This window comes from Sulfurospirillum sp. HTRB-L1 (assembly GCF_059415125.1).
On record NZ_JCAHZR010000002.1, the window covers coordinates 57,672 to 114,650 of the forward strand.

At 48.8% G+C, this 56,979-nt stretch carries 54 protein-coding genes (2 of these 54 running past the window's edge); 14 read left to right on the forward strand and 40 right to left on the reverse strand.

The window, feature by feature from the left end; translation table 11 throughout:
- From AC5SLM_RS02980 to lgt, 8 genes are all read right to left on the reverse strand, one after another.
- Positions 1-720, reverse strand: partial view of a dynamin family protein gene (locus AC5SLM_RS02980; protein WP_495249451.1) — the start only. Its footprint begins 1,281 nt before the window's first position; the window shows 720 of its 2,001 coding nt (coding positions 1-720); its start codon is at positions 718-720; the stop codon falls past the left edge of the window.
- Entirely contained in the window at positions 717-3,038 is a 2,322-nt protein-coding gene (locus AC5SLM_RS02985; RefSeq protein ID WP_495249452.1) for a dynamin family protein, read from the reverse strand. Before AC5SLM_RS02985 ends, AC5SLM_RS02980 begins: the two co-directional genes overlap by 4 nt.
- Positions 3,039-3,145: 107 nt before the next feature.
- Positions 3,146-4,594, reverse strand: a complete 1,449-nt coding sequence (locus AC5SLM_RS02990) for a methyl-accepting chemotaxis protein (RefSeq protein WP_495249453.1) — start codon at positions 4,592-4,594, stop codon at positions 3,146-3,148.
- Entirely contained in the window at positions 4,569-5,075 is a 507-nt protein-coding gene (locus tag AC5SLM_RS02995; protein WP_495249454.1) for a PAS domain-containing protein, read from the reverse strand. The genes AC5SLM_RS02990 and AC5SLM_RS02995 overlap by 26 nt, the downstream gene beginning before the upstream one ends.
- A gap of 142 nt (positions 5,076-5,217) precedes the next feature.
- Complete coding sequence (locus AC5SLM_RS03000; protein WP_495249455.1) at positions 5,218-5,937, reverse strand: fumarate reductase iron-sulfur subunit; 720 nt, start codon at positions 5,935-5,937, stop codon at positions 5,218-5,220.
- Positions 5,930-7,918, reverse strand: a complete 1,989-nt coding sequence (locus AC5SLM_RS03005) for a fumarate reductase flavoprotein subunit (RefSeq protein WP_495249456.1) — start codon at positions 7,916-7,918, stop codon at positions 5,930-5,932. The genes AC5SLM_RS03000 and AC5SLM_RS03005 overlap by 8 nt, the downstream gene beginning before the upstream one ends.
- Positions 7,918-8,700: a fumarate reductase cytochrome b subunit gene (locus tag AC5SLM_RS03010; protein WP_495249457.1), complete on the reverse strand. Its 783-nt coding sequence runs from the start codon at positions 8,698-8,700 to the stop codon at positions 7,918-7,920. The genes AC5SLM_RS03005 and AC5SLM_RS03010 overlap by 1 nt, the downstream gene beginning before the upstream one ends.
- A gap of 152 nt (positions 8,701-8,852) precedes the next feature.
- On the reverse strand, positions 8,853-9,668 hold the full coding sequence (lgt, locus tag AC5SLM_RS03015; protein WP_495249458.1) for a prolipoprotein diacylglyceryl transferase: 816 nt from the start codon (positions 9,666-9,668) through the stop codon (positions 8,853-8,855).
- A gap of 114 nt (positions 9,669-9,782) precedes the next feature.
- On the opposite strand from lgt, the gene AC5SLM_RS03020 reads away from it, so the two are divergent.
- On the forward strand, positions 9,783-10,379 hold the full coding sequence (locus AC5SLM_RS03020; RefSeq protein ID WP_495249459.1) for a DUF2179 domain-containing protein: 597 nt from the start codon (positions 9,783-9,785) through the stop codon (positions 10,377-10,379).
- 1 nt (position 10,380) lies between these two features.
- On the opposite strand, the gene AC5SLM_RS03025 is transcribed toward AC5SLM_RS03020, so the two are convergent.
- Entirely contained in the window at positions 10,381-11,934 is a 1,554-nt protein-coding gene (locus tag AC5SLM_RS03025) for a carbon-nitrogen hydrolase family protein (RefSeq protein WP_495249460.1), read from the reverse strand.
- A 113-nt stretch (positions 11,935-12,047) separates the two neighbouring features.
- The gene (locus AC5SLM_RS03030) at positions 12,048-13,745 is read right to left on the reverse strand and encodes a methyl-accepting chemotaxis protein (RefSeq protein WP_495249461.1); all 1,698 of its coding nucleotides are present in this window, start codon (positions 13,743-13,745) and stop codon (positions 12,048-12,050) included.
- Between the two features lie 293 nt (positions 13,746-14,038).
- Between AC5SLM_RS03030 and AC5SLM_RS03035 the strand changes: the two genes are divergently transcribed.
- On the forward strand, positions 14,039-15,217 hold the full coding sequence (locus AC5SLM_RS03035; protein ID WP_495249462.1) for an EAL domain-containing protein: 1,179 nt from the start codon (positions 14,039-14,041) through the stop codon (positions 15,215-15,217).
- On the opposite strand, the gene AC5SLM_RS03040 is transcribed toward AC5SLM_RS03035, so the two are convergent.
- The 12 genes from AC5SLM_RS03040 to hemB form a co-directional block, all read right to left on the reverse strand.
- Positions 15,214-16,317 (reverse strand): nitrous oxide reductase accessory protein NosL, encoded by a 1,104-nt coding sequence (locus AC5SLM_RS03040; protein WP_495249463.1) that lies wholly within the window; start codon positions 16,315-16,317, stop codon positions 15,214-15,216. The genes AC5SLM_RS03035 and AC5SLM_RS03040 overlap by 4 nt on opposite strands.
- 97 nt (positions 16,318-16,414) lie before the next feature.
- Positions 16,415-16,927 (reverse strand): protoporphyrinogen oxidase HemJ, encoded by a 513-nt coding sequence (gene hemJ, locus AC5SLM_RS03045; protein ID WP_495249464.1) that lies wholly within the window; start codon positions 16,925-16,927, stop codon positions 16,415-16,417.
- Between the two features lie 92 nt (positions 16,928-17,019).
- Positions 17,020-17,271, reverse strand: coding sequence for a type II toxin-antitoxin system Phd/YefM family antitoxin (locus AC5SLM_RS03050; protein ID WP_495249465.1), 252 nt, complete (start codon positions 17,269-17,271; stop codon positions 17,020-17,022).
- 87 nt (positions 17,272-17,358) lie between these two features.
- Entirely contained in the window at positions 17,359-18,198 is an 840-nt protein-coding gene (locus AC5SLM_RS03055) for a hypothetical protein (RefSeq protein ID WP_495249466.1), read from the reverse strand.
- On the reverse strand, positions 18,195-19,934 hold the full coding sequence (locus AC5SLM_RS03060) for an AAA family ATPase (RefSeq protein WP_495249467.1): 1,740 nt from the start codon (positions 19,932-19,934) through the stop codon (positions 18,195-18,197). Before AC5SLM_RS03060 ends, AC5SLM_RS03055 begins: the two co-directional genes overlap by 4 nt.
- A 34-nt stretch (positions 19,935-19,968) precedes the next feature.
- Positions 19,969-20,232, reverse strand: a complete 264-nt coding sequence (locus AC5SLM_RS03065; protein WP_495249468.1) for a type II toxin-antitoxin system RelE family toxin — start codon at positions 20,230-20,232, stop codon at positions 19,969-19,971.
- The gene (locus AC5SLM_RS03070) at positions 20,222-20,431 is read right to left on the reverse strand and encodes a hypothetical protein (RefSeq protein WP_495249469.1); all 210 of its coding nucleotides are present in this window, start codon (positions 20,429-20,431) and stop codon (positions 20,222-20,224) included. The genes AC5SLM_RS03065 and AC5SLM_RS03070 overlap by 11 nt, the downstream gene beginning before the upstream one ends.
- 55 nt (positions 20,432-20,486) lie before the next feature.
- Positions 20,487-21,758: a (Fe-S)-binding protein gene (locus tag AC5SLM_RS03075; protein WP_495249470.1), complete on the reverse strand. Its 1,272-nt coding sequence runs from the start codon at positions 21,756-21,758 to the stop codon at positions 20,487-20,489.
- Positions 21,759-21,760: 2 nt separating this feature from the next.
- Entirely contained in the window at positions 21,761-23,128 is a 1,368-nt protein-coding gene (hemN, locus tag AC5SLM_RS03080) for an oxygen-independent coproporphyrinogen III oxidase (RefSeq protein ID WP_495249471.1), read from the reverse strand.
- On the reverse strand, positions 23,125-23,619 hold the full coding sequence (locus AC5SLM_RS03085; protein WP_495249472.1) for a DUF2603 domain-containing protein: 495 nt from the start codon (positions 23,617-23,619) through the stop codon (positions 23,125-23,127). The genes hemN and AC5SLM_RS03085 overlap by 4 nt, the downstream gene beginning before the upstream one ends.
- Before the next feature lie 3 nt (positions 23,620-23,622).
- Positions 23,623-24,549, reverse strand: coding sequence for an ornithine carbamoyltransferase (gene argF / locus AC5SLM_RS03090; RefSeq protein WP_495249473.1), 927 nt, complete (start codon positions 24,547-24,549; stop codon positions 23,623-23,625).
- A 22-nt stretch (positions 24,550-24,571) separates the two neighbouring features.
- The gene (gene hemB / locus AC5SLM_RS03095) at positions 24,572-25,543 is read right to left on the reverse strand and encodes a porphobilinogen synthase (protein ID WP_495249474.1); all 972 of its coding nucleotides are present in this window, start codon (positions 25,541-25,543) and stop codon (positions 24,572-24,574) included.
- Between the two features lie 168 nt (positions 25,544-25,711).
- Between hemB and ribA the strand changes: the two genes are divergently transcribed.
- Positions 25,712-26,275 (forward strand): GTP cyclohydrolase II, encoded by a 564-nt coding sequence (gene ribA, locus AC5SLM_RS03100; RefSeq protein WP_495249475.1) that lies wholly within the window; start codon positions 25,712-25,714, stop codon positions 26,273-26,275.
- Here the strand turns inward: ribA and AC5SLM_RS03105 are convergent.
- The 6 genes from AC5SLM_RS03105 to AC5SLM_RS03130 all read right to left on the reverse strand — a co-directional run bounded on the left by AC5SLM_RS03105 (position 26,272) and on the right by AC5SLM_RS03130 (position 34,996).
- Positions 26,272-27,132, reverse strand: a complete 861-nt coding sequence (locus tag AC5SLM_RS03105; RefSeq protein WP_495249476.1) for a universal stress protein — start codon at positions 27,130-27,132, stop codon at positions 26,272-26,274. The genes ribA and AC5SLM_RS03105 overlap by 4 nt on opposite strands.
- Positions 27,132-28,625, reverse strand: coding sequence for a SulP family inorganic anion transporter (locus tag AC5SLM_RS03110; protein ID WP_495249477.1), 1,494 nt, complete (start codon positions 28,623-28,625; stop codon positions 27,132-27,134). Before AC5SLM_RS03110 ends, AC5SLM_RS03105 begins: the two co-directional genes overlap by 1 nt.
- Before the next feature lie 53 nt (positions 28,626-28,678).
- The gene (locus AC5SLM_RS03115; RefSeq protein ID WP_495249478.1) at positions 28,679-30,070 is read right to left on the reverse strand and encodes an efflux transporter outer membrane subunit; all 1,392 of its coding nucleotides are present in this window, start codon (positions 30,068-30,070) and stop codon (positions 28,679-28,681) included.
- Positions 30,057-33,191 carry an efflux RND transporter permease subunit gene (locus AC5SLM_RS03120; RefSeq protein ID WP_495249479.1) on the reverse strand — a complete coding sequence of 1,045 codons (3,135 nt, stop codon included), beginning with the start codon at positions 33,189-33,191 and terminating at the stop codon, positions 30,057-30,059. The genes AC5SLM_RS03115 and AC5SLM_RS03120 overlap by 14 nt, the downstream gene beginning before the upstream one ends.
- A gap of 9 nt (positions 33,192-33,200) precedes the next feature.
- Positions 33,201-34,295 (reverse strand): efflux RND transporter periplasmic adaptor subunit, encoded by a 1,095-nt coding sequence (locus tag AC5SLM_RS03125; RefSeq protein WP_495249480.1) that lies wholly within the window; start codon positions 34,293-34,295, stop codon positions 33,201-33,203.
- Between the two features lie 80 nt (positions 34,296-34,375).
- Complete coding sequence (locus tag AC5SLM_RS03130) at positions 34,376-34,996, reverse strand: TetR/AcrR family transcriptional regulator (RefSeq protein ID WP_495249481.1); 621 nt, start codon at positions 34,994-34,996, stop codon at positions 34,376-34,378.
- A gap of 119 nt (positions 34,997-35,115) precedes the next feature.
- On the opposite strand from AC5SLM_RS03130, the gene AC5SLM_RS03135 reads away from it, so the two are divergent.
- The 9 genes from AC5SLM_RS03135 to AC5SLM_RS03175 are packed head-to-tail and all read left to right on the forward strand — an operon-like array spanning position 35,116 to position 41,741.
- Positions 35,116-35,604, forward strand: a complete 489-nt coding sequence (locus AC5SLM_RS03135) for a Na+/H+ antiporter subunit E (RefSeq protein WP_495249482.1) — start codon at positions 35,116-35,118, stop codon at positions 35,602-35,604.
- The gene (locus tag AC5SLM_RS03140) at positions 35,604-35,852 is read left to right on the forward strand and encodes an MrpF/PhaF family protein (protein ID WP_495249483.1); all 249 of its coding nucleotides are present in this window, start codon (positions 35,604-35,606) and stop codon (positions 35,850-35,852) included. Before AC5SLM_RS03135 ends, AC5SLM_RS03140 begins: the two co-directional genes overlap by 1 nt.
- Positions 35,852-36,133 carry a cation:proton antiporter gene (locus AC5SLM_RS03145; protein ID WP_495249484.1) on the forward strand — a complete coding sequence of 94 codons (282 nt, stop codon included), beginning with the start codon at positions 35,852-35,854 and terminating at the stop codon, positions 36,131-36,133. The genes AC5SLM_RS03140 and AC5SLM_RS03145 overlap by 1 nt, the downstream gene beginning before the upstream one ends.
- The gene (locus AC5SLM_RS03150) at positions 36,123-36,368 is read left to right on the forward strand and encodes a Na(+)/H(+) antiporter subunit B (protein ID WP_495249485.1); all 246 of its coding nucleotides are present in this window, start codon (positions 36,123-36,125) and stop codon (positions 36,366-36,368) included. The genes AC5SLM_RS03145 and AC5SLM_RS03150 overlap by 11 nt, the downstream gene beginning before the upstream one ends.
- On the forward strand, positions 36,365-37,018 hold the full coding sequence (gene mbhE, locus AC5SLM_RS03155; RefSeq protein WP_495249486.1) for a hydrogen gas-evolving membrane-bound hydrogenase subunit E: 654 nt from the start codon (positions 36,365-36,367) through the stop codon (positions 37,016-37,018). Before AC5SLM_RS03150 ends, mbhE begins: the two co-directional genes overlap by 4 nt.
- Positions 37,012-37,278, forward strand: coding sequence for an NADH-quinone oxidoreductase subunit K (locus AC5SLM_RS03160; protein ID WP_495249487.1), 267 nt, complete (start codon positions 37,012-37,014; stop codon positions 37,276-37,278). Before mbhE ends, AC5SLM_RS03160 begins: the two co-directional genes overlap by 7 nt.
- A complete protein-coding gene (locus AC5SLM_RS03165) occupies positions 37,275-38,669 on the forward strand; it encodes a complex I subunit 5 family protein (protein ID WP_495249488.1) in 1,395 nt (464 codons plus the stop codon). Before AC5SLM_RS03160 ends, AC5SLM_RS03165 begins: the two co-directional genes overlap by 4 nt.
- Entirely contained in the window at positions 38,662-40,155 is a 1,494-nt protein-coding gene (locus AC5SLM_RS03170) for a complex I subunit 5 family protein (RefSeq protein WP_495249489.1), read from the forward strand. The genes AC5SLM_RS03165 and AC5SLM_RS03170 overlap by 8 nt, the downstream gene beginning before the upstream one ends.
- Entirely contained in the window at positions 40,152-41,741 is a 1,590-nt protein-coding gene (locus AC5SLM_RS03175; protein ID WP_495249490.1) for a complex I subunit 5 family protein, read from the forward strand. The genes AC5SLM_RS03170 and AC5SLM_RS03175 overlap by 4 nt, the downstream gene beginning before the upstream one ends.
- Before the next feature lie 8 nt (positions 41,742-41,749).
- On the opposite strand, the gene prpD is transcribed toward AC5SLM_RS03175, so the two are convergent.
- Genes prpD through AC5SLM_RS03195 form a run of 4 tightly spaced genes read right to left on the reverse strand, consistent with a single transcriptional unit; the run spans position 41,750 to position 47,162 of the window.
- On the reverse strand, positions 41,750-43,204 hold the full coding sequence (prpD, locus tag AC5SLM_RS03180) for a 2-methylcitrate dehydratase (RefSeq protein ID WP_495249491.1): 1,455 nt from the start codon (positions 43,202-43,204) through the stop codon (positions 41,750-41,752).
- 19 nt (positions 43,205-43,223) lie between these two features.
- The gene (gene prpC / locus AC5SLM_RS03185; protein ID WP_495249492.1) at positions 43,224-44,366 is read right to left on the reverse strand and encodes a bifunctional 2-methylcitrate synthase/citrate synthase; all 1,143 of its coding nucleotides are present in this window, start codon (positions 44,364-44,366) and stop codon (positions 43,224-43,226) included.
- On the reverse strand, positions 44,363-45,253 hold the full coding sequence (gene prpB, locus AC5SLM_RS03190) for a methylisocitrate lyase (RefSeq protein ID WP_495249493.1): 891 nt from the start codon (positions 45,251-45,253) through the stop codon (positions 44,363-44,365). The genes prpC and prpB overlap by 4 nt, the downstream gene beginning before the upstream one ends.
- A gap of 1 nt (position 45,254) precedes the next feature.
- Positions 45,255-47,162: a propionyl-CoA synthetase gene (locus AC5SLM_RS03195; protein WP_495249494.1), complete on the reverse strand. Its 1,908-nt coding sequence runs from the start codon at positions 47,160-47,162 to the stop codon at positions 45,255-45,257.
- A 180-nt stretch (positions 47,163-47,342) separates the two neighbouring features.
- Here AC5SLM_RS03195 and AC5SLM_RS03200 point away from each other — a divergent pair, with 180 nt between their 5' ends.
- The gene (locus AC5SLM_RS03200) at positions 47,343-48,305 is read left to right on the forward strand and encodes a helix-turn-helix domain-containing protein (protein WP_495249495.1); all 963 of its coding nucleotides are present in this window, start codon (positions 47,343-47,345) and stop codon (positions 48,303-48,305) included.
- 34 nt (positions 48,306-48,339) lie between these two features.
- Here the strand turns inward: AC5SLM_RS03200 and AC5SLM_RS03205 are convergent, their stop codons facing one another.
- From AC5SLM_RS03205 to AC5SLM_RS03235, 7 genes are read right to left on the reverse strand one after another with little or no spacing between them, the layout of a single operon-like run.
- Complete coding sequence (locus AC5SLM_RS03205; protein ID WP_495249496.1) at positions 48,340-50,010, reverse strand: putative 2-aminoethylphosphonate ABC transporter permease subunit; 1,671 nt, start codon at positions 50,008-50,010, stop codon at positions 48,340-48,342.
- Positions 50,010-51,080: a putative 2-aminoethylphosphonate ABC transporter ATP-binding protein gene (locus AC5SLM_RS03210; RefSeq protein WP_495249497.1), complete on the reverse strand. Its 1,071-nt coding sequence runs from the start codon at positions 51,078-51,080 to the stop codon at positions 50,010-50,012. Before AC5SLM_RS03210 ends, AC5SLM_RS03205 begins: the two co-directional genes overlap by 1 nt.
- Before the next feature lie 50 nt (positions 51,081-51,130).
- Complete coding sequence (locus tag AC5SLM_RS03215) at positions 51,131-52,141, reverse strand: putative 2-aminoethylphosphonate ABC transporter substrate-binding protein (protein ID WP_495249498.1); 1,011 nt, start codon at positions 52,139-52,141, stop codon at positions 51,131-51,133.
- A 59-nt stretch (positions 52,142-52,200) separates the two neighbouring features.
- On the reverse strand, positions 52,201-52,725 hold the full coding sequence (locus tag AC5SLM_RS03220; protein ID WP_495249499.1) for a hypothetical protein: 525 nt from the start codon (positions 52,723-52,725) through the stop codon (positions 52,201-52,203).
- Positions 52,719-53,837, reverse strand: a complete 1,119-nt coding sequence (phnW, locus tag AC5SLM_RS03225) for a 2-aminoethylphosphonate--pyruvate transaminase (RefSeq protein WP_495249500.1) — start codon at positions 53,835-53,837, stop codon at positions 52,719-52,721. The genes AC5SLM_RS03220 and phnW overlap by 7 nt, the downstream gene beginning before the upstream one ends.
- Positions 53,828-54,652, reverse strand: a complete 825-nt coding sequence (phnX, locus tag AC5SLM_RS03230; RefSeq protein ID WP_495249501.1) for a phosphonoacetaldehyde hydrolase — start codon at positions 54,650-54,652, stop codon at positions 53,828-53,830. Before phnX ends, phnW begins: the two co-directional genes overlap by 10 nt.
- A 52-nt stretch (positions 54,653-54,704) precedes the next feature.
- Positions 54,705-55,397 (reverse strand): SDR family oxidoreductase, encoded by a 693-nt coding sequence (locus AC5SLM_RS03235; protein ID WP_495249502.1) that lies wholly within the window; start codon positions 55,395-55,397, stop codon positions 54,705-54,707.
- A 112-nt stretch (positions 55,398-55,509) separates the two neighbouring features.
- Here AC5SLM_RS03235 and AC5SLM_RS03240 point away from each other — a divergent pair, with 112 nt between their 5' ends.
- Positions 55,510-56,055: a DNA-3-methyladenine glycosylase I gene (locus AC5SLM_RS03240; RefSeq protein ID WP_495249503.1), complete on the forward strand. Its 546-nt coding sequence runs from the start codon at positions 55,510-55,512 to the stop codon at positions 56,053-56,055.
- A gap of 21 nt (positions 56,056-56,076) precedes the next feature.
- Here AC5SLM_RS03240 and AC5SLM_RS03245 read toward each other — a convergent pair whose 3' ends face one another.
- On the reverse strand, positions 56,077-56,979 hold the 3' portion of the coding sequence (locus tag AC5SLM_RS03245; protein ID WP_495249504.1) for a sensor domain-containing diguanylate cyclase. The gene runs 12 nt beyond the window's last position; 903 of the gene's 915 nt are visible here — the last part of the coding sequence; its start codon lies beyond the right edge, outside the window — the gene reads right to left on this strand; it ends in the stop codon at positions 56,077-56,079.

Sequence of the window (56,979 nt, forward strand, 5' to 3'; positions counted from 1 at the left end):
TACCACTTCGCCAAAGTATTCACCCAAGGCCTCTTTGACATAAGCGGTGGTTTTTTGGATGTCTTCTTCGGAAAATTTATCTTTTTGATTGAGCACGCACAGGGATTTTGAGGCATACGCGTCCATGTACTGTTCCAACACTTCCACTTCGCTCAGCTTCCCGGCATTGTCCATCAACGTAAGCCAAATGATGCCATCGACTTCTCTTAGCACCGCTTGGGTGGTTTCTGTATCGCTGTGGGCTTGGGAATTTAACCCTGGTGTGTCCACAAAAACCACTTCTTTAAGCAACTCTAGAGGGGCGTAGAGGGTGAGGTATTTGGTTTGCTCTACGCTTTCGCGTTGGTCTGTAAAACTGGCAATATTTTCAACCCCGTAAAAGGCTTCGCGCCCATCATAATAATGCACTTGGAGCTTAAACTCTTCCCCATAACGGATGTAATTGACTTTGGAAGTCACGGGCGTCACGCCAGTGGGGAGGATATTTTTGGAAAGCAAGGCATTTAAAAAGGTGGATTTTCCACTGGAAAACTGCCCCGTAATGGCTACTTTCATGGGCTCTTCCACGCGGCGCACAAGGGCATCAAGGGCCCCTTTAAGGGGAGCTTCTTCGTGCATCAACGTTTGTCTAAAGGCTTCAATGGCCCCCAATAAAGGGTGGTTAAAGGTTTTTGGCGGGTAATAGGCTTTGATAAAGGCGTCAAAAAGAGGGTGTCTCATGGGCGCACCCCACTTGCATCAAAATAGGCCAAAACTTCTTCGAGGGCGCCACGCTTTTGCCTGAGTTCTTGTTTGCGCCTATCTAGGGTTTTTTGCTCGCTTAAGGCTAACGCCAACGCCTCTTTAAGGGCTTTTTCTTCTTCATCAATCTGCGCCTTTGCTTCTTGGGCAGGGGCGAGGGTTTGGGCGTAAAACTGCGCCACCATCGCACTGCCTACTTCGTATAATCGTGGCATGCTTTTGTGCTCCAATTGTTCAAAAAAGGTGTTGATGGTTTTTTCCATCGCTTCAAACAAGGCTTCGGTTTGTTTCTTAGAAGCCCGCGCCACAAGCGCACACAAGGCATCACTGAGCAAGGAGTTATCTGCGCTTAAGAGTCCTTTTTTAGCCGCTTCGTCAATGTACGCTTTGGGGTCAAAGGCAAGGGGTTCGATAGCACATACACTCGCGTACTCCACACTCAAAGACTCACTTTGGGCGTTCATGTGGCGGTACAACGCGAAGCGGTATTCACGCAAGGTGTCCATAAGGCCATCTTTAACCGCAGTATAGACCATCATCTCAAGGCGCTCGGACTTTGGAAAGCGGCTCTCTTTGCGCAAGGTATACGTGATGTCGCTAGCCAGTCGGCGTAAAAGCTCGGTTTTAAGGGTGGCAAAACGAGAGGAGGCAAATTGCTTCATGGTAGCAAGGTAGCCCTCAAACTCCCCCTTAAGATGGGCTAGCTCTTCTAAAAGGCGCTCTAAATTTGCCCGCAGATTTTGCTCTTTTAAGGCCTCATATCTGGCCTCTAGCTCTTCCACCGAAACATCTAAGCGTGCAAGATGCTCGCCGTATTGAGTGTGTTGCTGTTCACACACTAAGCGCAAGGCTTTTGTGTTGGCACCAATGGCCAAGGTGGCGCGCTCGTTTTCTTTACCAAACAACACCTCATGCAAGTAGCGCTCGATGGCCAAAATGCCTGTTTGTTCTTCGTCATACCCGCGCGCTAAAGCCTCTTTAACCCTGCCTGTGCGGTGCCACAAGGCCAGCTCTCCCGCCACGGGGAAGATGGCGATTTTCTTTAAAATAGGCTCGATGAGCTGGGCTTTTCCAAGGGCTTTGAGTTGATTGGTGATGCTTCGCGTGGTGTATTCCATCACCTCTTCAAGCTCAGCACTGCTTAGCATGTCTACCCGCGTAATCAAAATCACAAGGCGAGAAATGCGTTGGTATGTCAGTGCATCGATGATGAAATCCACATCTTTTTTCGTCGCCGACTGGCTCGCGTTCATGAGGTGAATCATCACATCACACTGGGCCAAATACTGTTTGGTAATCTCTTCGCGTTGCACCACAGGGTCATCAAGACCAGGGGTGTCGACGATGCTTACCCCTTCTTGGGCCAAGGCCACGTTTGTGTAGAGCTCCACGCATTTGACAAGGTTGCATTTTCCCTCGGAGAGCTTAGCGGAGGTAAATTGGCCCAAGGTTTCAAGGGGGATGGTTTGGGAAACCCCCTCAGGGCGCACAAGTGTTGCCCATTCTGCGCCAAAACGCGCCTTGGTGCTCTCCACAAAACGGGCCATCGACTCGCTGTTTTGCGCACTTTGTTCGATGTTTTCCCACTCTGTTGCATTCCAAAAATGCACAATGGCTTGGGGCGTGGTGGCATGTTTGATGATGGCAAGGTTGGCTGTTTCGGGGACGGTGGAGGTTCCTAGGATTTCTTGCTTTAAAAGGGCGTTTAAAAAGGTGGATTTTCCTGCATTCATGACCCCGGTGATGCCGATGGAAAAGGCAGTATCTCCAAGGCGTTGGATGACGCTTTGGCAACTCTCCTTGAGGCTTTGGCTCTCTAAAAGTTCCTCAAAAAGTGTATGGGCAACTTTTAACAATGCCTCTTTTTGCCCATGAAAATCAAAGCCTTCCGCCACGGGCATGTCAAGGGAAAACGCAGGAGGTGAGGGCTCTACATGTAAGGCCAAACCGGCGAGAGTTTGGAGGTGCTCTTTAGAGAGAATAGCGGCTTTGTGAAGCTCTTCAAGAAACGCGAGGGTTTCTTGCCAAACATGCGCGTCACACAAGGCATGTTCAAGGATGCTGTATTGCGCACGCGGGAGCGCTTCTTCGGTGATTTCTTCGTAACCAAATAAGAGCAAAAACGCTTCTTTAAGGGGAACAAGTTCTTTAGCATGGTGAAAATTACTCGGCGAAACACACAAGAGCATCGAAAAAAGCGACGGAGCAAATTGCGGGTCGGGAGCAAAAAGGGGGAGGGGGTTTTCAGGGGAATATGAGGGCCAAAGTGAGGCTAACACTGCGCGAATATCTTCCATTCTTCCTTCTTTACATGTAAGTCATAGAATTAAAGGCAAGAGGGTAGCATAACGTTGGGTAAAAACGCGCATTAATGAAAAACTAATGCGCGTTTTTAGGGTATTTTTCAGGCAGAAGCTTTTTCTTGGACCATTTCATCAAGACAAGAAAATAATTTTTTACTTTCGTGTTCAACTTCTTTAAACAGTTGCACAATTTCATCTTTATGCTCAAGGATGTCCGCCTCACTATCTTTGGTAAATTGGGAGACTTTTCGCACCCTTTCATGCAACCCTTTATGGGGTTCGTAGATTTTTTTATACGCTTGGGTTGTTCCAAAGATGTCTTTGCCTTCCCCTGCGTACCACTTGCCAAATTCACAGGCTTCGTGGGTTGCAAATTCGCTCTCTTTGTCAACCACATACACAGCGCTGTAGGCATTGGATTTAAAGATAGCATGGTTCATTTTTGCCAACGTTACAAAGATGGTTTGTTGCACCGACCCAATGCTTTTGGAAGTAGCGCTTGAGTAGGCAATCAAATCTTGGAAGGTGCCGCTGAGTTTTTCAAGGGTATGGTTAGACTCGTCCGCATTGGTCTTCATCTTCACCGCACTGCTTTCAATCTCATTGGTTTCTTGCTGTAAGGTTTTGATGGAAATCTCGATTTCAGCCGTTGCTTTTTGGGTGGTTTCAGCAAGCTTGCGCACCTCATCGGCTACCACAGCAAAACCCCGCCCGTGTTCCCCTGCGCGCGCGGCTTCGATGGCCGCGTTAAGGGCTAAGAGATTGGTTTTATCCGCGATATCGTTGATGGCTTCCACGACGCTACTAATCTCTCCTGTGCGTTGCACAAGCACGCGGATGCTAGATTCATTTTGGTTGACATACTCCACCAATCGGTCAATTTTTTCGACGGTTTCTTTTAAATCACGGTAACTATTCTGGGTCTCACTCGCCGAAGTTTCACTGTTAGAAACGATGCCTTTAAGGTTTTCAACGACGGAAGTAAGGTTTTGCTGCACGGTGCTAAAGTCACTTGAACTGCTGCTAATTTGTGCCAACTCCGCATTGAGGGTATTTTTGGCGATAAAATCATGGTTGGTTTTCATGGCATGCACGGCTTTATTGATGAGTTTGGATTGGGCTTTAAACTCTCCATGCATCCCTTTTTGTAAGATTTTACGTCCAAATTGTTCCTTGGAAGCCGACTGAATGGTTGCATTAACCTCTTTAGTAAGGAGTTCAAAATTGTCAAGCAACATGTTCATGTTAGAACAAAGTGTTTTTAATTCGCCACCATCTTTGACTTTGACAATGCGCCCGTGCAAGTTCCCGTGGGCGCTTTTATCTACAATATTTGCCAAAGAATGCAATGTTGTTTGCACTTTTCGGATGTTGATAAACATGAACCACGCAAGCCCAAAATTCGTAAGGCTTATGACCTGAATGGCGTGAAAACCATTCACATACACTTCGAGCAAGAAAACAAGGGTGAAGGCAACAAGAGAGATGATGTTGGCATATTGAATTTTTGCCAATGAAGAGATTTTATTCAAAGGAAAGGATGAAATCATCGTAGCTCACCTTGTGTTGGGATAGGGTTTGGTTTAAAAGCCGAATAGAGGCATCCATGCCGCCCGTGCGTTCGGCTTGAAGCATTTTTTCATACAAGGGAATCACGGTTTCCACCCCTTTTAAGCTTGGAGCGCGGCGCACAGAATGGTACCCCGTAATGGCTTTCGTTTTTGGGTCAAATTCGGGGGTAACGTAGGCATGAACCCAATAAAATTTTCCCGTTTTAGAGCGATTTTTTACATAAGCAAAAATCTCTTTCCCCGAGGCGATCGTGTCCCAGAGTAGTTTAAATACCCCGCGAGGCATGTCTGGATGGCGTAAAATATTGTGGGGAGCGTCAATCAATTCATCTTCGCTGTATTCGGAAACTTCGATAAAAAGCTCATTTGCGTAAGTAATGCGGCCCTTCAAGTCCGTCTTAGAGACGATAAAAAGACTTTCATCAAAGCGTAATTCATTCCCATGTTGCGTAATCTTCACGAATGCACTCCTTTAGGTTGTCTCAATTTCAAAAATTAGTAGTATATCGAAAAAAAAGAAGGTTGGTGAAGAGATTTGTAGTGGGTATTACAAAAAAGAAGAAGCCGCGGCCAAAAGGCCGCGACAAGGGAAAAAAGGTGTTCTACTTAAGGGCAACAAGCTTGCGTCGCATGTACGCAATCTTACTTTGAAGCGGAAGGTGTTTTGGGCAATTGTCTTCGCACGCCAAAAGACTCATACATCCAAAGACGCCATCATCGTCCCCAACAAGTTCATAATAATCCTCATCGGTTCGCTCATCTAGTGGGTCAATCTCAAAGCGCGCAATACGGTTAAGACCAACGGCGCCAACAAAATCAGGACGCATCAACTTGGTGCCGCACGCAGCAACACAAATGCCGCACTCAATACAACGGTCTAGTTCAAAGGCTTGGTCTGCAATCTCAGGCTCAATGCGCTCTTCGATTTTTGAAATGTCGGTCACCTTGGAAGAGTGAATCCAACTCTCAACGCGCTTACTCATCGCATCCATCCACACGCCTGTGTTGACAGAAAGGTCTTTGATGAGCTTAAAGGCTGGCATTGGCATAAGCTGAATCACGCCATCAGGGAAGTTTTTTGTAAGGGTTCGGCACGCCAATTTTGGTGTACCGTTGACCATCATCCCACAACTTCCACAAATACCTGCACGGCATACAAAGTCAAAACTCAAATCCGCATCGTACTTTTCGCGAATCATATTAAGGGCAATGAACAAGGTCATCCCTGGTGTTTCTTCGAGTGTATATTCCGCAAAATGGGGCTTAGAGATTTTGCTTTGCGGGTCATATTTTAGTGCCCGAATGGTGATTTTTCTACTCATAACCAACTCCTACTCGTTCGTTAAGTGCTTTAAATTGAGGCTGTAATTCAAATGGCATTAGCGCGTCTTGGATTTCATGACGGCCTTTTCCTGCTTTTTCCATCTCTTCGCGAATGCGATCGACTTCTTCTTGGCGTTTTAGGCTATCTGGGTGTTCAATAATGTTCCCCTTAACGCCGTATCCCCTAAACGCTGGTGGGATTTCCATTTTCATGATATCAAGCGGCTCATACTCAACTGTTGGCATCAAATCGCCCTCTTTCCATGAGGTAAGGGTTCGGTTTAACCAGTTGGCATCATCACGCTTGAGGTAATCTTCACGGTAATGGGCACCACGGCTCTCAGTACGGCGAAGGGCGCCCTCAGCAAGGCACAATGCAAGTTTGAGCATCATAGGCACACGGTAGGCTTCTTCAAGTTCAGGATTGGCGGCACGTGTTTTTGATTTAACAGTAACATCGTGAGATTTTTTCAAGAGTTCTTGCAATTCAGCAACCGCTTCGCTCAGGCCATTGTGGTCTCTAAAGATAGATACTTTGTCCCACATAATGTCTTTCATACGGTTTTTGATGGTAAAGATATCGTGTTTTCCATCGCCTTTTAGCAAGTGGTCAATAAACGCTTCTTGTTTTTTCATCGCACGTTCAATGGCTTCGGTGCTCACGCTAATTTGCGTTGTTGTACAGTGTTTTGCAAAGTAATCCCCTACAATCATCCCTGCCACAACCGTTTCACTCACCGAGTTTCCACCCAAGCGGTTAAAGCCGTGCATATCCCAGCACGCTGCTTCGCCAGCACTAAAGAGGCCCTTAAGGGTCGGAGATTCACCTTTAGCATTGGTGCGGATACCACCCATAGAGTAGTGTTGCATCGGAAGTACCGGTGCCCATCCTTTTGGACCTTCATCCGCAGGATCAATGCCGTTAAAGATTTGGCAGATTTCTTGCACGTCGCGCAAGTTTTTCTCAATGTGCTCGCGGCCAAGAATCGAAATGTCAAGCCAAACGTGCTCGCCATAAGGAGAAGGAACGCCCTTGCCATTACGGATGTGTTCCATCATACGACGGCTTACTACGTCACGACTCGCCAATTCTTTTTTCTCAGGCTCATAATCAGGCATAAAACGGTGTCCGTCCACGTCACGCAACAAACCACCATCCCCACGGCATCCTTCTGTCAACAAAATACCAGAAGGAACGATAGGGGTTGGGTGAAATTGTACCGCTTCCATGTTGCCCAGTTTTGCAACGCCTGTTTCAAGGGCAATCGCAGCACCGATACCTTCGCAGTTAACCGCGTTGGTTGTTTGTCGGTATAGTCGTCCGTATCCACCCGTAGCAATCAAGGTTCCCTTGGCAACATACGCCGTTAAATCCCCTGTAACCAAATCGCGAACGATAGCACCAAAACATTGGTTGTTTTCGTGGATAAGTGCAATAGCTTCTCTTCGGTCTTCGATATTAACATTGTGCTTCAACGCTTCGTTGGCAACAGCAAATAACATCGTGTGGCCTGTCGCGTCGGAGGTGTAGCAGGTTCGCCATTTTTTTGTACCACCAAAGTCGCGTGAGTGAATCAACCCGTGCACTTCTTCTTTTTCATCAATCACGGTGCGCTCAGCATTAATAATCGCTGTACGTTTACCCCGTGAAATACGTGTCCAAGGCACGCCCCAAGAGGCAAGCTCACGAATGGCTTTAGGCGCAACGGTCACAAACATCCGCGCTACGTCTTGATCACAGCCCCAGTCGCTTCCCTTAACGGTATCTTGAAAGTGCAAATCTTCGTTGTCGCCTTCGCTCATCTTGGAGTTACCAAGACTTGCTTGCATCCCGCCTTGCGCAGCAGCAGAGTGCGAACGCTTTACAGGAATCATGCTCAGCACTGTTGTGCTCAACCCTTGCCTAGCAGCTTCTACTGCGGCTCGAAGCCCAGCTAAACCGCCGCCGATAACCAATGCATCACAGTATTTGATATTCATTATGCATTCACCTTTCCATCATGTCGTAATTCTAAGTGAGATGCTGCATGATAGCGCTCACCATAGTTGTCTTTGTGGTCGTAGCCAATTTTCATGTACGCGAGTAGTGTCACAACGCCAAGGGTTAAGAAAAACACGGTGATAGCCCACTTTACTTTTTTAAGTTTTGCGCGGCTCTCTTTAGCGTCTTTTCCTTCAAACCATCCCCATTTCACACACAAACGGTACAAACCAATGGTGCCATGTAGCTCAACTGCAATAAGAAGGATGAGGTAAAATGGCCACATAAAATCAGACCATACACGATCCGCTGACGCAAATGGACCAATTTCGTGTGCTTTGGTCATCATCATGAAAAGATGCGCTGAACCCAAGAAGAACATGACAAACCCTGTCATGGCCTGAACATACCACATGGTAGTGTCCCCATGGTTCATCATTTTCATATGTGTGCGGTAAAACTGCCATTGTCTAAAGTTGCTCGGGAATTTGCGCATGGCTGTTCCTGCATGCACAATAAACACGATAAACACAAACGCAACGATTACAGACACAATCACAGGTTTTGGTTCGCTTAAAAAGTAAGCGCCCTCAAAAAACACTGTCACTTTGTACATAAAATCCTTGCTGATGAGAATAGTAGAGACAAACATCATGTGCCCCCACATAAACAGTCCCAAAAAGAGCCCTGTCGCACTTTGGATGTAGTCCAACTGTGCAGGCAGCTTGCTCTTCTTGCCTTCAACCGACTTGCCTAGAAAACCTTCGATTAGGTCACTCACGCTAGATCCTTTCATTAGAAATTTTCACTTACATGGAAAAAAACAAAGGAAAAACTCCTCCATTTTTTATAGCCTAGAAAGAAAACATGTGCACAAGCACGCGTCTTCTTTACGTCTGCAACTATAACAAAAAGATGGGACAAAAATGAGACTCAACGCCCGCGTTTTCCTAGGAGAAAGAGGTATAAAACCGCCGAAATACCTAGCATAAGCAAGGAAAGCAACTGCCCCATACTCATCCACTCTCCCACAATAAATCCCAACTGATAATCAGGCTCTCGCCAAAATTCTGCCACAAACCGCGCAACCGAATAGAGTCCGCCATACAGCGCAATCAACTCCCCTTCAAAGCGTTTTTTATGGCGATAGGCGTATAAAATGACAAACACGACGATGCCCTCCAACACCGCTTCGTAAAGCTGTGAGGGATGGCGAAACACACCCACCACGTAAATCCCCCAAGGCATTTCTGTCGCGCGTCCAATGAGCTCTTGGTTGAGAAAATTGCCAATGCGCCCAAACACGTAGGCCAAAGGCACTGAAAGGGCCACGAGGTCCAAAAAAGTCCACGGGTTTTTCTTGTGGCGTTTTGAAAACCCCCATGTTGCCACCAAAAACCCTACCAATGCACCATGATAACTCATTCCTCGGATTCCCACAAAGGTTCCGCCCACAAAGGGGTTAAACATCTGCCACGGATGGGTAAGATAGTACCATACGTTGGGGTCGTAAAAGAGGATGTAGCCCACGCGCGCGCCCAAAATCACCCCAACCTCGACCCACAGAAAATAGGTATCTAGCTCTTTTTCCGTAAAGGGCAAAGCATCTTTTTTCACCAACCACTTGGCGATAAAAAGCGCACTTAAAAGCGCCAACACGTACATGATGCCATACCAATGCACCGCGATGGGACCTAAAGAAAAAGCAACGGGATCAAAGTGGGTATAAATGTGGTGCCAATATTCCATAACGCTCCTTGAAAAAGGTTTATTTTAATACAGACTTTATTACATCTCTCTTTACATGTAAAGATAGATTTGGCTTCTTAGGGTTATACTACCCCCACAAAACAAGGAGAGGGCATGGAGATTGCGTCGATTTTAGCTTCAGAATGGTTTGGGTTCTATGGCGTGCCTTTGCTCATCTGTCTTGCGCGTATCACGGATGTTACCATCGGTACCTTGCGCATCATTTTTGTGGCCAAAGGGTTGCGTCGCGTAGCCCCGGTTTTGGGCTTTTTTGAAATCATCATCTGGCTCACCGCCCTCACCCAAGTCATGGGCAACCTCACCAACCCTGTAAACTTTTTTGCCTACGCGCTGGGCTTTTCTTTGGGAAATTATTTGGGCATTTACATCGAAAACCGCTTGGCCATTGGGATGGTGGTCATTCGCATCATCACCAAGCGCGACTCCCATGCTCTTGCTACCAAACTGCGCGACCTTGGACACAGCGTTACCGTGCTAGATGCGGAGGGCAACGAAGGGCCAGTCAATGTCGTTTTTACGGTCGTCAAACGCTCTCAGACTAAGAAAATTATACCGCTCATCCAACACTACAACCCGCGCGCGGTTTACTCCATTGAGGATGTCAGGCACGTGAGTGACCCAAATTTCCCCATGAAAACCCCACTGGCACGCAAAGGCATCGCCGAACGCCTACGCGGGGTGGCGAAATAAGTTAACTCTTTAGAATAGAAAAATTTTCCGCCCCACCCTTCCACTCAAGGGTATACAAATCTTCACGGCGTGAACGGAAGTTGCGCACGCTTCCGCGCTCGCGCAACTCTTTTAAAAGCCGCACGTCAAGGTCAGCCACAAGGGTCATCTCGGTATTTGGCGTAGCTTCGGCGATGGTCGCATCATGAGCAAAGGCGTAATCCGACGGGCTAAATACGGCCGCTTGGGAATACTGAATGTCCATGTTTTCCACCTTGGGCAAGTTGCCCACACTGCCTGAGATAACCACGTAACATTCGTTTTCAATAGCCCGTGCTTGGGCGCACCGGCGCACGCGCAAGTAGGCGTTTTTGGTGTCCGTCCAGTAGGGAACAAATAAAATGTCGATGCGGTGCTTGGCGAGCAATCTTGAAAGCTCTGGAAACTCCACATCGTAGCAAATGAGCACACCAATACGCCCCGTGTCGGTTTCAAACACGGAGAGTTTATCGCCCCCTTGCATCCCCCAGTACGCTTCTTCATCGGGCGTGATGTGAAGCTTCTTTTGAAAGGCATGGGTGCCATCGCGTCGGCACAGGTAGCTGGTATTGTAAAGCACTTGGTCGCGGTATTCGGGCATGCTTCCTGCGATGATGTTGGTGTTGTAACGCACCGCCATTTGGCCGATTTTCTCTACCAATTCATCCGTGTAACTCGCCACCGTTCGGATGGCAGCTTCCGGGCTTTCTTCGGGGTGCAACGCCATAAGAGGGGCGTTAAAAAACTCAGGAAAGAGCACAAAATCTGACTGGTACCCCGCCATGGCGTCTACAAAAAACTCCACTTGGTCTAAAAACTCCTCCACGCTTCGTACACTTCGCATCTGCCACTGCACCGCGCCGATGCGGATGATGGAGCGGGTGATGATGGGCTGTTCGGGGCTCTCTTCGTACTCGACATTGCTCCATTCTAGCAAGGTGGCGTACTCTTTGGACGCTTGGTCTCCTTTGAGGTAGCCTTTGAGAATCCGCCGCACGTGAAAGTCATTGGCCAGTTGAAAGCCAAGCACAGGGTCACTGATTTCTTTGTGTTTGACCTGTTCGATGTAGTGCGCTGGGGTCATTTCGTGGGCGTATTTCGCGTAGCCAGGGATGCGTCCTCCTGCGATGATGCGTTTGAGGTTGAGCCACACGCATAGCTCTTTGCGCGCATCATACAGGCGCCTTCCAAGGCGAAGTCCACGGTACTCTGGGTCCACAAATACATCTAGCCCATACAGGGTGTCGCCATCGGGATTGTGCGTGGTCAATAAGCCCCCGCCTGTAATCTCTTCGTAAGTGTGGCGGTCGCCAAATTTATTGTAGCTCACAATCAAACTCTGCGCCGCGGCGACAACTTTGCTGTCATCTTCGATACAGATTTGCCCCTCGGGAAAGGTTTTAAGTTGGGCATAAAACTCTTTTTTTGTCCATCCGCCAAGAGTGGGATAGACTTTGTCCATAATCGCTTTTATATCTGCATAATCTTCGCGTCGCAAGTTTCGTAAAATCAGCTTGCTCGCATGTTTTTCCGCCATGAATGCTCCTTTACATGTAAAGGCATTGTAACACAAGGTGGTAACGCTTTGGATTCTGTGTTTCAGCAAAAAAGGATTTGGTGGTGAGTTTGACACCAAGGATTGTTCAAAACCTAAACCTTAAACTCCTCAAGTTTGGCACGCAACCTGTCGGTTTGGGTGCGCAGGTTTTGGGATGCTTCGACGATATGGTTTACGTCGGTTGAATTTTTGGTTGCCATAGTGTCGGCTTTGCACACCACTTCAATGAGCTTTTGTGCCTCTTGTTCGATGGTTTTCGACCCCTCCAATGAACGCTCGACCACGCCGTCCACGTCGCGCATGAGTAAGGAAACTTCATCTACCGAAACGCGCACCTCTTGGGAACTTTTGGAAAGTTTTTGAATCTCTTGGGAGTTGTTGGAAATGGAGTGGGAAATCTCGCCGATGGAGCGCACAATGGTCTCGATGGTAGCGTTAATCTCCTCCAAACTTGTTTGGGTTTTTTCCGCCAAATTTCGCACCTCATCGGCCACCACAGCAAAGCCCCGCCCGTGCTCCCCTGCGCGCGCGGCTTCGATGGCCGCGTTAAGGGCGAGAAGGTTGGTCTGGTCGGCAATATCGCCGATGGCCTCAAGGACATTTTTAATGGCGGAGGTTTCTTTAGTCAGGGTGGCTAGGCGTGTTGTTAGGAGTTGGTCACTTTTGGTGCTTTGGTCTACCACGCTGCCAAGTTCGGCGACCAAATCCCGCGCATGTTGCAAGCGCGCCTCGGCTTTTTGCAAGTTTTCTTTGGTTTCTTTTGCATCTTGCAGCGTTTCTTGAATAATCGTAATCGAATGTTCTTGGGTGGTTTTAATGCCCTTATTCATGGCCAATTGTTCTTTAAAACTCGCCTCAAGGTTTACACATAAATGGCTTAGTTTGGTGGAGATAGACGCATTTTCCTTAGACGTGTCGATGGCGCTTTTAACGGTGGTGTGAATCTTTTCAATAAACCGGTTCACGCTTTTCCCCGCGCGCCCGAGTTCGTCCTCCGAAACAATGGCGATGGTTCTGGTTAAATCCCCCTCGCCTTCGCTCAAATCATCCGCTGTCTCTTTAAAGGCATTGATGGGATTGACAAGCATCTTTCGGATAACAACCACGCCAATAAAAATAAAAATAGCCAACACCACCACAATCGTCATGACTAGCGATAAGGTAGTTGCCTCCATGGTTTCGTGGGTTTGTCCTTCCATGTTCGCCAAGGCAACATCAATGCCATCCACATAAACGCCCGTCCCAATAATCCAATCCCATCCCTTGTGAACAATCACATAGGAAAGCTTGGGTTGCGGGGTTTGATGGCCTGGTTTTTCCCACTGGTATTCCACCACGCCCCCAGCGGCATTGGCCTTGGTCACTTGCACCATCTCCAAAAACAACGCCTTGCCCGCGGGGTCTTTGCTGTTGTGCAAATTGGCACCATTGAGCTTGGGATTGATGGGGTGCATAATCATGGTTGGAGTGCTGTCATTGACCCAAAAATAACCCTCATCGTTTGCATCAAAACGCATACTTGCAAGAATATCGAGGGCGATTTTTTTGGCATTTTCCTCGCCAAGTTCTTGGCGTTTTTGGTAGTAGTAGTCCACCACATCGTACGCGATTCCGGTGCTGTTTTCCAAATCTCGCGTGATTTTTTGGATTAAGTCTTTGCGGTATTGGCCTTGAAAATCTCCCGAGAGTTCCTTCATCCCAAGAAGGGCCACCACACTAAAAATAACGGCGATTCCCACCATAGGCGGAATCATCAAAAGAAGAATTTTGAGGTTGATAGACTTAAACATAAAGGCTCCGATGTGCTGTTCTAGCGTTGATTCTAGGCTTTGGGAGATTAAAAATGTATTAAAAAAAGTTATCTTTTACAAAAATCTTTACATGTAAAGCTAAAAGAGGACTTTAAGTGACACGCGCACCATTTCCATTGGAACGCCTTACATGTAAGGTTTTTGTGCAAGTGTGTAATTTTGAAAAAGCCTTACATGTAAAGTGATTTTTGCGTTTCTTTTTGCGAAAAACCTCATGGGTTTTTTGATACTATTGTGTTATTATTCTGCCATCACTTTTTAAAAGCGCACCTATGCATATTGCTACACTAATCCATGATTATCATTTCACCCAAGAAGATGCCCAACGGCTTTTGGACGTTCGTCCGCTCGTGTTAGAAAACATGGACCGTTTTATTGAAGAGTTTTACCTGTTTGTGTTTCGTTTTGAGCATGCAAAAAAGTTCATCACCTCGCCGCAGGTGCACGCCAAGCACCAAAGAGAGGTGCAATGGTGGTTTGGCGCACTCTTTGGTGGAACTTACGACAAAACCTACATCACCAAGCTCAAACGCATCAGCGAAGCGCACGTCAACATCGGCTTGCCTGCACACTACGTCAACGCGGCATTTAGCTTTGTGCGACGCTTCATCAAAGAGGTGCTCATCGGCCACGAACGCCTGTTGGCCCTAAGCGCTGTGGATAAAATCATCGACATCAACCTTGACGTGCTCACTATCAGCTACCAAGAAGAAGAGCAGTCCAAGCTCATCCATGAAGTGGTATTTTTGCGCAAATCCATCAAAGCTTCCACCATCACCCCCTACGCCCAACCCATCTTCAACAGCCAAACCCTTTTGCCCGAAAAAAATGAGTGCCTCATGCGCCTCATCGACCCTTTAAACAAGGAAGTGCATTCCATTTTGCCCTTCCTTGAAACCTCCAAAAAGGTCAAACTCTACCGCGCACTCATGCAACAAATGGTCCAAAAATCTTTTGCTTTTTTCTCTTCCAAAGCGGTGGATTTTAGCATCAACCTTAGTTATGAAGACATCGCGGATGAACCTTTTGTGGCGGAACTTTTTGGCTATATCGACGCCCATATGGCACCAAAACATATTATTTTTGAAATCGTGGAGAGTGATTTTATCGAAGATTTTGACGTGGTAGAATCCTTTGCAAAAAAGATTCGCGCCAAAGGCTGCAAGCTCGCGATTGACGATTTTGGCAGTGGGTTTTCTAGCATGCACCATGTCTTGGCGCTCAAACCCGAATACATTAAGATTGATGGTTCGCTCATCAAACACCTTGACACCTCTTCCCAGTCGCGCACGGTCGTGAGAAACATCGTCAACATGGCCCAAGAACTCGGCGCAAAAACCATCGCCGAGTACATTCACAACGAAGCCATTTTACGCCAAGCGCAAGCGTTGGGAGTGGACTACTTGCAAGGGTTTCACCTCGCCAAGCCCGCTCCCCTAGAGAACGCTTAGTCTAGGCTTTGTACCAACGCCAACGTAATCTCTTCAAACCGCACTACTTGCTTGCCACGGTGGTCTTTTAAAAACCCTTCGGCTTGGGTTTTGGTGCGAAAAGGAATGAGCTCATGCCCCATGGGGCCGTACATGGTACTGCCCACTACGTAAAAGGCTTCGCGGCCATCGAGGGCTTCGAGAGTGTAGTAGTCGGTGACTTTGATGGCGGGGTTTTGCATGGGTTCATGGGCGTATTTTTGAGGGTCAAAGATAAACTTCATCATGTCTTTTACCCCATCAAAATAGTGGGTATGCGCCTCGTCTTTGAGCATGGCGGCCCATTTGGGGTACTTGGCGACAAACATCCCGCACACAGGGCACTTGGCGTTTTGAGGCACATCAATCTGCGCCACATGGGTATGTTCAAACCGCTTTACCTCCCACAAATACAACGCCACAGGCTGCAAGTCCGCTTCACCGTCGAGGTTTTGGCACAACCCTTTGCCTACGATGTCGGCTTTGAGCTCACTGATGGTGTTGTAATGCATGGGGTCAATCTCTTGACATTTAACCTCATAAACCTTTTTGCCTTTAGGATAAACCATGTTTTTCTTGCGATTGTCGGTCATGGCAAGGTCTTTTTCCAAATCCTCAAGGGCACGGGCAAAGGCTTTTTCAAAGTTCGTTAATTCCCCGCCATACTGGGCTTGAAACGCTTTTGCCGCCGCCTCGGTGCTAAAGCCATACTTGCTCACCATGGTCATGGTGCCCGGAGCCTTGGAGCCGACCACATAAAAGGCTTCGTGCACATCAATAAGCACGTCTGTGTCCACCGCCACCACAAGTATTTGCCCTAAACGCTCTTTGATAGCTGGCATATCTACCGCCAAACAGCGCATGGAGCAGTACTGTTTTTTGGTGCCATCGGTGAGTTTGACGGCGTGATTGGTCTTGTAAAACATGGGGAGTTTCATGCCACAGATGGGACACCACTCTTTGTTTGCGCCCTCTTGGATGAGTTGCGGGGCGTTGTTGGTCGCTTGTTTATTAAACTCCATAGCGCTCACCCCAAGGGTGAAGCACAACGCCAGTACCGTCCAAACCAAAAAACGTTTCATTTGTCTGCCTTTTTGTGAAAAATTTAAGGTAGCATACAAAAGAAGTGTTAAAACAGTGTTAGAAAAAGCGCCACACCGTAGCCTTTACATGGTAAGGCTACTTTTTATCCTTGGCGTTTAAAATGAGGTAAATGATGAGGCCAAATACTCCAAGCGTGACGAGCGTGAAAACCAACGAAACGCTTTTGAGGACAACATAAGCGACGATGAGGATGGAAAGGGCTGTGGGGACTTCATTGTACGCGCGAAAAAACTTACCGCTTTTGGTACACGTGCCTTTGGCAAGTTGCTTGCGGTAGTGTTCCAAAGAAAAAGAGTACGCCAATAAAACCACCACCACCGTGAGTTTCGCGTGCATCCATCCGCCGCTGGTCATCACTGAAGGGTTGAGGGCTATCATAGCCAGACCACTCAGTACCGTTGCCCACAACGCAGGCAAGCCGATGTACTTATAGAGCTTAAACTCCTGAATCTCCACCACCTGCGTAAACTCTTTTTTCTCTCCGTGCTCCACGTGGTACACAAACAAACGGGGCAGGTAAAACAGCATCGCCATCCACGACATAAAAGACATGATATGAAACACCAAAATCCATAGGTAATAGTCCATCATCGCTCCTTGGTAAAATGGGGCGATTGTACCTTAAAAGGGTAAATCAAAAGGCAATTTGGGGCTAAGCATGCGCAGGATACAAGGTTAAATTACAGGTCACTTGGGTTTACTTTGCGTGGCATAAATGCTTCACCCCTTCTCTCTCCCGCTTCTTTCAGAAGAAGATAATCATCAAGCATTTCCATCATTTTCTCGTAAGTCTTGGAGGGCACCAAGTAGGCGCTTGCCACGTTGTGGTTCAAAATCGCCACGACTTCGTCGCCCGCATGTTCCAAAACTTGCGTGGGAGATTTTTTCAGTTCTGTGATGCTTGCGGTAAAACGAGACAAAATAGGTTGCATTTTAAATACCTTTTTTAGTGCTTTATTTGGTGATTATTGTACTGGGATGTGGTGGATTTGTCAATGAAAAAGGCTTACATGTAAAGGTTAAATAACGTCAAGTTGTTCTAAGATGTCTTTGGTGAGTTTGGAAAGGGGGCGTTTGCCCAAATCTTCCTCGGCGATGTAGCCACCAAAGACAAGACGCAGTAAATCTTCACGGTTTTTAAAAAGCGAACCTTCGTAGTTTTTCATGAGTTCGTCGAGGTAACTTTCGTTGTACATGTAAGACTTTTGGACGAGTTCTAGGACGATATCTTTGTGGTTTTCGTACAATTCTTTAAGCCCAAAATCATTGATATTATTTTGGGCTTTAGCATCACATGATTGAAGTTCAATGTCAAAATCTTTTAGTTCTCTGCAAAATGAACTTTTCTTTACATGTAAAGAAAAGCGCGCCTTTTCGCCAAAACCTTCGACATAAGGATGCGCATGGGTTGTTAGAGAAAACGGTTTTCTTCCTTTCATAGTGGTGTTACATGTAGCGCAACTTGGGATGAGATTGTAAAATGACAACGCCAAGATGGGATAGGTTGCTTTGTCGTAAAAATGGTCAAACTGCGGACGCGCCGAAACCTTGTCAGTTTTAATGGTAAAAGTGTAGTTGCGGTTGCAGTAGGGGCAGACATTGATTTGAAGGGATTGCGCCAAATCATAGGCGTCGTATTCGTTCTTTTTAGTGCAAAAATTATCATACAACTTTATCATGAAGTCAAAAGCAGTGTCGTCTTTATACTGCAAAGCAATCTTGTGTAGTTTTTCAGGTTTTGCGGTTATCACTTCTTTGAGAGAATAGCTACATGTAGGAAAAGATTTTATTTTTGCTTTTAGTTCTTTGTAATGGTGTTGGGCCAATCGTTCTAAATCTTGGACAGAAATTTTTATCATGACTTATTTGCCAAAATGTCTAAACGGTTTTTGAGGGTTTCAATCTGCGTTTTCAACACATCGATTTCTTGTAGCTTATCTAGTTTTTTACTATCTAACATCTTTTGAAGTTGGCGCTTTAGGATGGGTTCGCCGATGATAGAAATGTACTTTTGCACCTCATCGGTGTCTTTAACGGGCGATTCTTTTCCGTTCAAAAAGTGAATAACCTCGTCAATCTTGCCTTTCGCAAATTCCCCCATCAGCCCATCTTCCATAAAAAACCCATGGGAAAGTAGCGTGTGGATATTTGCCCCAAAGGTTTGGATGTCAGGATAAACTTGCTCGCCTTTTTTTAGAAAAATAACGTTTTCTCTGGGGAGGTCGGAGAGGATGAATGGGGAATGGGAAGTTAATATAAAATGAATACAATTATTTGATTGTAGTTTATTATATATTGTTACAAAATTATTCAAAAGTTGTTTTTGCCAGTTCGGATGTAAAGATAGATCAGGCTCATCAATTAAAAAAATTGATTTATCATTGTTTATATTCTTAATTGTAAAGCTCATATTTACTAAAAGTTTAAAATATTCTTTTTCGCCAGAGCTTAAACTGAGAAAATTATGTTCTTTATTCGTACATGAAAAATTACATACTAAATAACCTTTTTTTGAAAGGTAACTCATTAATCGATTGTTCTCTAGTGTATAGATTAAACTAGAAGAATCATTTTTTATTTCATGCATGGAAGTGCTCCAGTAATCTTTCCTTTCATCAGTTTGCTCAAAATTTTCTAAAATTATTTTTAAATTTTCTGCTGTAAATATATCAGACAAATCATTATCTGAAAATGAACAACTTTGTAAAATTTGGTCAAAATATTCTATTGAAAAATTTTGCGAAGAAAATAATTTTTGAATTGTATCAGTCGTTTGACTTGATAAAGGATTGCATTCATTAAGTGCAATTAATAAAATAAATTTTATCAAATAATCCTGTTGATTTTCACATTCAAGGAAATCAAATAAACGCTTATTATCTGTAGTAAAATCTATTAGTTCTTGGACTCTATAATTATCCAAAATCTCATATCCCAATAAATTGCCATCAAGATCAAAATAGTAATTATTAAAAATAAAAGATTCTCCCAAGAAATTAAAAAAAGCAATATCTTTTTTTAATATTTCAAAAAACTTTAAATTAAAATCTAAATCTAATGATATTTCTTTTGTATAATGTGTTCTTACTTTGCTTCCATTGTAAAAATGTGAATATTCTTTTAAAGATTTAAAGGTATGTTTGTTTGTAAAATCAGATAAGTCATTTGTAAATAAACACGTTTGATATTCATATGGTCCTCGTGGTGAAAAAAATTTAGGTGTTTTCAAGTTGGTTTTATTGTTAAAATTTATAAATTTTTTTAATGAAGATTGATTGTTCTCTACTTTTTTAATCTTATCGTTAATAATACAGAATTGAGCGTCTTTAAGATATAAAATAAAACTTTTATTGTCAAGATAACCTATGTAGTGATAAAAGCTTAGTATTTCAAATAAGCTACTTTTTCCACTCCCATTCTCCCCAACAATCGCCGTGACATTGATGTTGGGAGGGAAAAGATCAACACACTCTTTTTTGTCAATAGTTAGTTCATTTTTCTCTTCATCATATTTACATGTAAACCTAGGCGAAAAGTTAAAGCCTTGTTTCTTGATATTTTTATACTCTTCCACCCACAGATAGACTAGCTCCATAGTTCCTCCGATGTTTACATGTAAAGGGTTTTGCCTACGGGAAAAACCTATAAATCTCTTTTCGGTGCAAAAAACGTAGCAAGATTATCTTGTCGTTTTCTAGCAAAAAACCTAGTCTGTAGTCGCCTATTTTGATGCGGTAAAATCCCTCGTGGCCTTTGAGTTTTTTCACATGGGACAAGGTCGCTAACTCCTTGCAAGCTTTGAGGGCGTGGTAGGTTTCTTCGAGTTTTACTTTTGCGGTTTTGGGGATTTTTTTGATGTCTTTGAGCAGGGTATGGCGGATTTCAACGTTCATGCAAGGCTTTCAAGAAAACTTCTTCGCTCACACTTGCTGTCTCCTTCGCACTTTCTTTTAAAATCGCACCAAGCTTTTCCTCTTCTTCGTCCTCGTCGTAAATGACGATTTCTATGTTTTTGTCCTTAAACAATGCCTTAATGGAGGCCACAAAGGAGCTGTCTAGCTCACTAGCACTCAACCGATACGCTACTTGCATGAAAACTCCTTTTTTTGGATTATTGTATCAAAAATCACCCACGGAACACGTGGGCTTAGTTCACGTTCTCTTCCCTCAGCGCCGCGGCGATGAGTTCGATGGGGTTTTTGAAGACCACGTCGGACTTACTGTGGTAGAGCGCGTCGCCTAGTTGCATGCGGCAGGCACTGCATTCTGCGCTTACGATCTTGGCGCCTGTGGCGTTTATCATGGTGGCTTTGGGCTCGCCTGCGGCTTTGGCGAAGCGGTAGTTTTCTAGCTGCATGGTCACGCCGCCAAATCCACAGCAACGGTTAGGGTCGCTCATCTCGCGCATGACAAAATTTTGGGCGATGAGCGCACGGGGTTCTTTCCAAACCCCTTGCATTTTGCGGGCGTGGCAAGGGTCGTGGTAGGTCACCACTTCGGAGCGCTTGGCCTTGCGCGCAAGCAGTTCTTTGAGGTTTGTTTTTTTCTCCAAATAATCCGTCGCCATGTAAATCATCGGGCGGATGGCCTCGGCTCTGGCTTTCCACTCAGGCTGGTCGTGGAAAAAGTGCACGTAGTCTTCTTTGATCATGGCACTACAGGTCGCTTCGGGGATGATGATGGCGTCTAGCATCTCTTTAAAACCCTCGATGTATTCAATGTTAAACTTCCCAAGGGCGTCCACACTGGCAAAATCCCCCGTAAAATACGAAGGTGCCCCACAGCATTTTTGCTGTTTGATGAGGTACACATCAATCTCCAACGCCTTTAAAATCTCCAGTAGCGCCTTGCCGATGTCCGTGTACATGTAGTTGGCCAAACAGCCGATAAACACACCCACTTTGCCCTTGCCACCGTTGATGATGACTTCAGGATGGGAGTTTAAAAAGCTTTTTTTCGCCAGACTTGGGAGCAAGCGGTCCAGCTTCACAAGGGGAAAATTGCGCAAGCTCATGGAGCGTTTTTCAGGGTGGAGTTTGAACCCGCACGTTTGAAACACATACCCAAAGCGCGCCAAGATGTCCATGATGCCCCGATTACGCAACAAGAAAAACGCCAAGCGTTTGTACCACGCGATGCCGTATTTTTGGGCGATGTCGTAGCGAGCTTGTTCGATGACCATGTCCACTTTGAGAGTGTTGGGGCACACATCCACGCAGTTGGTGCACAAAAAACAGCTCTCAAAAATCTTCTTGGCTGTGCGGTCAAGCTCTAGTTTTCCCTTTTGGTACGCACCCAAAAGGTGCAAAAACCCTCTAGGGCTCGTGGTTTCGTCGGGATTGACTTGGTGGATGGTACACACAGGGATGCACTTGCCGCATTTCACACAGGCGTCTGAGGTGACATTAAAGGCAAACATGCTTACACCGTCTTACTAAAGCGGCGTTGGGATTCTGGAATCTTCCCAAGGTACGCATCAAAAGGCATGCAGATATTGCGAATGAGCATGGTGCCCGTGGGGCTTACATGTAAAGCGTCTTTGTCCACACGCACGAGTCCCGCGTCCACAAACTCTTGCAAGGCTTCCACGGCATCTTTAAAGTACGCAAAAAAGTCAATGCCAAAACGCGCTTCGATGGCGGTGATGTTGAGCTTAAAGTTGCTCATCATCTCCATGATGACCGCCTTACGCAACACGTCATCATCACTCAACACAAGTCCGCGATGCACGGGCAATTGCCCTGCGTCAAGGGCGGCTTCGTAGGCTTTCATGTCCTTGAAGTTTTGCACGTAGTGGCGCTCGCCCTCCCCGATGCTCGTAAGTCCCACGCCCACCAAATCTGCCCCACCTTTGGTAGTGTAGCCTTGGAAGTTGCGGTGCAGTTCGCCCTTTTCGATGGCCTTAAAAAGCTCATCTTCGGGCTTGGCAAAGTGGTCCATCCCAATCATCTTGTAGCCATTGCCCTGCAAAAAGTCGATGGTGTGTTGCAAGATAGCCAGTTTCACACTGGGGTGAGGCAAGGTGGTTTCGTCAAACTTACGCATGGTTTTTTTCATCCACGGCACATGGGCGTAGTTAAAGATAGCAAAGCGGTCAGGGCTTAGGGTCAAGGCTAGCTCTAGGGTCTCTTTAAAGGTCTCTAGGGTTTGATAAGGAAGCCCGTAAATGAGGTCCATGTTCACCGACGTAATGCCCGCAGCCCGCGCCAAATCCACCGCGCGTTTGGTCACTTCGTAAGGCTGAATGCGGTGAATCTCTTTTTGCACCACCGCGTTAAAATCCTGCACCCCGTAACTCACGCGGTTAAATCCGTTGCGCGTCAACACCTCCAACTGTTCGCCTGTCAAAAAGCGCGGGTCTATCTCACAGCTTATTTCCGCTTCAGGGTCAAAATGCGGAAAAAAGCGGCGGATAAGCGCGATGATGCGCCCCAGTTGCTCGGCGTTAAAATAGGTCGGCGTACCACCCCCAAAGTGCAGTTGCAACACCTGACGCGACATGTCCAAATGTTCACCTAAAAGGGTCAACTCTTTTTCAAGGTAGCCAATGTAGCGCTCTTTTTTCTCCTCTTTGCTCGTAAACTCCACGTTACAGCCGCAAAAATAGCAAGCACTGCGACAAAAGGGCAAGTGAAAATACAAGGAGAGTTTTTTCGTGCGTTCCTGCCCTTGTAAAATACCCTCGTAATCTTTACATGTAAAGCCCTCATGAAACTCCGGTGCCGTAGGGTAGCTCGTGTAGCGCGGCCCCGGTCTTGAGTACTTTGTAAAGGTGTCAAAATCAATCATGGGCGCCCTTGGTTAGAAGTCATAAAATCTTTCAGGTTTACAAACAAGCTAGGGTGTTGTTTTTTGATATTTCCTACCAACCTGTCGAGGTCTACGTTAATGGCCTTGGTGTCTTTGGACTTGCTTGCAAGGGCGCGAATCTCGTCCATCGCCACCGTCCACACGTCGTGAAAATCCACAGGGATGTGCTGCCAAATGGTCTTTTCAAGCTTAAGGTTAAAATTTTCTTGTTGGGTGCGGCGCAAGCCTTCCACCATCCGCGTCAACGACTCGATAGACACAAGGGTGTAAAGTTTTTGCTTGTTATCGATGGCAAACCACGGCTCCGCCCCCTCCCAACTGCCACTTTTAAGCTTGAGGGTTTTTTGGTTTGGGTCATCGGTCTCCACAATCTCAAATACTGTTTTTTCGCCATTACCGTCCATGCCGATGCGCTTGGCGATGGCTTCGATGGCTTCGTGTAAGGGAAGGTTTTTCTTTGTTTCACTCATGGATTACTCCTTTTTCTGGCGGTCCAACCACACCATGATGCCCTTTTGGGCATGCAAGCGGTTTTCCGCCTCATCAAAAATCTCATCGGCGTGGGCTTCAAACACCGCTTCGCTTACCTCATAGTCGCGGTACGCGGGCAAGCAGTGCAAAAACATCGCGCCCTCTTTGGCACGCGCCATCATCGCATCATCAACCATAAACCCTTGAAAATCCCGCAAACGTTTCTCTTTTTCGGCTTCTTGGCCCATGGAAACCCACGTGTCTGTGGTCACCACATCCGCGCCTTCTATGGCTTTTTTAGGGTCGTTCATCAGCTCAATGACCGCGCCACTCTCCGCCGCAAACCCTAAGGCATCTTTGGTCACTTGGGCGTTGGGTTCGTACCCTTTAGGCGTGGCGATACGCAAAGTAAAGCCTAGTTTAGAAGCGAGCATCATCCACGAATGAACGATATTATTGCCATCTCCCACGTACGCTACCACGGGGTTTTCCGCCTTAGAGTACTCTTGCATGGTGAGGTAATCCGCCATGATTTGTACAGGATGGTACATGTCGCTAAGGCCGCTAATGACAGGGGCATTAGAGTAGCGTGCAAACTCTTCAAGGGTGTTTTGAGAAAAGGTACGAATCATCACCATGTCCACCATGCGCCCGATGACACGCGCCGTGTCTTTCATGGGCTCCCCGCGTCCAAGCTGCAAGTCATTGGCCGAGAGAAAGAGTCCCTTGCCCCCAAGTTGGTGGATGCCCACTTCAAAACTCACGCGTGTGCGTGTGGAGCTTTTTTCAAAAATCATCCCCAACGTTTGGCCCGCCAAATAAGGTTCATGGTGTCCCGCCTTTGTTTGGGCTTTAATCTCCGCAGCCAAGGTTAACATCTCTAAAATTTCGTCTTTAGTAAAGTCTTTTAACGTCAAAAAATGTTTCATGGTTTGTCCTTACATGTAAAGGTTATGGGCGCAACAAGGCCGCTACTTCTTTGGCGTGGTAGGTGATGATCATATCGGCCCCCGCGCGTTTAAAACCAAGCATGGTTTCCATCATCACACGGTTGTAGTCGATGACCCCTGCTTTGGCCGCGGCTTTGAGCATGGCGTATTCGCCACTGACATTATACACGCACAAGGGCAATGACGTGGCGTTTTTCACTTCGCGAATGATGTCAAGGTACGCTAGTGCGGGCTTGACCATGAGCACATCTGCCCCTTGTAGCTCATCTTCCACCGACTCGGCCACTGCTTCACGGCGGTTCGCAGGGTCCATCTGGTAGCTGCGACGGTCGCCAAAACTCGGTGCAGACTCGGCCACGTCGCGAAACGGCCCGTAATAGGCACTGGCAAATTTGGTCGAGTAACTCATGAGCGGTAAGTTTTCAAACCCTGCCCCATCAAGGGCGTCGCGCAGTACCGCAATCATGCCATCCATCATCCCACTAGGAGCCAACATGTCCACGCCTGCACGGGCATGGATGAGGGCTTGTTGGGCTAAAATCTCCAAGGTTGCATCGTTGTCCACGCTCTCGCGCTTAACGTCCAAGATGCCGCAATGCCCGTGGTCGGTGTATTCGCAAAAGCACAAATCGGTGATGACAAAAAGTGAGGGACACGCCGCTTTGATGGCGCGCACCGCTTTGGCCATGATGCCATGCTCACACAGTGCGTCGCTCCCGATACTGTCTTTTGTCTCAGGAATCCCAAAGAGCATAATGCTTTTAATGCCAAGGGCTTCAAGCCCCTTGCACTCTTCTAGCACCACGTCTAGGCTCATCTGAAACACGCCGGGCATGGAAGCCACTTCGGTTTTAACGCCCTCGCCTTCGCGAACAAAAAGCGGGTAGATTAAATCGTCACAACTTAACCTTGTTTCTTGCACCATCGCACGGGAGGTGGGGTGGAGGCGTAAGCGCCTAAATCTCTTAAACATACTCTTTCCTTTGGTTTGATACAATGCGCCATTTGCAACACGGTTGCACGTTGGATGTGCCCTTTAACGAACGTTCAAAATACCAAGAGCGCCCTATTCTTTCGGGCTTTACGAAGGTGCATCGCCGTAAAAAAAGCTATAGTTTAGCACACAGGGAGTTAATAAAAGATGAATATTGAGATTTCCGAAATCGCCAATCTCCCCTCGCGTTTTGGCACCTTTAAAATCCAAACCTTCAAGGAAGGCCCCAAGGAACATCTTGTCATTTTTAAAGAGCCGTTGAGTGATACGCCCGTCGTACGCATTCACAGCGAATGCCTCACGGGAGATGCCATTGGGAGTTTAAAATGCGATTGCCGCGACCAACTTGAAGCCTCGTTGGCACGCATTGAAAAAGAAGGAGGGATGGTGATTTACCTGCGCCAAGAAGGGCGCAACATCGGCCTTTTGAACAAGGTCAACGCCTACGCCCTCCAAGACAAAGGGTTTGACACCGTAGAAGCCAACCACCAACTGGGTTTTGAGGCGGATGAGCGCACCTACGAAGTGGTAGAAACCATCCTAAAACACTTTAACATCACAGCCATTCAACTGCTCACCAACAACCCTAAAAAACTTCAAGGGCTAAAAAACATCACCATCACCAAGCGCTTGCCCATCATCATCCTCTCCAACCCCCACAACAAGGGCTATTTGAAGGTCAAACAAGAACAGATGGGCCATTTACTCTAACGCAAAAGCAGTAAGGACACACCCGCCCTTGCAATTATCTTGGCGGTGAAACTACCAAACAATTTATCGCGCAAACGGTTATGACTAAAGGCGCCCATGGCGATGAGCTCCATGCCTTCTTTGGCCTGATACCCCAGCAAACTCTCCACCGCTTCGCCCTCAAGTGCCACAAAGTGCACCTTCCCTTCGACACCCGCCATTAAAGGCTTGGCGCTCTCTAGGGTCTCTTGGGCTTTTTTAATACTGCTTTCCACGCACACAATGTGCCGTTCTACGGCTTTGAGCAACGGGTTTTGCGCGACGGTTTCAAGGGCTTTTTTAGCACTGCGTGAGCCATCATAAGCAATCATCACTTTACGCGGCTCTTTAAAGGGCGCATTGACGAGCAAAATGGGTACATGTAAAGAGCGAATCACCTCTTCCACTTGCTCGCCCACGACGCGTTCTTGCCCCTCGTGGTCTTGGCCGCTTAGGCCTAAAATAAGCATCCGTGTTTGGGCTTCTAGGTCTTGGACGTTTTCATAAAGGCTTCCGTGGCGTTGCAACAAAGCCACCTCAACACCCTCTTCAATGCCCTCTTTAAGCCGCTCAAGCATTTCTCTTCCTGAGTCAATAAGCACCTTGCTTTTTGCCCGCTCTTCTTCTACAAGCGCGTCCAAAAGTTCATCGCGCCCGCCAAGGGTGATGTTGCCCGATAAGTCTGCATTTTCCCCTGTTTTTGGGTTTTCGATAGTGTTAAACAAGGTTAAGGGGGTTTGGGTTGTTTTAGCAAACAGCACGCCAAAATCCCGCACGGCTTGGCTGTAGGTTGAACCATCCACGCAGGCTAAAATGGTTTGTTTAAACGTTAATGGCATTAGTGGCCTCCCATGATTTTTTGGATTTCTTCGGGCTTATCGTGCACCCCAAAACGGTCGATGATGGTGCGCGTGGCATCGTTTTGGCCAATCAATTCTACTCTTGCCCCCTCACGGCGAAACTTAATGACCGCCTTATCAAGCGCATACACTGCTGAAATGTCCCAAAAATGGGCGCGTGAAAGGTCGATGATGACCGTGTCGACCACTTCTTTAAAATCAAAGGTGGCATAAAATTTATCCGCAGAATTAAAAAAGACTTGGCCCACCACCGTGTACGTGCGGGTGTTGGTCTCCGCATCAAAAGCCTGCTCCACGTACATAAAATGGCTGATTTTGTTGGCAAAAAAGAGCGCGGCCAACAAAACACCCACCAACACCCCATAGGCAAGGTTATGTGTCCACACCACCACAACCACCGTTGAAACCATGACGATAGAGGTAGAAACAGGGAGGGTTTTAAGCTGTTTAATAGACCCCCAATCAAAGGTACCAATGGAGACCATAATCATCACCGCCACTAACGCCGCCATAGGAATGAGCGAAACATACTCGCTTAAAAAGACCACCATGATGAGCAAAAATACGCCTGCCAAAAAGGTCGAAAGCCGTCCGCGTCCGCCTGATTTGACATTGATAACCGACTGTCCAATCATCGCACACCCTGCCATGCCGCCCATAAAACCTGTGGCCACGTTAGCAAGGCCTTGGGCTTTGCATTCGCGGTTTTTGTCGCTCTTGGTATCGGTCAAATCATCCACAATGGTCGCAGTCATGAGGGATTCTAACAAGCCCACCACTGCAAGGGAGAGGGCATAAGGAAAGATGATAGCCAAGGTTTCACCGTTCAAAGGAATCTGGGGAATCAAAAACACTGGCAAGGTGTCAGGCAACGCACCCATGTCGCCCACGGTACGCACATCAAGCCCAAGGACAATCACCACGCCACTTAACACAAGGATGGTCACTAAAGGCGAAGGAATAAGCTTGCCGATTGTTGGCACGTAAGGAAAGAGGTAAATGATGCCAAGGCCCGCAAGGGTGAGCGCGTACACGTGCCACGTGACGTTGGTTAGTTCGGGAAGTTGGGCGAGGAAGATGAGAATCGCCAAGGCATTGACAAAGCCAATGACCACGGCACGGGGCACAAAGCTCATGAGTTGGCCCAGTTTAAAATAGCCCGCTACTAGTTGCAACACACCCGTGAGCACCGTGGCCGCCAAGAGATATTCAAGGCCATAATCGCGCACCAAGGTCACCATCAACAAGGCCATCGCGCCTGTAGCCGCAGAAATCATCCCCGGACGTCCGCCCGCAATGGCCGTTACCACAGCGATACAAAAGGAAGCGTACAGGCCAATTTTAGGATCAACCCCCGCGATAATCGAAAAAGCAATGGCTTCGGGAATAAGCGCAAGGGCCACCACCAGGCCCGCTAATGTGTCCCCTTTGATATTCCCTAGCCACTCTTTTTTTGTAGATAAAAACAGCATAACTCCCCTTTACATGTAAGAAAAAAAAAGGGGTGATGATACTTAATTATTGCTTAATTTAAGGTTTCTTCTAGTTTCCATCCGCCGCCTAGGGCTTTGATAAGGGAAATGTCACCGCTTAGCACCGCTTGTTGCGCTTGCACGACACTTAGCTGTACGTCCAAAAGGGTACGGGTCGCATCTAACACACTAAGGTAATCTTCCACACCCCTTTCATAACGCAAGGTAGAAAGGGCCATTAAGCGCTCTTGAATGTGCTCTTGGGTTTGAAAATGTGTCTTAGACGCGGCAAGGCTTTGGCGCACGCTAAGGGCTTCATGCACTTCACTAAAGGCTTTGTACACACTTTGCTCGTACCCAATGCGGGCAATCTCTTGGAGTGCTTCGCTTTGGCGCACTTGCGCGTCTATTCGACCAAAATCAAACAAGGGCGCGACCAAGGAACCCCCAAGGCTCCATGTGTTCGCAGAAGAGCGCACCAAGTTGCCAAGGGCCGCACTCTCGTACCCCAAAGCACCCGAGAGGCTGATGGAAGGAAAATAAGCGGCTTTGGCTACGTGAATGTCCGCATTAGACGCCTTAAGCGCGTAAAGAGCCGCTTGAATATCTGGGCGCTGTTCTAGCAACGAAGAGGGCAATCCCTCAGGCACAACAATCGCCTCAGGAAGCCGTGTCTCCGCCACCTCAAAACGCTCTTCAAACAGGCGCGTTGGGGCGGTTCCTAGGAGTACATGTAAGGCGCTTTTTTGGCGAATAAGGTCGCTCTCAATACTCTGTAGTGTGGATTTGGCTTGGGTAACCAACGCTTCATTGGACAACACTTCATACTCTGAAGCAATCCCGTAGCTTGCTTTTTTTTGCATGATTTCTAGGGTTTCTTGGCGAAGCATCAGCGCTTTTTTAGCAATTTGACGTTGCTCGTTTAGCGCGACCGCTCCAAAATAACTGTCCACCACCGAGGCTATCAACCCCAAGCGCACCGCATCTTGACTCGCCTTAGAAGAGAGCAAAGATTGGGCCGCAGAACGGTTGGCCATTTTAAGTTTTCCCCAAAGGTCTAGTTCATAACTTAGCACCGCACTGAGGGCATAGGCATTGGCCCGCGTTTGAGGTGTTTTGGCCGCCGTTTGGCCGCTGGTTTGTTGGCGTGCTGCCGAAGCATTGGCATTTAAACTTGGGTAACGCTCCGCTTCCGCCGCACTCACTTGCGCACTGGCAAGGGCCACATTGGCTGCGGCCGTTTGCAAGTCTTGGTTGTACACAAGAGCTTGTTCCACGAGGGCATTGAGCTCTTCATTGCCATAAGCTTTCCACCATTGGGTTTCCACGTTACCTTGCGTGCCTGAGGGGATGGCAACATGGGAAGGAACAGGCTCACTCAATGAGGCACATCCGCTTAAAAACACAAGCGTTAATGCCCCCCACAGCAGACTACGCGTTGTCATGGCTTTTTCCTTTTGATGTTGTAAAGCGTTGGTTAAGAGTAGCTAGCCAACTGTAAAAAAGTGGGATAAAGAAAAGGGCTACCGTGGTTGCTAAAATCATCCCACCAATCACCCCCGTTCCAATCGCATGGCGGCTTGCCGCACCTGCACCCGAACTAATAGCCAAAGGCACAACCCCAATAGTAAAGGCTAACGAAGTCATGACAATAGGTCTAAAGCGCAGTTTTGCCGCTTCCAAGGTTGCCTCGTAAATGCTTTTACCTTTTTCTTGGGACTGCATGGCAAATTCCACAATCAAGATAGCATTTTTAGCCGAAAGCCCCATGAGCACCAACAAACCAATCTGGAAGTAAATGTCGTTATCCAAACCGCGAATATACACTGCCGCGATGGCCCCAAGAACCGCAAAGGGCACGGAACTGACTACCGCTAAAGGCATGAGCCAACGCTCATACTGGGCCGCCAAGATTAAAAAGATAAACACACCGCCAAATAAAAAGGCGAGGGAACCTGTGCCCTCCATCTCTTTTTCTTGGTACGATGTCCCAATCCATCCTATCGTATAACCCGCAGGAAGCACTTCTTTGGCCACTTCTTCGATGACGCGCAAGGCATCCCCTGAGGTATAGCCAGGAGCAGGGTCACCCATCATCTTCGCCGCAGGGAAAGCGTTAAAGCGCTCCACCACGTCTGGACCAATAATACGCTCATAACGCACAAGCGCACTAAGAGGAATCAGTTCACTCGCCGAAGAGCGCACAAAGACATTGGACAAATCTTCTGGGCTCTCACGGTACGAAGACTCAGATTGAAGGTTGACTTTATAGGTGCGTCCAAAAAGGTTAAAATCGTTCACATAATAGGCTCCAAAGGTCGCTTGCAATGCCGCATAAACATCACTGATGCTCACCCCAAGGGCTTTGGCTTTTTGGCGGTCAAGGTCGATGTGGTATTGGGGCACCGAAACGTCAAGGGTTGTGCGCACTTGTTGCAACTCTGGGCGCTGGTTCGCTTTGGCGGCAACCTCTTGTGCGATATCGCTCAATGCTTTTAGCGACGCACCCGTGCGGTCTTGGATATACATCTCAAACCCGCCACCAAGGCTCAATCCGTTGATAGGCGGAGGGCTAAGCGCAAAGTTGATAGCATCAGGAATCTGACTCATCTCTTTGTTGAGCTGACCACTAACCGCACTTGAGGATTGATGGGCCAAGGGACGTTCTGACCAATCTTTAAGGCTAATAAACGTTGTTGCCGCACTGGTTTTGGCGGTGCCACTTAAAATATCAAACCCGGCAATCGAGATGGCGTATTGAATGCTCTCGTTACCCGCAGCTATGTTAGAAATCTCATCGCGCACGGCTTCTGTGCGGTTTAGGGCCGAAGCGGGCGACAAGGCGGTAATGGCCAACAAAAAGCCCTTATCTTCCATGGGTACAAGTCCTGTGGGCACCTTTGTAAAAAGGTGGTACATCGTTCCCATCAGTGCGGCAATAATCACAAGGCTGATAAGACCATGGCGGATTACCCAACCTACACCGCCCGTAAACCAACGGGTAGAGAGATTAAAAAATTCATTAAACTTTCGGACAAACCAAAAAGGTTTAGGTTGGTCTCGCTTCAAAAAGATAGCACACAACGCAGGGGTAAGAGTCAATGCCACCATACCTGAAATAATAACCGAGATAACAATGGTCACGGCAAACTGTTGGTACATCTGCCCCGTAAACCCACCCATAAAGGCAACAGGTGTAAACACGGCACTAAGCACCAAAACAATGGCAACCAACGGCCCTGTGATTTCTTGCATCGCTTGGATGGTAGCATCTTTAACGCTAATCTCTGGATGGGTATGTAAAATCCGCTCCACATTTTCAATGACGATAATCGCATCGTCCACAACAATCCCAATGGCAAGTACGAGTCCAAAAAGGGTGAGCAAGTTGATGGAAAATCCGAGCATATACATGCCTGCAAAAGCCCCGATAATCGAAACAGGAATGGCTAAAACAGGAATAATCGTCGCACGAATATTGCCCAAAAAGAGGTAGACAATAGCAACCACCAACGCCAAGGCTTCCAAGAAGGTCATAATGACCTCTTGAACCGAAATCTCCACAAACTTTGTGGTGTCATAAGGCACCACGTACGTCATTTGGTCAGGGAAATTTTGGGAAATTCTCTCCATGGCCGCGTCCACAAGTTTGGCCGTTTCAAGGGCATTCGCACCCGATTGCAAGTAAAGGCCAATAGGCACCATAGGCTGTCCATTGAGCGTAGAACTTACATCATAAGACTCTGGCCCAAGTTCAATACGGGCAATATCACGAAGGAGCAACGATGAACCATCGCTGTTGGTGCGAATAATAATGCTACCAAACCCTGCGGGGTCATCAAAACGCCCTTGTGTTGAAATGGTGTAGGTAAAGGCTTCTTTGCCCGCAAGAGGGGATTGGTTAAACCTACCTGCGGCATATTGGTCGTTTTGCTCCCTGATAGCCGCAATCACATCTGAGGGAGTGAGGTCAAATTGGGAGAGTTTGTCAGGTTGCATCCAAATACGCATGGAATAATCCTGCGTACCAAAAAAGGAAGCATCCCCCACGCCCTTAACGCGCTTAAGCTCATCAATAACGTTCACCAACGCGTAATTCGCCATGGTGACGGTATCAAAAGCTTCATCTTCTGCCAAAATAGCAACAACCTTTAAAATGGTTGAAGAACGTTTGCGCACGGTAACCCCAAGGTTTTGTACCTCGGAGGGCAAGGAAGAGAGGGCTGCTTGAACGCGGTTATTGACGTTAATGGTCGCTTGGTCGGCGTCGATGCCAATCTCAAAATAGACATTAAGGCTCATTTGTCCGCTTGAAGAAGCAGTAGAAGTCATGTAAATCATGTCCTCTACCCCGTTAATCTCTTGCTCAAGTTGTGCCGCTACGGTTTTGGCAATGGTTTCGGCGTTAGCACCCGAGTAGGTTGCACTCACGCTCACTTGCGGGGGAACTACCTCAGGGTACTCCTCCACCGGTAAAATACGCATAGACATCAACCCTGCAATAACCACAATAATCGAAAGAACCGTGGCAAAGATAGGTCGGTTAATAAAAAATTTAGAAAACATACCAGACCCTTATGGATTTTCAACACGCACAGGGGCGTTGGGCCGAAGCTTGGTAAGGTTATTCAAAATCAATTCTTCGCCACCGTTGAGGCCTGATTGGATGATAAACATGCCCTCGCGGGGTTGTTCAATCACCACAGAGACTTTTTGAACCTTGCCCTCTTGGTGCACGTACACATAGGAACCACCCGCATCTTGCATCAACGCACTTTGAGGAATCGTGATGCCATTTTGCGCCACCAATCCTTCCAGACGAATGCGCGCAAACAGGCCTGGCATTAGGGCATTGTCCGCATTTTTAAAAAGGGCTCGGGTTTGCACTGTGGAGGTTAGGGGGTTAATGTTTGCGTCTATAAAGCTAATCTCCCCCACATTTTCCAGTACTTCTCCTCCCACTAACAAACGCACACTGGCCTCTTTAAACTCTTCTTTGTGCTTTAAAAAATCGCGATCAGGCAAAGAGAATTCAACATAAACGGGATTGATTTGGGTGATGGTCACAAGAGGAGTACTTGAAGAGGCAATATAACTTCCCTCATCCAAGGAAGCAAGGCCTATCATGCCCGAACTTGGCGCATAAATCTTGGTGTATTCGAGGTCAATCTTAGCAAGATCGCGCGTTGCCTTAGCCGCAGCAACCGAAGCCTTGGCTGTTTCGTAAGCTTTGAGCGCGTTGTCGTACGCTTGTTGGCTAATAGCATTGGCACTATAGAGTGCATCGGTACGTTCCCAGTCGCGCAACGCGGCTTTGAACGCGGCTTCTTCTACACCCAAAGAAGCAACGGCTTGATTGTACGTGGCTTGGTATTTTGCAGGGTCGATTTCATACAACAAATCACCCTTTTGAACCAACTGCCCTTCCTTGAAGTGCTTTGCTTCAAGGATACCTGACACCCTTGCCACCACGTCCACTTGCTGAATGCTGCGAACCTTGGCAGGGTATTCATAACTTAAAGGCACGTCTACAGGCGCAACGGTTAGCGTCTTGACGGCAAGAGCCGGTCTAGCAGGTGCGGCCGCTTGGGTAGCGTCTTCCCCTAAACACCCTGTTAAAAAAACCAACAGCGCTGCGCTGCAAATCCCTTGTGTGATCTTATTTCTCATGATTTATTTCCTTGCTATGTAATCTTGATTACATCAAGATGGCGGCGATTATACCCCGATGTTTTTAATATGTCAACCGTCTAAAGTCCCGTACAAAAAATCTTTACCAACTGGGTTAGTGCGCGTATTTTAGCCTCGGGTGAGACATCAATGGAGATACCCAAAACCCGACGAAATAAAAAGGGGTCTTTGAGGGCATGAAGAAACTGGTGGCTTGCAAGCAGTGTGTCTTCGACGTGGATTTTTCCTTGTTCTTTGGCGACATCAAGACGTGAAGCAATCAAGCGGGCAATCTTATCTCCTGCGCGGTCTACAAACAATTTTCCAAGCTTTGCATTGTCGCGGTACCCTTCGCTAATAATAAGCCGGTGAAACAAGACCGCATCTTCTGTGCTCACTAAGTCTAAAAATACTCCCCCAACAGCCATGAGAAATCCCTGTAGCCCCTCTTCGTGTTGGGCGACTTTTTGTTCTATGCCTTCAAAAATAAGTTCCATTTTATACTCAAGCATGGCACCAAAAAGCCCCTCTTTGTTGCCAAAAATCTTATAGACCGTTGAAAGAGAACCGCCTGAGCGCTGAATGATGCGATTCATGCCCGCTTTTTCAAATCCCTCTTCCAAAAAAACTTCGCCTGCTGCGTCTAAAAGTTTTTTATACCGCGCCATCCCCTTGGGGGTGAGGTTTGCTGATTTTTCCATGATATTTCTCCTTGTTCCGCGTGCCGTTATTTTACTCACTCGCCCCTTCAAATGCAAGCAAAGTTCGCTTTTACTGTAGATTTGATACAATCTTTAAGCGTTACATGTAAAGGCTTCCCATGCAACTTGTGTTTTTTTCCTTTTCCTTTATCGTACGTTTTGTGTTGTTTTTAGGCACCTTGTATGCACTGGGCGAAGGGCGCCTTGGGCTTGTGTCACTTCTTCTGAGTGCCCTAGGGTTGAGCCTTGTTTACCATGTCATCTCCCGCAACGCTACCCACCATGTCCACTTGAAAAATGTTGTGCGTTTTATCCCTTTCTTTTTGTACCACTCTTTTGTGGGAGCCCTTGGGGTGGCCAAACTTGCGCTAAAGCGCCATATTGCTCTTTCGCCCCATTACCACACCCTGCCTTTGCATGGAAATCCCGCCACCAATGCCATCACTGCAAATATCTTTAGCCTCATGCCAGGCACGCTCAGTGTCGAGATTCGCCCCAAGTCTTTAACCTTGCACATTGTAGACCGCTCTTTGTTTGATGAAGCCTTGATTGCACGCACGCATCACAAGCTCGAAGCCCTTTTTTACCCTGTACACAAGGCGTTTTAATGTACTTTGCCGTGGTGCTTATCTTGTTGGCAAACATCATCGTTGCCTTTTGGTTTGTGTTGCGCGCTTCTAGCGAGGGAGACAAGTTACTCACCTCTTTATTGCTCACCACAACGGGCATTTGTATTCTTTTGATGCTTTATGCCCTGGGCCAAGAGAGTGCATTTTTAGATATTGGCCTCATCTTTGCCTTGCTTTCCGCCGTCGCTGGTGTCGTGTTTTCAAAACGCACGTGGAGAGCACACTGATGCTTTCTGTGGTACTAGTAGGGCTTGGAACCCTTTTTATCACCATCGGGACAATCGGGCTCATCCGCTTTCCTGACCTTTACTCTAAGCTTCACGCCCTTGCCAAGGTTGATAACATGGGCTTAGGATGCATTGCCCTAGGCCTCATGCTTGATGCACCCACCCTAAGCCTTGCCCTTAAGATCGGGGCGATTTGGGTACTCACCCTCATTTCAAGTGCTTCGCTAGCGTACATCATCGCCAGTTCCAAGCGCAAAGAGGAGGTGGTTGATGCTGATTGATGTGCTTTTAGGGCTTGCCTTGCTTTCGTGTGCGTTGCGCCTTGTGCTCATACACGACACCTTCAATGCGATTTTGCTTTTCATCCTTTTTGGCATCATCCTCTCTCTCATCTGGGGTCGCCTAGGTGCCTTTGATGTGGCCTTAGCAGAAGCAGCGATTGGGTCTGGGATTAGCGGGGCGTTGCTCCTTGATGCCCTCGCCCACCTGCGCCACAAGCCCAAAGACTCCCGATGAGAGCCATCGCCTTAGTTTTTTTACTCCTCCTTGGGAGTGCCCTAGGGTTTGCCCTTTGGACATTACAAGATACCTTACATGTAAGGCCCACTTACGTGCAAGAAGCCTTACATGTAAGCGGGGTTTCCCACCCTGTCACGGCCGTGCTTTTAAACTTTCGTGCCTTTGATACCCTGCTGGAAGTCACCGTGTTACTGGTGGCTTTTTTAGCCTTTTTGGGCCTTGCTCCCACCGCTAAGCACGCTATCTTTTTTAGGCCAGGCGGGATGCCAAAGTTTTTGGTGCGCGCCCTCACGCCCTTTTTTTTAGTGGGAATGACGTACTTGTGGCTCATCGGCGGGGTGGATTCGGGTGGAGCGTTTCAAGCGGCCACCTTACTTGCCACTCTCATCATCTTCTACCGCCTCAGTGGCTACAAACTCGCCCAAAAAGCCTCCCCTTTTTACGTGCGCGTGGGGGCTGTTTTTGGGCTTGCCTTTTTTCTTTTCGCAGGCATGGTCTCGATGAGTTGGGGGGCATTTTTTACCTATAGAGGCGCTCTTGCAGGAGGCGTTATCTTGGCGATAGAATTTTTCTTAACCTTCACACTTGGAATTCTTTTAGCGGGCTTTTTTGTGGGCAATGAGCCTAGTAGGAGCAAGCGATGGTAGTGCTTTTTTATGCACTGTGTGGGGTTTTTCTCGTTTGCCTCGGGCTAGCGGGCACCTTGTTTCAAGAAGAACCTGTTAAAAAAATCCTCTCTTTAAACCTTTTTTTTAGCGGTATCTTTTTACTGCTCATCACCCTAAGCGGTGGAGGAAGCGACCCTGTAGCAAGTGCCATGGTTTTAACAGGCATCGTGGTCGCCCTTGGCGCTACCGCCCTAGGCTTAGCCCTTGTGCGGGCCCATCACGCGAAGGAAAACGAATGAGTCTGGTGGTGTTGCCTTTGTGCTTTGCCTTGTTGGTTTTTGTATGGCACAAACGCGCCAATGTACTTGCAATCATGGGGCTAAGCCTCCAAGTCCTCCTTGTGGGGTATGTTGCTTTTTTTACCCCACTGCCTCACTCCATCGCCCTAGGAGAGTGGGGGGCGCCCTTAGGCATTGAACTGTGGCTCACGCCCCTTTCGCTCTTGTTTTGTTTGCTCTCTAGCCTTGTTTTACTGGGAGTTGGGATTTACGCAAACACGGCGTACAAGGAAAACCACAAAGAACGGGTGCGGTTTTTTGTTCTCTCTTTTTTTCTAAGCTTAGGTTTAACCCTTTTGTTTGTGAGTGATGATGTGTTTAACCTCTATGTGGCCTTGGAGATTGTCGGCCTTAGCGCCATTGGCCTGAGTGCGCTTCGCCCTACCAAAGAAGCCTTAAGTGCCTCGTTGACCTACCTTTTTGCCACCCTTTTGGGCTCTGGCGCCTACCTTTTGGGCGTGGCCCTTTTGTATGGAGAATACGGGGTGCTCTCTTTGCGTTTGCTTAGCGAAGTCGCCGCTTCTAGCCCCACCTCGCACATTGCCTTTGGGTTTATGGTGGTAGGGCTTATGCTTAAAACCGCCTTGTTTCCTTTGCATTTTTGGCTTCCCAAAGCCCACGCTAATGCTACCTCTCCAGTCTCTGCCTTGCTCTCAGGTCTTGTCATCAAGGGTTCTTTTTTCTTACTCTACCGCTTGTGGTTTGATGGGGGTCTTGGCAATGACGTGCTTGGCCACGCCCTGGGGATTTTGGGTGGGGTTGGTGTGCTGTACGCTTCGGTGTTGGCCTTGCTTCAAACCAAACTCAAACGCATCATCGCCTACTCTACCCTAGCACAGGTGGGGTATTTGTTTTTGGTCTTTGGATTGGTCAAATTTGACGATTCACTTATCCCGCGCGAGGGGATTCTTCTCCTTGCCCTCGCCCACGGTTTAGCCAAAGCGGGGATGTTTTTGGCCGCGGGTACTTTGGTGTATGTGCACAAAAAAGACGACTTGGTCGCCTTGCAAGGTGCAAGTACGTACGCGCCGTTGAGTGTTTTTAGTTTTGGGATTGCGGCGGTGAGCATCATGGGATTGCCCCCTTCTTTAGGCTTTTTTGGAAAGTGGCTTTTACTTTTGAGCGCCTTTAGGCACCAAGAATTCATCGTCGCGGGGGTATTTATCGTGGGGAGCATCTTAAGCGCGGCATACATGTTTCGGGTGATGTCTGTCTTTTTTACTAAACCCGAGCACGCTGTTTTACCCAAAACCCCACCCCTAGCGCTAAGCCTCCCTGCCCTCGCTCTTTCTTTGAGTGCTTTGGTGCTGGGGTTTTTCACTTCCCATTTACTGGAATACGCCCATGGTTAATACCTACTTGCCCCTCCTCTTGGTTTTTGTCTCCTTGGGCGTTGGCGTAACCATTTTTTTACTCAACGAAGAAGCGTACAAAACCCGCACCGTCTTAAACCTTGGTGGCGCACTTTTAAAGCTGCTCCTTGTGGGTGTTATGATTCAAGGGGTGCTTGTGGGCGAAGTGTTTCGCTTCGAAGCCCCTTTGGTACAGGGCGTTTCCTTTGTTTTAAATGCCGATGCCCTCTCCCTCCTTTTTGGTTCCCTCTCGGCTCTTTTGTGGTTACTCACCACCGTGTATGCCATTGGTTACCTTGAAAATGCGCCCAACCGTAGCCGCTTTTTTGGGTTTTTTAGCTTGTGTGTCATGAGTTCGGTGGGCATTGCTATGGCGGGCAACTTGTTCACCTTTTTTATCTTTTACGAACTGCTCACCCTAACAACCTACCCGTTGGTAATCCACCGCCAAAGTGAAGATTCCATCAAAGCGGGGAAGGTTTATCTGCTTTACACCGTAGGCGGGGGCGTTTTACTCCTTGTGGCAACCGTATGGCTACAGGCCATCACCGGCCCTATGGATTTTACCTATGGTGGCTACCTTGACGCCTTTGAACAAAGCCACACCCTTGAACTTTATGTACTCTTTTTCCTTTTCATGACTGCTTTTGGGGTTAAGGCCGCATTGGTGGGTTTGCACGGGTGGTTGCCTCGGGCCATGGTGGCACCCGCACCCGTTTCTGCCCTTTTGCACGCGGTGGCGGTGGTAAAAGCGGGAGCCTTTGGGATAGTACGCTTGGTGTACGATGTGTATGGCATCACCCTTGCTTACGCCTTGCATTTGCTCACACCGCTCATGGTACTCTCTTGCGCCACCATCCTTTTTGGAAGTATCATGGCCTTGTTTCAAGATGATTTGAAAAAACGCTTAGCCTATTCGACCGTGAGCCAAGTGTCCTATATCTTGCTAGGCGTTTCACTGTTTGGGCCCTTGGGAACCATTGGAGGCTTGGTGCACTTGGTCAATCAAGGCATCATGAAAATCACCCTCTTTTTTTGCGCGGGCAATTTTGCCGAAACCTACAACCTCAAAAAGGTCAGCCAACTAGGTGGTCTTGGGCGACGGATGCCCTTAAGCGCCCTCGCCTTTAGTATAGCGGCCCTTGGGATGATTGGGCTTCCTCCATTGGCGGGGTTTGTGAGCAAATGGTACTTGGGCCTGGGGGCGTTAGAGGCGGGGTTTGGCTGGGTCTTGGGTGTGCTTGTACTTTCTTCCTTGCTTAACGCGGCCTATTTTTTGCCCATCATTTATACGCTGTGGTTTGCTAAACCCACAGAAGTCTTTACCCCGCACATCGCTTTTAACCCGCGGGCAGAAACACGGCTTTTGTTACTCATACCGCCCCTGATTACAGCCGTATTGGTAGTGGGGCTTGGGCTTTTTGCCGCCCACGACCTTAGTGCCCTTTCGTGGGTCAAACACATCACCACCATCGAGTACCAATGAACACGCTCTTGCTTTTACCCATACTTTGGCCTTTGTGCAACGCGCTTTTGGTAGCCCTGCCTCGCACCCGCGCCCTTGGTATCCGCCTCGCCTTTGCCGCGCCTCTCTCAGGAATGCTCGTCTTAGTTGCCTGTGAGCGGTTCACCAGTTTGTGGCTTCCTAGCGTGCTTTTTGGAACCTTGTTGCGGCTTGATGATACGGCGTGGGTGTTTTTACTGCTAAGTAGCTCAGTGTGGTTTTTAGCCGGATTATTCGCGCTAAAATCCTCCTACTCATGGGGGTTTTGGTTCTTTTGGCTTTTGAGCATGGGTGGCAATCTTGGCCTGTGCTTGGCCGCAGATGGGGTGAGTTTCTACCTCTTTTTTGCCCTCATGAGCTTTAGTGCCTACCCGCTCATCATCGCCAAACATACCCTTGAAGCGTTGAGAGCAGGCAAGGTGTACTTGGTCATGGCACTCTTAGGTGAAGTGGCCTTACTCCTAGGAATGCTCATCACCTTTCATGCGCTGGGAGACCACGCCTTTGACGCCCTTTTTATGCGCCAACTTCCACCCTTGGGTCTTTTTTTCTTGCTTGCAGGCTTTGGGGTCAAGGTGGGTGTTTTTGGCTTACATGTATGGCTTCCTCTCGCCCATTCCATCGCTCCTGCTCCCGCAAGTGCGGTGCTTTCTGGGGTGATGCTAAAGGCGGGCTTGTTGGGGTGGATACGGTTTTTGCCCTTGGGGCAAGAAGCGCACCTGTGGCTTGGGTTTGGGCTCGCAGGGTTGGGCATGTGCGGGATGTTTGGTGGCGTTCTTGTAGGCTTAGCGCAAAAGGAACTCAAACCCATCTTGGCTTATTCGAGTGTTTCACAAATGGGACTGGTGGCTGCGGTTGTGGGCATCGGACTGGCAACGCCTTTGGTGTGGGAACCCCTTCAACACGCGGTGGTGCTTTACGCCTTGCACCATGCCTTTGTCAAAGCGGGGCTTTTCTTTGTGGCAGGGATTGCCTTGCACCATTATGTGGGAAAAATCAACCTTGGACTTGGGGTTGTTTTGGGACTTTCGTTGTGTGGTGCACCCCTAAGCAGTGGGGCGGTTGCCAAGGGGGCGATTAAGATGTCACTCGAAGGCTTTTGGCTAAGCGATGCTTTTGGCTGGGTGTTATTCACGGGCGCGGCCTTTAGTACTGCCTTGGTGGTGCATTTTTTTGTCACCCTTGGGCGTTTGAAGCATGAAAAAACCACCCAACCAAACATCGCTGTTGGAGCTTGCGTGGTGGCAAGTTTCATGGTTGCAGGCTATGGGTTTAGCGGCTTGCACCTTGGGGATATGGTGCCCCTTGGTTTAGGGGTTTTACTATTTTACGGGCGCGAACGCGTCGCCTACCCTGCTATTCCCAAAGGGGACGTGTTGCACCTTCTTCCCTCCTTCACCACCTGCCCCTACTGGCATAAAACCCTCACCTCGCCCTTGCGCCTCAACCTAGAAGGGACTAAAAACAAGGCCCTTGGGCTTGAAGTATGGTTTAGCCAGTGGAACAATAGCGCCACCGTGTGGGTAGGGCTTGCGTGCGGCGCTATTGGGTTATTGCTTTACATGTAAGCCCTTATCTAAAGGGCAAACAGGTCTGAAAAGGCGTTAAATTCCATCTGCTCTAAATGTTCTTGGTTAGCGCATAGCGCTTCGATGCGTGCGCACTGTTTGGGAGAAAGTCGGGTCGCAAGGTTTGCTTTGAACTTTTCTAAGAGCACAGGTATTCCCTCCGCCCTGCGTCTGCGGTGGCCGATGGGATAATGGACTTCTACCTTTGAGGTGCATATTCCGTCGTTAAAAAAGACTTGGATGGCATTGGCAATAGAACGTTTGTCTGGGTCAAGGTAGTCTTTGGTGTAACTTGCATCCACCACCACTTCCATCCGTTCGCGCAAAGCGTCAATGCGTGGATTAGCCGCAACATCATCTTCGTAGTCATCCGCGCTGAGCGTCCCAAACAAAAGCGGCACTGCCACCATGTATTGCAAACAATGGTCGCGGTCAGCGGGGTTGGCCAACGGGCCGACTTTGTTGATGATGCGGTGGCCTGATTCTTGGGTAGTGATGCGTATTTTTTCTATGGCGTCAAGCTTGTGCTTCACCTCATCGTGTAGCAATACGGCGCATTCGCACGCGGTTTGGGCGTGAAATTCGGCGGGAAAAGAGATTTTAAACAACACGTGTTCCATCACGTAGCTTCCAAAGGCTTGGGGGATGGTGAGTTTTTTTCCCTTCATCTTCACGTCTTCAAACCCCCACGCTTTGGCACTTAATGCCGAAGGGTAGCCCATTTCACCACTCATTGCTTTAAGGGCAAGGTTAACCCCACGGCTGCTCGCATCTCCCGCTGCCCAGGATTTACGAGACCCCGTGTTGGGCGCGTGGCGGTAGGTTCTTAAGGCACCTCCATCAATCCACGCGTGACTGATGGCATTGCGGACGGTTTCCACATCGCCCCCAAGCATCGCACACGCAACGGCCGTGGACGCAACGCGCACGAGCAACACATGGTCCATGCCTTCTCGGTTAAAGCAATTTTCCAAGGCCAACACTCCTTGAATCTCATGGGCTTTTATCATAGCGGTGAGCACATCCTTTACATGTAAAGGGGCTTTTCCCTCGCTAATGTTCTTGCGGCTGATATAATCGCCCAAGGCCCAAATGGCCCCAAGGTTGTCGCTAGGATGGCCCCACTCTGCGGCTAGCCACGTGTCGTTAAAGTCTAGCCATCGCACCATCGTGCCCACATTAAACGCGGCGCGTTCTGGGTCAAGTTGGTACGACGTGCCTGGCACCTTGGCGCCCAGTCCTGGGAAGTTTGCACCAGGCACCACGGGCCCTAAAAGCTTGGTACATTGGGGGTATTTTAAGGCCAAAAGCCCGCACCCAAGGGTGTCCATCAAACAATACCGCGCCGTTTCGTACGCTTCAGTACTCTTTATCTCCCCCTCCACCGCGTACCTAGCAATCGCGCTTAATAACGGGTCAAAGTCTGGCCGTTTTGTCTCTAAAATGCCTAATTCACTGCTCATCTATTGTCCTTTTGGGGTGTTATCGTTTTTCTAGGGGCACAAAGGTAAGGTTGTGCGGTCCCGTGTAGTTGGCTGAGGGGCGGATGATTTTGCCATCTTCCCGTTGTTCGATGACATGCGCGCCCCATCCTGTAGTGCGGGCGATGACAAAAATCGGCGTAAACATGTCCGTGGGGATGCCCATCTGGTGGTACGAAACCGCGGAAAACCAATCAAGATTAGGAAACATCTGTTTTGCTTCCCACATGACCGTCTCGATGCGCTCTGCCACGTCGTACATCAAGGTGTCACCGCTCTCATGGGCAAGACTTTTGGCCACCTCTTTGATGAGAAGATTGCGCGGGTCGCTAAGGGTGTACACAGGATGGCCAAACCCAATCACAATCTCTTTGCGCTCCATGCGTGCTTTAATATCCGCTTCCGCCGCCTCAGGGGAGGCGTAGCGTTCTTGAATCTTAAAGGCCGCCTCGTTGGCACCCCCATGTTTTGGGCCTCTAAGGGCACCGATGGCTCCTGTGATGGCAGAATGCATGTCGGCGTTGGTGCCCGCAATCACACGGGCGGTAAAGGTGGAGGCATTAAACTCATGCTCCGCGTACAAGATAAGTGAAATATGCATGGCCCGCACCCAAGAAGGGCGTGGTTTTTGGCCGTGCAAGAGGTGTAAAAAATGCTCCGCAACGGTCTCATCGTCCGTTTCAAGGGAAATCTTCTTGCCATGGTGGCTGTAATGGTACCAATACAGCAAGATGGAACCAAAAGAAGCCATAAGCCTATCCACAATCTCTTGGGCGGCGGCCTTGGGGTGGCTTTGGTCTTCGGGTTCCACACACCCAAGGGCAGAACATCCCGTGCGCATCACGTCCATGGGATGGGTCGTTTTGGGCAACTGTTCTAGCACAGTTTTTACCGCCTCAGGGATGCCTCTGAGAGATTTTAGCTTGGCTTTGTACGCGGCTAATTCCCCTTGGGTGGGTAATTTTTCATGGACAATCAAATAGGCAATCTCTTCAAACTCCGCTTGTGTCGCGAACTCCAAGATGTCATACCCACGGTAATGCAAATCATTTCCCGTGATGCCAACGGTGCAAATAGCCGTATTTCCCGCCGTTGTGCCTGAGAGGGCTACGGATTTTTTGGGCTTAAACCCTTGCGCGTTCATTGACGGCCTCCTTTTTGCCCCTCTTTACTAAAAAGGGCGTCAAGTTTTTCTTCATAGGCATGGTAATTGAGCATTTCGTAGAGTTCTTTGCGCGTTTGCATGGTGGGAATGAGGCTACTTTGGGTGCCTTCTTTGAGGATGGCTTCAAAAACGTTCAAGGCCGCTTTGTTCATGGCGCGAAATCCCGAGAGGGGGTAAAGCACCAGTTGAATGCCCACGCTGGCCAATTCTTCCACCGTAAACATGGGCGTTGCGCCAAATTCGGTGATGTTTGCAAGTACGGGCACTTTAATCACCGCGGTAAAATCCTCGTACTCCTTAAGGGTGTGGATGGCTTCGGCAAAAATCATATCTGCTCCCGCTTCCACGTAGGCGTGTGCCCGTTCGAGTGCGGCTTTTTGTCCCTCGCTGGCATGGGCGTCTGTTCTGGCCATGATGACAAAGTCTGCATCGGTTTTTGCGTCCACGGCGGCGCGGATTCTGTCGCACATCTCTTGGGTGCTAACGAGCTCTTTATTGGGCCTGTGTCCACACCGTTTTTGTGCCACTTGGTCTTCAATGTGGCATCCCGCCGCACCTGCGCGTGTCATCTCTTTGACCGTGCGGGCAATGTTAAACGCCCCACCCCACCCCGTGTCTGCGTCCACCAAAAGGGGGGTTTCCGTGACGCTTGTAATGCGGCGAATGTCGATGCACACGTCTTCTAGCCCTGTCATGCCAAGGTCGGGTAACCCGTAGCTTGCATTGGCCACGCCAGCACCCGAGAGGTACAAGGCCTTGGCCCCCACGCGCGTTGCTTGGAGAGCGCTGTACGCGTTAATGACCCCCAAAATCTGCAACGGGCTTTGGTGTTTTAGGGCTTCTCGTAGTCGTTTTCCTGCACTCATGTTACGCTCCTTCTTTAGCGAGAGGGTATCCAAGGGCGGTGATGGCTGCTTGAATTTCAGGCAACACCCCCTCATCTTCAATAGTGGAAGGCATGGTCCACGCTTTGCCATCGGCCATGGCGCGCATGGTGCCGCGGAGGATTTTCCCGCTTCGTGTTTTTGGCAATCTGTTCACCTGTGTCACGATTTTAAAGCTAGCTACCGCGCCGATTTCATCGCGCACCAGTTGCACAATGCCCTCAGCAATAGCCCTTGGGTCTCTTTCAATCCCTGCTTTGAGCACCACAAAACCCATGGGAACCTCCCCTTTAAGCGCATCATCCACTCCGATGACGGCGCACTCTGCCACGTCAGGATGTTTGGCCACAATCTCTTCCATCTCACCCGTGGAGAGGCGATGGCCTGCGACGTTGATGACCCCATCCATGCGGCCCATCACCCACACGTAGCCGTCTTTGTCGATGTAGCCAGAATCTCCCGTGAGGTAGTAACCTTCGTAAAACCCAAGGTAGGAGCGTCTGTAGCGCGCGTCATCACCCCAAATGCCCATCAAGCAACTTGGCGGCAAGGGGAGTTTGATGACAAGGTTACCAAGTTTTCCCGCCTTGCACTCTTTACCTTGCTCGTCTAAGACTTTGAGGTTAAACCCGGGCATGGGTTTGGTGGGGCTTCCTGGTTTGACTTTCATGGGGTCAAGGCCCATGGGGTTTGCGGCGATGGGCCAGCCTGTTTCTGTTTGCCACCAGTGGTCAATCACTGGTTTTTTGGTGATGGCTTGTGTCCATTCTAGGGTTGGCGAGTCGCAACGCTCCCCTGCCATAAAGATGGTGTGCAGGTGGCTTAAGTCGTATTTTTGTGCCCATTCGCCCTTGGGGTCTTCCTTGCGAATGGCGCGAAAAGCTGTGGGGGCAGCAAAGAGTACGTTGACCTTATGTTCAGCACACACCCGCCAAAAGGCCCCAGGATTTGGCGTGCGCACGGGTTTTCCCTCATACACAATGGTGGTGCATCCGTTCATCAACGGCCCATACACGATGTAGGAGTGGCCCACAACCCATCCCACGTCGCTAGCGGCGAAAAACACATCGCCCGCTTTGGCGTTGTAGACGTTGTCCATGGACCATTTCATGGCCACCGAATGGCCACCGTTACTTCGAACTACTCCTTTGGGTTTGCCCGTGGTGCCTGAGGTATAAAGGATATAAAGCGGGTCGATGGCATCCACAGGAACACAATCTACGGGGCTAGATTTTCCCTCTTCTTCTTCCCAGTCCACATCCCGCCATGGCAACATGTTGGCCCGCTCTTGCGGGCGTTGCCAAATGAAACACGTGGTGGGTTTGTGGCTGGATTTTTTGATAGCCTCATCAAGCAAAGGTTTGTAGTGAACAACACGGCTCACTTCGATGCCACAACTCGCACTCATGATAACCCGCGGCTTGGCATCTTCGATGCGCGTGGAAAGTTCGTGCGCCGCAAACCCGCCAAACACCACCGAGTGAATCGCCCCAATCCTAGCGCACGCGAGCATCCCAATGAGTGCTTCTGGAATCATCGGCATGTAAATAACCACCCGATCGCCCTTTACTACGCCCTTGCTCACAAGCATCCCTGCCACCTTAGCAACGCGGTCGCGTAGTTGGCGGTAGGTGTAGCTTTTTTTCGTGTCTGTCACGGGAGAGTCAAAGATGAGGGCCAGTTGGTCGGCCCTGCCGTGGTCTACATGTAAATCCAAGGCGTTGTAGCAGGTGTTCATGCACCCGCCCACAAACCAACGGTAATGGCCGTTGACCACATCTAGCACCTTGTCCCACTGGTGGTACCAATGCACCTTCGTTGCCGCTTGTGCCCAAAACGCCTCAGGATCCTTAATGGATGCGGCATATTCTGCGTCGTAAATTTCGCCCATTGTTCTGCCTTTGTGATGGTCTTTGGAAGATTATATAAGAAGTTGTTCCGTTGTGGTGGTACAAGAAATGCGGGGGTGTTTACAGTTTTTATACATGGAAAGAGTTTTCCCCCAGTGTTGTGCTTTATGTACTAAAGTTGTACAATTATTGGCGACAAGGTTTTGAAAAAAGGAGAGGCGATGGGCAAAAGTACGGTGGAGAAAATCGTGGCTATCTACCAACGTTCACACCTTAGCATTTCTAAATTTGCCGAGCTGATTGGCAAAGACAGAAGAACGGTGACGGCGTGGATTGATAAGCTTGTGCAAAAAGAGCCTAGTGCTGATGTGCTAGAGAAAATCGCTACTTTTTTTCGCTACCCCTCGCACATTTGGGAGGAGGAGTGTCAAGGAAAGGATTTTGTGGCGCTTTTAACATCCATCCCCAAAGAAGAGATAAAAATCATCGACGAGGGGTATCTTGGCGGACTCAAATACATCCTCTCCCACGAAGACAAAGAGCGTTTTGTCATCCACCCTCAATTTCCCGGCCCCATGTACCGCGACACCACCGTTCCAAGGGTCTACCGCACCCAAAGTTCCCTTGAAATCGAAGCGTTTAAAAAAGAACGCATCCAAAAGATGCTCTCCTACGCTTTTCACACCACTGAGTGGTACAGCATCAAATCCTTGTTGAGCTTTTGTTTTTCAGAGATTGGAAATTTTTATACCGAAGCGCAAAAGGTGCAAATCCTAGAACTGATGATTCACAATTTTCACGAAAATTACAACAAGCGGCTCTATTTTTTTGATTCCTATTCGAGAAAAATATACGGCCTTGACACGGCATACACCTCCATCAACATCAAAAATGGGGTGATGTTTTTCAAAGCACCGTTGGAGTCCGTGTTCATTGAAGTGCGAAACCAAAAGCTCATCGAAAAAATCCATCGACACTTTACCTTCGGCCCCGAAGCCCCCGTCCACATCAACCCCGAAGACGCAACAGCGGTGATGAAAATCCTCAAAGAGTGTATCCAGCAAGGAAAGGGACTGTGCGACGCCTACGAAATCCTCAACCAAAAAACCGCCTACGCACAACTGTTTAAAAACAACATCAGCCTCGCCTTACACCCCAAACTTAGCGCGCCAAGGGAGAAGTGAGCCTTTACATGTAAGGGGTTACATGTAAAGGTGCTTAGCGTCCTGTGCGCCAGGATTGGGTGGCTTTGACGATACCGCGTGAGAGCAGGGCAAAACCTAGAGTGGCCACAAAAGAAGTGGCGACGATGAGGGTCGCCATGGCGGCCGCGGCACTGATGTCTCCGGCTTCGTCCATGTTTAAAACCGCCACAGCCGCTAGGGTGGTATCGGGCGAATAAAGAAACACAACGGCGGAAACAGTGGTCATGGCGTTGATGAAAAAGTAGCGGGTGATTTCGATGATGGAAGGGATGGAGATGGGCACCGTGACGCGAAAAAACGTCACGTAAAAGGGCACGCTGAGGGATTCGCCCACGTCTTCAAACTCGCGGTCGATTTGTTTGAGCGTTGTGGTGGCGGTGATGAAACTGGGCGTAAAAAAGTGCGCGATGGTACACGCCACCAAGATGGAGAGGGTTTGGTATAGAAAACCAAGAGGGTTAGCAGGATGGTTAAAAAAGAAAATATACCCAAGGCCAAGCACGAGTCCAGGTACTGCCATGGGTAAAAGAGCGAGCATTTTGATAGCCGCGATAGCAGGTCTTGCGACCTTGCTGCGTTCCACCACATAAGCACTCACAAAGACAATCATCGTGCCAAACACAGCCACCAAGGTTGCGAGTTTGAGGCTGTTGTAGTAGGAATTCCACCCGCCTCCGTCCATCATGTCGAAGTTGTAGTGGTTAAGCACCAAGTCTAGGTTGTAAGGCCAAAATTTGACAAAAGACGCGTACACCGCCACCCCCAAAATCCCCACCAAAAGTGCGCACACCCCAAGGGTAAAGCCCAACATCCCAAGGTCACGCAAGGCCCATTTTTTAGGGCGGTAGGCGACGGATTTGGCACTTAAACTGGCGCGCTGTTTTTTCTGAATCAACGCGTCCACTGCAAAGGTGATGAGGGAAGGGATGAGCAGCAAAACCCCCACCGTGGCTCCTAATTCAAAGTTTTGCTGGCCAATGACTTGCTTGTAAATCTCTGTGGCCAATAAGCCATAATCCCCACCGATGACTTTTGGGACGCCAAAGTCCGTAATCACGAGGGTAAAGGTCACCAACATAGCCGAAATGAGGCCGTATTTGGCACTAGGCAGGGTGATGCTCATGAATTGCTTGAACTTGCCTGCCCCCATGCTTTGGGCCGCTTCGTAGAGCCTCGCGTCGGAGAGTCCAAGGGCGGTGATGAGAATCATAAGGGCATGGGGAAAGACGTAAAAACACTCTCCCATAATCACACCCCACACTCCGTAAATGCTTCCCCCGCCCATCCAGCTTTTCAAAAAACCTTGGTTACCAAAGATGTAGATGAAGGAAATGGCGGGCAGTAAAGAAGGGGCAAGCAGGGGAATGAGCGCGATGTAGCGGATCACAGGTTTGAGGGGCATGAGGGTGCGCGTGATGGCGTAGGCGAAGGTAAACGCCACGGGAATCACGATGAGCGTGCTAAGACCTGCCACAAAGAGGGAGTTTTTGATGAGCGTTCTTGAATGGGGTTGAGAGAGGTAGTAATAGAAGTTATCTAGCCACGCCCACGCCCCTGCGCCATCTTGAAAGCTTTTGAGCAAAATGTCCGCTAAGGGGAGCAAGACAAAAAGGGTCAAAAAGAGCCCGACGGCGAAAATGAGCCCGTAAAAAAACACCTTGGTGCTATCAAACGTCGCGCCCATCACGCGCCTAGGTAGCATAAATCTTCACTAGCGATACCGATTTTGAGCAAACTGCCCTCACTAATGGCGTATTTAAGAAGGTTTTTATGGGAAACATCGACGATTAAGCGGTCTTCGAGCAAGCCTTTGATGGACATTTCAAGGCGGCAAAAACTCCCCAAAAACGTCACTTTAAGCACGTCTCCTTCTAGGATGTTTTCGCAGGTGCCAGGCTCTGGAGAGAGTTTAATATCCTCAGGGCGTACCAAAAGCTTCCCTTCTTTGGTGGGCGTGTTTTCCCCTACTTTGGCCTCAAGGCGCAGTTTCCCGCACGCAAAGATGCCCTTGCCTACATGTAAGCCTTCGATGAGGTTTATCTTGCCCACAAAATCTGCCACAAAAAGGCTGTTAGGACGGTGGTAAATCTCTAAAGGTGTCCCGATTTGCTCGATGCTTCCGTGGTTCATCACGACGATTTTATCGGCGATACTCAGGGCCTCTTCTTGGTCGTGGGTCACCATGATGGTCGTCACGCCGATGCTTTTTTGAAGCGCGCGAATCTCTTGGCGCAGGTGTTCGCGCACCCTTGCGTCCAACGCCGAAAGGGGTTCATCAAGGAGCAATAAGGCAGGATTGGTCGCGATAGCCCGCGCAAAAGCGACGCGCTGTTGTTGGCCACCGCTAAGCTCACTGGGGTATTTTTCTTCGCTCCCTTCTAACCCCACAAGGGCGAGTAGTTCTTTGACTTTGCGTTTGATCTCTTTTTTGGGAAACTCTTGTTTTTTGAGGCCGTAGCTGATGTTTTTAGCGACCGTGAGGTTGGGGAAAAGGGCGTAACTTTGAAAGACAATCCCATAATCGCGCTTAGCAGGAGGTAGGTGGGTGATGGGTTTGCCGTATTGGAGTATCTCGCCCTTGTCGCACTCTTCAAGGCCTGCAATCACGCGCAGTAATGTGGTTTTACCACAACCCGAAGGCCCCAAAAAACAGACCAATTCGCCTTTGGTGATGTCCAAGTCGATTCCTTTGAGGGCGGTAAAATCCCCAAAGGTTTTTTTGACATTTTTGATGCTCAGTGCTACTTCTTGCACACGGTTCCTTTAAAAAGGGGCTCGCGCAAGCCCCTTTACATGTAAGTCTATTATTTGGGTTCAGATTTTGATTCGTAGCGTTTTGTCCACTCTTTGAGGATGGCTTCGCGGTTTTTAGCCGACCACGCAAAGTCGTTTTGGATGAGCATGGATTCGTAGTTATCAGGAATGTGCTCCACTTTTTTGCTCATGCCCTTGTAAGCAACCACGGCAAAATTATCCGCGTACAAGGCGTTGGCGTCTTTGCCTGTGGCCCAATCCACAAAGGTTTTTGCCGCGTCAAGGTTTTTGGTGCCTTTGATGATGGCCGTCGCTTCCAAATCCCATCCTAAGCCTTCTTTGGGGTAGACAATGGCGATTGGTGCACCAGCGGATTTGGACTTAGCCGCGCGGTATTCAAAGCTAATGCCAATGGCAAATTCGCCCGCCGCGGCCATTTTACAAGGCTTGGAACCTGAGTGGGTGTATTGGGCGATGTTTTCATGCAACCTGTCCATGTAGTCCCATCCTTTTTCTTCTCCAAAAATCCTCAGCCACGCGGTCACGTCCAAAAAGCCTGTGCCAGAACTGGCAGGATTTGGCATGACAACGTGCCCTTTATAGATGGGCTTGGCCAAGTCTTCCCAGCTTGTGGGCAAGGGAAGGCCATGTTTTTTGGCTTCGATTTCGTTAAAGCACACCGCGCTTCCCCACACGTCATTACCCACCCAAGCAGGCGGGGTTTTGGTGTCTTTAAATTTAGGCAAAATGTTGTTGATTTCTTTGGGTGCGTAAGGGTGCAACATGTCATATTGTTCCAACAGCACAAGGCTTGTGGCGGCGGTGCCCCAGACCACATCTGCTTGGGGATTGTTGCGCTCTGCTAAGAGTTTGGCCGTAACGATGCCCGTGGAGTCGCGCACGACTTTAACCTCGATATCAGGGTGCGCTTTTTGGAATCCTTTGAGGTATCCTGGGTATTGGTCAGCTTCCAAAGCGGTGTACACCGTCAAACTTTTAGCACTAAGGCCCGAAGCAAGCAAGGCCGAAGCCGCCAAGACAATCCATCGTGTTTTTAGCATGCAAAACTCCTTGAGAATAGTAGTAACAGGAATTGTATTGGGGCTTTATTGCTAAAACATTACTGTAACCGTTTGGTTATGCCTTGGCGCAAAATGTACATGTAAAAGAGGTTGGTGACAAGGAGTCCGGCAAACACATTGACCCGTTCGTGTTCTAAAAAGGCGACCCAAAGGTAAAGGATGTTTGCCACAAAAAGGGCGAGGTAATGAAGAAGACTCACCGCGGTGGTGTTAGGGTGGGTGTAGCTTTTGTGGGCTTGGGCGAGACCACCGATGAGCAAAAGTGAGCCTATAAATGCAACCACAAACACCCCAAGACTTTTGGTGTCAAGCTTGGTGCGTGGCGCGTGCAAGAGGATGAGCCCCAACGTGCTTACATGTAAGCCCAGTTCAATGAGTTTAAACCCGCCAATACTCCCCTTGCTCCATACAATGTAACCTAGCAAATTGACAAACGTCACGAGGTAACCGTTAAGGGAAATACCTTCGCTTTGTTTGCGGGTGTAGGTTTTGTGCAGTTGGGCGAGGTAGGCCACCACCACAAGGCCAAAGCCCGTGGTGGCGAGGGTTTGAGCGCTTACCACGTTTTGGCGTGGGTGATGGCTTCGAGAAGGCGACGCATATCGATAGGGAAAACATGGCCAATCGTACCGATGCGAAAACTTTCTATGGCCGAAATCTTGCCTGGGTAAATCACAAAACCTGCGCGTTTAAGGGCATTGTAAAAGGCTTTGAACGCATACTTCGGGCTTTTAGGGCTATAAAAACTCGTGATGATGGGGCTTTGAAAGGCAAGGGGTAAAACACTCTCAAACCCTAGAGCTTCCATACCCTCAACTAAAATCCTGTGGTTGTCGCAATAGCGCGCGTGCCTAGCGCTCACGCCCCCTTCTTGCGAGAGTTCGCTTAAGGCTTCTTTGAAGGCGCGCACCACGTGGGTCGGGGAAGTAAAACGCCATTTGCCACCGCCTCGCTCCATCTCTTCCCACTGGGCGTATGCATCGAGGCTCAGTGAACGCGCGTTGCCTTTACATGTAAGGAGTACGTCGCGGCGAAAGAGGATGAATCCAAAACCTGGCACCCCTTGGATGCATTTGTTGGCACTGCTCACTAGCACGTCGATTTCCAAATCTTGCATGTCAAGGGGAATCCCTCCAAAGCTGCTCATGGCATCTACCATGAAAAGCTTGCCGTACTCTTTGACGACCGCGCCGATGGTGTCGATGGGATTGAGCATGCCTGTAGTGGTTTCGCAGTGCACGACCGCTACGGCGGTGAGCGCGGGGTCTTGTTTGAGGGCACTTTCAACAGCTTCAGGTGCGATGGGTTCTGTCTCTTTAAAGCGCAACAGCGTGTGGGAAATACCCGCATACGTGCAAATCTCTCCCATGCGTTCACCGTAAGCGCCGTTGCTGAGGATGAGGATTTTGCCTTTGGTTTTGGGCATGAGCGTCCCTAGGGCCGATTCGATGCTAAAGGTGCCACTGCCTTGCATGAGCACCGCAGTGAACATGTCTGGCGCGATGGTGGAGGCAAGGGCGCAAAGGTGTTGACGAATGGTTTGCACGAGGGTATTGTACTCATCATCCCACGTGCACCAGTCTTTGAGCATGGCTGCGCGCACGGTTCGGGTCGTGCTAAGGGGGCCGGGGGTGAGGAGGATGTAGGGATTCTCAAGAGGGAAATTTAGTTGCATAAAATCTCCCTTGTCGCGTGGGGCGTGTAACCTTCATTTATCCAACACGTAATGGTCTCTAAAGCGTGCCTAGCTTCCCAAATCCCATCGATGACCACATGGGCGCCCGCAGCTTCAAGGCGCGCTTTGGCGGCTGCCTTTTTGGCCTCATACACGGGCGCATCTAGGGCCGCTACGTCTGCTTCACACAAACCCATTTCGTTGCCGCTCACGCTAAGGCCCACGCACCAACATCCCGCGTTGCGCCCCTCTTGCATGTCGCTAAGGGTATCGCCGATTTTAACCATCTGCCACAGCGGGTAACACCCCAACTTTATCGCGTTTTGGTAAATGAGGTAAGGGTGAGGGCGGCCGGGTAAATCATCCCTCGGGGTCACGATGGACTCTATTACAAGGCCGTGTTTAGCGGCTTTTGAAGCGACGACTTCCATCATTTCCCACGTGTAGCCCGTCGTGGAGCCAAGGGGGATTCCCGCTTCGCGTAAAAAGTTAGCAAAGGCCACGGCGCCACGAATAGGCACGGCATAATCGGCCAAACTTTCAAACAAGGCTGTTTCAAACCCTGCGTAAATCGCCAAGGCGTCGGTTTGACTGGGTTCTTTGCCAAAGCGCTCCTTGAAACGCTCCTTGGTCAGTTCTAAGAGGGCTTTGGTGTGGTCAAATTTCAGCATTCCCATAAAGGTGCGAATCTCTTCAAAACTCACAGCATGGCCATAGGCCCCAAACGCTTTCTCAAACGCCGCCACAGGAGAGAGTGAACCAAAATCCACAACCGTTCCTGCCCAATCGCAAATAACCCCTGCAATCTTTGCCATGGTTTTCCTTTCAAAATAAAGGCAACTCTAGCACGGAAGTATTGCGGGGAGATTACACGTAAAGCATCTTGCGCGTCATGCCTCCATCGGCTACGAATTCGGCACCGGTGATGAACCCTGCTTTTGGCCCAAGCAAATACGCGCACAGCTGCGCGATGTCTTCGGGCACGCCCACGCGACCGCTCCAGTGTTGGGCGTGGTCATCTGGACTGTGAAGTGCATCGGCTGGGGCAATCCAGCCTGGGCTTATGGCATTGACCCGCACATGGGGCGCAAAGGAGGCGGCGAGCGCATGGGTGAGCGAGAGCAACCCGCCCTTTGAGGCGCTGTAACCCTCGGTGAAGGGTTCGCTCATGTGGGCGCGGGTGGAAGCGATGTTGACAATGGCACCACCCCCGGCTTTGAGCCTTGAAAAGAGGTGTTGCGAGAGGGCATAAGGGGCGGTGAGATTGACCCGAAGCAGGGCTTCAAACGCTTGCCATGAGAGGCACTGGTGGTGTTGCATAAGCGCGGCATTGTTTACAAGGCCCGCCAAAGGGGCTTCTTTAAGGGCACAGTCGATTACATGTAAAGATTCTTCTATGTGCGCAAGGTTTACATGTAAGGGCGTTACATGTAAAGGTTCTAGTATTTCTGCGGTGTTTGGCGCACAATCTAGCCCCAACACCCCATACCCCTCCGCCACCAACGCGCGCGAAATACTCTGTCCAATAAGCCCCGCGGCTCCAGTAACTAGAACGGTCATATTGCCCCTTTGCGTTAATTTCGTGCATGGTAGTCAAATTTTGGTTTGAGTGCACTTAGCTTTACATGTAAAGCCTTTTCCTGCGGTATACTTTTGCAAAAAAGGAGTGTCTATGCGATGCGGATGGGTGAAAACAGGGGATGCGACCTACGAGGCGTATCATGATAATGAATGGGGTAAGCCACTTCATGAGGAACGGGCGTTGTTTGAACTGTTTAGCCTCGAAACCCAAGCGGCGGGGCTGAGTTGGCTCACGGTGCTCAAAAAACGCGGGGCTTACCGTGAAGCGTTCAAAGGGTTTGATTTGGACACGGTGGCGGGCTTTACATGTAAGGATGTGGAGCGGATTTTGCAAACGGAGGTCATCAAACACCCCAAAAAAATCGAAGCCATCGTCCATAACGCCAAGCTGTTTTTGGACATCAAACGTGAATACGGCTCGTTGGATACGTTTTTTTGGAGTTTCGTGAACCACGCGCCCATCCTCAACGACGTACCCGATTACAAATCCGCCCCCACCACCTCGCCCATCTCCGACGCGCTCACCCGTGAACTTAAACGTCGTGGCTTTAAATTCGTAGGCTCAGTGACCATTTACGCGTTCATGCAAGCCTGCGGGATGGTGAACGACCACGAAGTGGGGTGTGATTTTAGGTGACTTAGCCCTTACATGTAAAGCCTAACCCACCTCCACTCTGTTTTTGCCTAATTTTTTTGCACGGTACAAAGCGTTGTCGGCTTTTTTGATGGCATCTTCTAGGGCAGATTCTAGGGCGACATCCAAGGCGCTAACGCCAAAACTGGCGGTGAAGTGAATGGGTTTTTGGGCAAGAATGTACGTGTGGTTTTGAAACTCTACCCGCAAAGACTCGGCGATTTTGAGCGCTCCTTGCAAGCACGTTTTGGGTAAAAGCAGGACAAACTCTTCGCCCCCATGCCGACACAGCACGTCGCTTTGCCTTGTCTGTTTTTTTAACATTTCACTTAGTTCAATGATGGCTTCATCGCCAAGGGCGTGTCCGTATGTGTCGTTGATGTTTTTGAAATTATCGATGTCCAAAAGGATAAGGGAAGCTGCTCTTTTTTGCCTTTTTGCCAGCTCCAAAATGCCCACAGCCATTTCTGAAAAAAAGCGTCTGTTATACAGCCCGCTCAACGGGTCGACTCTGGCTAGCATCTTTAGTTGCTCGCGGTATTTGACCTCTTTGTCGATATTGATAAACGACCAAAGGACAAAGCATTCCTCGGCTTTTGCACTCAGCATAATCCCTTCCAATTTTGTCCAAAAAAGGGTGCCATCTTTGTGCTTGTAGAGCAATTCTTCGCCCACAACCATCCCCTCTTTGGTTTGGTGAAAGTAGGTTTCGTACTCGTAAAATTTCTCTGGCGAGGGGGTGAGCACAAGGGTTTTTTGACCCAATATCTCCTGGGGCTCGTACCCAAACAGCGCGCTAAATCTTTTGTTAACTCGGACGATACGCCTCTCTTTATCGACGACCATTTGCGGCACAACGCTTAACTCAAAAAGGACAGACTCATCAAAGATTTTTTCTTTGTTTGTCTCAAACGCTTTGCAAAGCAA

Bases quoted from the DNA above. Each gene is read 5' to 3' on its own strand.
- AC5SLM_RS02985 (WP_495249452.1), bottom strand. From the start codon at position 3,038: ATGGAAGATATTCGCGCAGTGTTAGCCTCACTTTGGCCCTCATATTCC.
- AC5SLM_RS02990 (WP_495249453.1), bottom strand. From the start codon at position 4,594: ATGATTTCATCCTTTCCTTTGAATAAAATCTCTTCATTGGCAAAAATT.
- AC5SLM_RS03000 (WP_495249455.1), bottom strand. From the start codon at position 5,937: ATGAGTAGAAAAATCACCATTCGGGCACTAAAATATGACCCGCAAAGC.
- AC5SLM_RS03005 (WP_495249456.1), bottom strand. From the start codon at position 7,918: ATGAATATCAAATACTGTGATGCATTGGTTATCGGCGGCGGTTTAGCT.
- lgt (WP_495249458.1), bottom strand. From the start codon at position 9,668: ATGGAATATTGGCACCACATTTATACCCACTTTGATCCCGTTGCTTTT.
- AC5SLM_RS03020 (WP_495249459.1), top strand. From the start codon at position 9,783: ATGGAGATTGCGTCGATTTTAGCTTCAGAATGGTTTGGGTTCTATGGC.
- AC5SLM_RS03025 (WP_495249460.1), bottom strand. From the start codon at position 11,934: ATGGCGGAAAAACATGCGAGCAAGCTGATTTTACGAAACTTGCGACGC.
- AC5SLM_RS03030 (WP_495249461.1), bottom strand. From the start codon at position 13,745: ATGTTTAAGTCTATCAACCTCAAAATTCTTCTTTTGATGATTCCGCCT.
- AC5SLM_RS03035 (WP_495249462.1), top strand. From the start codon at position 14,039: ATGCATATTGCTACACTAATCCATGATTATCATTTCACCCAAGAAGAT.
- AC5SLM_RS03040 (WP_495249463.1), bottom strand. From the start codon at position 16,317: ATGAAACGTTTTTTGGTTTGGACGGTACTGGCGTTGTGCTTCACCCTT.
- hemJ (WP_495249464.1), bottom strand. From the start codon at position 16,927: ATGGACTATTACCTATGGATTTTGGTGTTTCATATCATGTCTTTTATG.
- AC5SLM_RS03050 (WP_495249465.1), bottom strand. From the start codon at position 17,271: ATGCAACCTATTTTGTCTCGTTTTACCGCAAGCATCACAGAACTGAAA.
- AC5SLM_RS03055 (WP_495249466.1), bottom strand. From the start codon at position 18,198: ATGATAAAAATTTCTGTCCAAGATTTAGAACGATTGGCCCAACACCAT.
- AC5SLM_RS03060 (WP_495249467.1), bottom strand. From the start codon at position 19,934: ATGGAGCTAGTCTATCTGTGGGTGGAAGAGTATAAAAATATCAAGAAA.
- AC5SLM_RS03065 (WP_495249468.1), bottom strand. From the start codon at position 20,232: ATGAACGTTGAAATCCGCCATACCCTGCTCAAAGACATCAAAAAAATC.
- AC5SLM_RS03070 (WP_495249469.1), bottom strand. From the start codon at position 20,431: ATGCAAGTAGCGTATCGGTTGAGTGCTAGTGAGCTAGACAGCTCCTTT.
- AC5SLM_RS03075 (WP_495249470.1), bottom strand. From the start codon at position 21,758: ATGTTTGCCTTTAATGTCACCTCAGACGCCTGTGTGAAATGCGGCAAG.
- hemN (WP_495249471.1), bottom strand. From the start codon at position 23,128: ATGATTGATTTTGACACCTTTACAAAGTACTCAAGACCGGGGCCGCGC.
- AC5SLM_RS03085 (WP_495249472.1), bottom strand. From the start codon at position 23,619: ATGAGTGAAACAAAGAAAAACCTTCCCTTACACGAAGCCATCGAAGCC.
- argF (WP_495249473.1), bottom strand. From the start codon at position 24,549: ATGAAACATTTTTTGACGTTAAAAGACTTTACTAAAGACGAAATTTTA.
- hemB (WP_495249474.1), bottom strand. From the start codon at position 25,543: ATGTTTAAGAGATTTAGGCGCTTACGCCTCCACCCCACCTCCCGTGCG.
- ribA (WP_495249475.1), top strand. From the start codon at position 25,712: ATGAATATTGAGATTTCCGAAATCGCCAATCTCCCCTCGCGTTTTGGC.
- AC5SLM_RS03105 (WP_495249476.1), bottom strand. From the start codon at position 27,132: ATGCCATTAACGTTTAAACAAACCATTTTAGCCTGCGTGGATGGTTCA.
- AC5SLM_RS03110 (WP_495249477.1), bottom strand. From the start codon at position 28,625: ATGCTGTTTTTATCTACAAAAAAAGAGTGGCTAGGGAATATCAAAGGG.
- AC5SLM_RS03115 (WP_495249478.1), bottom strand. From the start codon at position 30,070: ATGACAACGCGTAGTCTGCTGTGGGGGGCATTAACGCTTGTGTTTTTA.
- AC5SLM_RS03120 (WP_495249479.1), bottom strand. From the start codon at position 33,191: ATGTTTTCTAAATTTTTTATTAACCGACCTATCTTTGCCACGGTTCTT.
- AC5SLM_RS03125 (WP_495249480.1), bottom strand. From the start codon at position 34,295: ATGAGAAATAAGATCACACAAGGGATTTGCAGCGCAGCGCTGTTGGTT.
- AC5SLM_RS03130 (WP_495249481.1), bottom strand. From the start codon at position 34,996: ATGGAAAAATCAGCAAACCTCACCCCCAAGGGGATGGCGCGGTATAAA.
- AC5SLM_RS03135 (WP_495249482.1), top strand. From the start codon at position 35,116: ATGCAACTTGTGTTTTTTTCCTTTTCCTTTATCGTACGTTTTGTGTTG.
- AC5SLM_RS03140 (WP_495249483.1), top strand. From the start codon at position 35,604: ATGTACTTTGCCGTGGTGCTTATCTTGTTGGCAAACATCATCGTTGCC.
- AC5SLM_RS03145 (WP_495249484.1), top strand. From the start codon at position 35,852: ATGCTTTCTGTGGTACTAGTAGGGCTTGGAACCCTTTTTATCACCATC.
- AC5SLM_RS03150 (WP_495249485.1), top strand. From the start codon at position 36,123: ATGCTGATTGATGTGCTTTTAGGGCTTGCCTTGCTTTCGTGTGCGTTG.
- mbhE (WP_495249486.1), top strand. From the start codon at position 36,365: ATGAGAGCCATCGCCTTAGTTTTTTTACTCCTCCTTGGGAGTGCCCTA.
- AC5SLM_RS03160 (WP_495249487.1), top strand. From the start codon at position 37,012: ATGGTAGTGCTTTTTTATGCACTGTGTGGGGTTTTTCTCGTTTGCCTC.
- AC5SLM_RS03165 (WP_495249488.1), top strand. From the start codon at position 37,275: ATGAGTCTGGTGGTGTTGCCTTTGTGCTTTGCCTTGTTGGTTTTTGTA.
- AC5SLM_RS03170 (WP_495249489.1), top strand. From the start codon at position 38,662: ATGGTTAATACCTACTTGCCCCTCCTCTTGGTTTTTGTCTCCTTGGGC.
- AC5SLM_RS03175 (WP_495249490.1), top strand. From the start codon at position 40,152: ATGAACACGCTCTTGCTTTTACCCATACTTTGGCCTTTGTGCAACGCG.
- prpD (WP_495249491.1), bottom strand. From the start codon at position 43,204: ATGAGCAGTGAATTAGGCATTTTAGAGACAAAACGGCCAGACTTTGAC.
- prpC (WP_495249492.1), bottom strand. From the start codon at position 44,366: ATGAACGCGCAAGGGTTTAAGCCCAAAAAATCCGTAGCCCTCTCAGGC.
- prpB (WP_495249493.1), bottom strand. From the start codon at position 45,253: ATGAGTGCAGGAAAACGACTACGAGAAGCCCTAAAACACCAAAGCCCG.
- AC5SLM_RS03195 (WP_495249494.1), bottom strand. From the start codon at position 47,162: ATGGGCGAAATTTACGACGCAGAATATGCCGCATCCATTAAGGATCCT.
- AC5SLM_RS03200 (WP_495249495.1), top strand. From the start codon at position 47,343: ATGGGCAAAAGTACGGTGGAGAAAATCGTGGCTATCTACCAACGTTCA.
- AC5SLM_RS03205 (WP_495249496.1), bottom strand. From the start codon at position 50,010: ATGGGCGCGACGTTTGATAGCACCAAGGTGTTTTTTTACGGGCTCATT.
- AC5SLM_RS03215 (WP_495249498.1), bottom strand. From the start codon at position 52,141: ATGCTAAAAACACGATGGATTGTCTTGGCGGCTTCGGCCTTGCTTGCT.
- phnW (WP_495249500.1), bottom strand. From the start codon at position 53,837: ATGCAACTAAATTTCCCTCTTGAGAATCCCTACATCCTCCTCACCCCC.
- phnX (WP_495249501.1), bottom strand. From the start codon at position 54,652: ATGGCAAAGATTGCAGGGGTTATTTGCGATTGGGCAGGAACGGTTGTG.
- AC5SLM_RS03235 (WP_495249502.1), bottom strand. From the start codon at position 55,397: ATGACCGTTCTAGTTACTGGAGCCGCGGGGCTTATTGGACAGAGTATT.
- AC5SLM_RS03240 (WP_495249503.1), top strand. From the start codon at position 55,510: ATGCGATGCGGATGGGTGAAAACAGGGGATGCGACCTACGAGGCGTAT.